Source organism: Paraburkholderia phenazinium (assembly GCF_900100735.1).
Taxonomy (GTDB): domain Bacteria; phylum Pseudomonadota; class Gammaproteobacteria; order Burkholderiales; family Burkholderiaceae; genus Paraburkholderia; species Paraburkholderia phenazinia.
In genome coordinates, this window is record NZ_FNCJ01000012.1 from 169,212 (window position 1) to 226,882 (window position 57,671).

Sequence of the window (57,671 nt, forward strand, 5' to 3'; positions counted from 1 at the left end):
GCCCAGCACCCCCGCGAAAGCGGCCAACTGGTTCACATCGGGCAGCGGCGCCTTGAGGGCGGCCACCATCAGCGACGCAAGCCGTGCGATCAGTTGCAGGTCGTTCATCGACTTGCCCTGCGAGAACTCCGTGATCAGGCTGTCGGTGTCCGTGCCGGCCAGCACGCCGGAGAGCGCGCCGATGGCAAAGTGCAGGCGCCAGCCGAGTTCGTCGCGCGGCAGATGCGGCAGCGCGCGCTGGAACGCCGCGAAGAAACGTTCCGCCACCGAGGCGTAGTGCCCGTTCAGAAAGTCGCGAATGAACGCCGACGGATCGGTGTAGGCACGCCCCAGCAGGCGCAGGAACGCTTTGCCGCCAACCTTCGGATCGCGCGACAGGCGTAACGCCGGAATGAACATCGCACCCAATACGTGTTCGCATGTCAGACGTGCGCCAAGCATGGTGTCGAAGCGCTCGAGCAGCTTGACCCGCTCCTGGTTGAGGTGGTCGAGGCGGCGCGCGAGCATCGCGTGAATCAAAGCTTCCTTGCTGCCGAAGTGATAGTTGACCGCTGCGAGATTGACCTCGGCGCGCGAGGTGATCTGACGCAGCGACATGGCCTCATAGCCGCATTCGATGAATAGCGTTTCTGCGGCGTCGAGGATACGGGACTTCGTGTCGCCGGTATGCCGGCCTGTCGTACGAACTGCCATGTTGCGTCTCCCAATGCCGGTCGCCCGGCCGCAAACAAGCGATTCAAATGCGCATTTGAAACGCGCGTTTTTTTCAGGATAAGAAGGATCTGGAGCTTCGGGCAAGGGCTGTGTGTGGACGGACTCCTCTAAAAAGGCACCGCTGCGGTGCGTCAATTGTTTCGGGCGCCGAATAAAAAAGGCCGTTCCGATCGAAATCGGAACGGCCTCGCGTTACTGCCTGGCGTGGCGGCCTGGGGCCGCCTATAAGTGTGTTGCGTGTGCTGCGTTCGTTTCAGTGCCGCTGCGGCTAAACCGCGGCGACCTCTTTGGCAGATTGTGTCATATCTATGCCGCGGCGTTCACGGCTAAACAAAATCAGTACCGCAATCACAACAGCCACCGTGCCTGCGACCACGGCCATCGCCAGCGCATAGTTGTTGCCGTTGGCGACGGCGAACGACGCCTGCATGGTCGCATTGACCGCCGCGAGCAGATTGCCGAGCTGATACACCAGACCCGGGAAGGTCGCACGAATTTCGTCCGGCGAGATTTCGTTCAGGTGGACCGGGATCACACCCCATGCGCCTTGTACCGAGATCTGCATCAGGAACGCGCCGAGCGCGAGCAAGACTGCGCTACTCGAGAACGCCCACAGCGGCAGCACCGGCAGCGCAATCAGCGCGGCGATGCAGATCGCACGCTTGCGGCCGATCTTCTCGGACATCGACCCGAAGAACAGACCACCGACAATCGCGCCGATGTTCAGCGTAATCGTGATCAGCGCGACGGTATGCGGGTCGAAGTGATGCTGCTCGCGCAGGAAGGTCGGATACAGATCCTGAGTGCCGTGCGAGAAGAAGTTGAACGCGGTCATCAGGACGATGGCGTAGATCGAGAGCGTCCAGTTCCGCTTGAGCGTGACCAGCAGTCCCGGCCGCACCTTTTTCTCCATCGCCTTCCATGCTGGGGATTCCGGCACGTTCGCACGCACATACAGCACGAGCAGGGCGGGAATCACGCCGATGAAGAACATGCCGCGCCAGCCGACGTACTGGTACAGCACGCCGAACACCACCGAGGCAAGCAGATAGCCGCTCGGATAGCCGGCTTGCAACAGCCCGGAGACGAAGCCGCGCGCGCGCGTGGGCACGGTTTCCATCGTCAGGGCGGAGCCGACGCCCCATTCGCCGCCCATCGCGATGCCGAACAGCGCGCGCAGCACGAGCAGGGTGGCGAGGTTGGGTGAGAAGCCGGACAGCAATTCAAGCAGCGAATAGCAGGCGATGTTGACCATCAGGGTCGGCCGACGGCCGAATTTATCGGCGAGCCGCCCAAAAATCAGCGCCCCGATGGGGCGCATGGCCAGCGTCAAGGTAATGCCGAATGCGACAGCAGGAATCTTTGTATTGAATTCGGCCGCGATATCTTTCAATACGAACACCATTAGAAAGAAATCGAATGCGTCGAGTGTCCACCCGAGATAGGCGGCGATGGTGACGTTTCTCTGTTCCCGAGTCCAGCTCATGTGTTTTTTCTCCAAGTCTCCGAACAACCCGTGCCTTACGGCGGGCCGGCTGACGACCCGCACGCCCCGTGGAGCGGGCTTGCGGCGAGTGTACGCCGTCCGTTAAGCGTCTGCATGCTTGAAATGCGCATCTTAGTACATGTCCCTAAGAGCTGGCGGTAATCGGGCACGACATCCGGATTAAATGTCGGCATTTTGTAATATTAGAGATGGATTGTTATTTTATTGTTTGCTTGATGTAATTTTTATGCCGGGACGGGAGACGGTTTTGGGGACGGTCTTTTACCGGCTGGTCAGGCCTTACGGTGTCAAGGCAACGCGATCTCGACACCCGAGCTTGCGAGGTTCGCAACGATGGACTTTACTTCGCTTCCAGAGCGATTCACACACACCACCTTGCCGATCCGCTCAGCATTGCTGGCGCTATTGCACAGATAGACCTGCTTGAAGTCGGGCAGGATCTCGAGGAACGTATAAGCGGCGTCCGCGGTGTCGGGTTTGCGGATGTACACATCAGGCATGCCGAAGTCGGTCTGCAGGTAGTGTTCCAGCAGGACCGGATAGTTCGGCTTGTTCCTGTTGTTCGCCACGAACAGGTTGTTGAGCCCCACCGTGTCGAAGAATTTCTGCCCTGAGTAGGCGGCCAGTTTGCCGGCCTCCGGCGAGGCGATGCTGATGCCCGGGATCGTGCCCAGTTGCCTGCCGATATCCGCGAAATCGTTGTGGTCCGCTCTTAGCATTTGCGCTTCCTTCTTGCCCGAAAACAGAAGCGCGGTGTTGCCCACCGCGAGCAGCAGACCGATGGAAAAAATCAGCACGCAGGCCCGTTTTCCGGAGACGCCGGATTTCACCATGAGCTCGAAGAAATGGACAAGCGAAAACGATAAGCCGATTAGCAAAGGCAACTGAAAGCGATAGGCCACATCCATGATGGGCAGTACGGAAAACAGATAGGCGAAATAGACGCCGCACGCACCATAAATCGGAATGTATTTCTTCGACTCTTTAAGATCGAGCGCGATCAAGGGAACCAGCGCGAGCAGGACCAATGGCAGCACGTAGCTCAGGAAGCTCAGTTGCGGACCGAGGATGTAGTTGTATTGCGATTTGGGCAAACGTCCCAGGACCAGATCGCTCAGCGCGAATTTAAGGCTCGCCGAAAGCGGAAGCGCGGTACCGGTGGCGAACTTGGCCAGCAACAACGAAACCAGAGCGCAGGCGAATGCCGCCAATAGCAGGGCAAGGCAATTCCTGATGCGCTGGACCGGGTTCCCGGCGTTGAGCGCGAGGCCGATCACGAATAGCGAAACGGGAAATAAAGGCAGGTCGGGCCTGATCAGAAGCGTGAATCCGGAAAATACCCCTAGCCAGAGCGCATCCTTAAAAGAATTCCTGCAAAAGCGCAGCAGATAGATGGAAAGCGCGACAAAAAACAGGGTAATGGAGGTTTCAAGTCCATTAGCCGAGCTGCGGGTAAAGAACGGGCTCGAAATGATCGGGATCAGCGCGCAGATTGCGACCCAGCGGTTCGGGTTGAAGTTGCGCAGCGTCGCCGCGTAGACCGCCAGCAAGGTCAGGATTGCAAAGATCAAACCCGCGTAAGAATTGACAGAAATGACGTTGAATTTCGTCAGACGAGCCAGCATCGTGACCAGCGTGACCCAGGCGATTCCGGTGGTGCCTTGCACAGGAGCGGAATGCGGGTTCCACTCGAACATAAAGCCGTCGACGCCGTTCTGGGCGTAGCGGTGCATGATGTAGCTGTCTTCGAAATCTGCCGGAAACGGCATGAATGAACAGGTCATCCAGAGATAGCTCATCAATGCCAGAAACAGTAAGGCATAGCTGTAATGTTTCGGTTTCATGTTGAATTTACGCTCTCTATTCCGACCTGCAGTGTGGTCTGCCGAATGGCGGCTGGCGAATGGTCGAATCGCCAGAGTCCGGAGCTGCGCCGTACCGATCGTGCGGGGACGCATGGGATACGAGGGAATCTAGCAGCACTGCACCGTCCACTATGTGCGTTGGGCAACGCCGTAAAAATGGGGCGGTGAGCCGCACCAGAATGTGGATATATGCAGAGACCGCATCAGTCGAGTAGAAAAATCAATTTGCCTCATGTTTATGTGCGCAATAGGATGGCGTGATCCCGCTATTGACGTCTCTACCTCGTTATTCATCATGCCGCTCAAGCCGTTCGCCAGACCCGCCTCGCAAGAGCCGGCCGTTCGCCCGGAACCGGCGCGCAGCCCGCTCGTCGTGTTCGTCGCCGTCACGCTTCTGACGGGTATCGGCGCGGGGCTCGGCGGCATGCTGCTAGCGTTGCTGCTTCACTGGATCCAGCACATTGCATTTGGCTATAGCGTCGACCATGTCATCAGCAGCGAGAGCTTTCTCGAAGGCGTGAGCGGTGCGGGAGCGCAGCGGCGCGTGCTGGTGCTGGTGATTTGTGGGCTGGTCGCCGGCCTCGGCTGGTGGGCGCTGTATCGCTATGGACGTCCGCTTGTCAGCATCAAGAAAGCAGTCAAGTCGGACGACCCGCGCATGCCGGTGCTCAGCACCGTCGTGCATGCGTTGCTGCAGATCGTGACCGTGGCGCTGGGTTCACCGCTCGGCCGCGAGGTGGCGCCGCGCGAGATCGGCTCGGTCTGGGCCGGCTGGCTCTCGCATCGCGCCGGGCTGACGCTCGCCGAGAGCAGGATCATGGTGGCATGCGGCGCCGGTGCGGGTCTCGCCGCGGTCTATAACGTGCCGCTTGGCGGCGCGGTGTTCGTGCTCGAAGTGCTGCTTGGAACCTTCGGCTGGGCAGCGCTGGTGCCGGCTGTCGCGACCTCTGCGATTGCCGCCGTGGTGGCGTGGATCGGTCTGGGCAACGAGCATCAGTACTCGGTTTCGCCACTGCTGTTGAGCACGCCGCTCGTCGTGTGGTCGGCGCTGTGCGGGCCGATTTTCGGGCTGGCGGCATGGGGCTTCACGCAGTTGACGACGCGCGCCCGCGCGCAGGCGCCGAAGGACTGGCGGCTGCCGGTTCTGGCGCTGCTGAACTTTGCCATCATCGGTGTGCTGGCGATCCAGTTTCCGCAGTTGCTCGGCAACGGCAAGGGGCCGGCAGGGCTCTCGTTCAATAGCGAGCTGACGATCGGACTGGCGGCGGTGCTGCTGGTGCTCAAGGTCGCGATTACGGCGGGTAGTTTGCGTGCGGGCGCCGAAGGCGGCCTGCTGACACCCGGGCTCGCGAACGGCGCGCTGCTGGCAATCGTGCTCGGCGGCATATGGAACATGATCTGGCCGGGCACGTCCTCGGGCGCGTTCGCGATTGTCGGCGCCGCGGCGTTTCTGGCCGCGTCGATGCAGATGCCGCTCACTGCCGTGGTGCTGATTCTCGAGTTCACGCGTGTGAGTCACGACTTTCTGATCCCCATCCTGCTGGCGGTGGCGGGCTCGGTGTCGACCTTCAAGCTGCTGGCGACCGTATGGGCGGCGCGGACGGTTCCGGCTGCGAGCGTGGGTGCGGCTAAGCCGGCGGCGGCAGCGATGGCGCGATCCGGCGCAGGGCAGTAGCGCCCGCGAAGCGGCCGGGGTGAGGGCGTATCCGGCGAAGACAATATCGAGGAATGCGAATTTGTTGGGAAAGCTCAGACCAAGTATTCGCCGACGCTACGATTTGAGGAGACAAAAACAAAAAACCCCGCAAACTCATCGTTTAACGGGGTGTTTCGTTTCACTTGAAGAGGGGTGGTGCCCAGGAGAGGACTCGAACCTCCACGATGTTGCCACCGCTAGGACCTGAACCTAGTGCGTCTACCAATTCCGCCACCTGGGCACGTCTTCAAGCTAGACCACTATTTTAACGGGAAGATTCAGCGTGTCAATGGGGACTTCAACATTCGCTTCATTCATCCGTTCGGATCTTCATGCATCGAATCGAGTTCGGTACTGACCACCCGTGCTGCCGGTACCCCAACATTCATTCGAAACAAGTTCAAACGAACAGCAGGGTCTCACACAAAAAGCAAAGCCGCTCGGAAGCGGCTTGCTTTTGAATCTGGTGCCCAAGAGAGGACTCGAACCTCCACAGTGTTGCCACCGCTAGGACCTGAACCTAGTGCGTCTACCAATTTCGCCACCTGGGCAGGTGTCTGTAGAACAGAGACCGCTATTATAGCGACAGATTCGGGCCTGTCAAGCATTTTGAGAAACCCGCCGGACGAGGGTGGATTGCGCCCCGCAGCGAGTATTGACGCGCCGCTTGGCGTCCAATACGGGTGTTAGAATGCCTCGCAGTAGTTCGTTGGCACGGTGCACAAGCCCGTCGGACTCAGCCTTGAACGAGCCAGACCCGAGCAGTCAATCGCAGGTGCAACAGAGCCGCGTCATAACCGCCGACCGACGTCCATGCAACGAGAAAAAATCATCGACAAGCCCTTGAGCAAATATCCGTACCCGATTCCGAGCCGTGAAGAAATCCTCGGCGTGCTCCGCACGAGTGAAGCACCGCTTGCTGCGAACGACATCGCCGAAGCACTGTCGATCAAGCGCCAGGAGCGCGAAGGTTTTTTCAAGCGTCTTGCGGCCATGGAGCGCGACGGCCAGATCCGGCTCGATCAGCGTAATCTGTACCAGCTCACGCATCCTTCCAATTTCGTCGGCGGCCGGGTTCAGGGCCATCGCGATGGCTACGGCTTTCTCGTGCGCGACGACGGCCAGGACGATCTGTTCCTGCCCACCGGCGAGATGCAGAAGGTCATGCACAACGACCGCGTGCTCGCGCGGATCGTCGGCTACGACCGGCGCGGCCGGCCGGAAGGGCATATCGTCGAAGTCACGGACCGCGCCAACAAGCGCGTGATCGGCCGCCTGCTCAACGAGAACGGCGCGCTGATCGTCGCCCCTGAAGACAAGCGCATCGGCCACGACATTCTGATTACCCAGAACACCAAGAAGGCCAAGGTCGGCCAGGTGGTGGTGGTCGAGCTGACCGATTTCCCGAGCCGTCATTCGCAGCCGCTTGGCCGCGTGGTGGAAGTGCTGGGCGATATCGACGACCCCGGCATGGAAATCGAAATCGCCGTGCGCAAGTACGGCGTGCCGCACGAGTTCAGCCAGGCCGCGCTCGACGACGCCGCCAAGCTGCCGGACGAAGTGCGTCCCACCGACATCCGCCATCGCGTCGATCTGCGCGACGTGCCGCTCGTCACCATCGACGGCGAAGATGCCCGCGACTTCGACGATGCCGTGTACTGCGAGCCGATCGCGGTCGGCAAGGGCGAGGGCTTCCGCCTGATCGTGGCGATCGCCGACGTCTCGCACTACGTGCATCCGAAGAGCGGCCTCGACGTGGATGCGATCGAACGCAGCACCTCGGTCTATTTCCCGCGCCGCGTGATTCCGATGCTGCCGGAGAAGCTCTCGAACGGTTTGTGCTCGCTGAATCCGCACGTCGACCGTTGCGTGCTGGTGTGCGACATGGTGATCACCGCACGCGGCGAGATCAAGGCGTATCAGTTCTATCCAGGGGTGATGCACTCGTCGGCGCGTCTGACCTATACCGAAGTCGCCGCGGTGCTGAAGAACACCAAGGGTCCGGAAGCGACCCGCCGCGCGTCCTTGCTGCCGCAACTGCAGAATCTGTATGGCGTCTACAAGTCCCTGTTCGCAGCTCGCCAAAAGCGTGGCGCGATCGACTTCGACACCACCGAGACCTATATCGTCTGCAATGCACAGGGCAAGATCGAGCAGATCATTCCGCGCACCCGCAACGACGCTCACAAGCTGATCGAAGAGTGCATGCTGGCGGCCAACGTCTGCGCGGCCGACTTCATGAAGCGCAACAAGCACCCGGGCCTGTACCGCGTGCATGCTGGGCCGACTGCCGAGAAGCTCGAAAACCTGCGCACCTTCCTGCGCGGCATGGGCCTCACGCTGGGCGGTGGCGACTCGCCGCACGCGAGCGACTACGCCGCCCTGATGGCGCACATTCGCGACCGGCCCGACGCGCAGATGCTGCAGACCATGTTGCTGCGCTCGATGCAACAGGCTGTCTATAGCCCGGACAACATCGGCCACTTCGGTCTTGCGTATGAGGCATACGCGCACTTTACGAGCCCGATTCGCCGCTATCCCGACCTGCTCACGCACCGCGCGATCTACGCGATCCTGCAGGGCCGCAAGTACACGCCGGAAGCGCCGCATGGCGTCGACCTCAACACGGCGTTGTCGCCGCGCGCCCGCGCCATGCAGCAGGCCGACGACGAAAAGCGCGGCCGCACGCGTTCGAACAACGTGGCGATCTGGGAAGAGCTCGGCCTGCATTGCTCGGCCAACGAGCGCCGTGCCGACGAAGCTTCGCGCGACGTCGAAGCCTGGCTCAAGTGCTACTTCATGCGCGACAAGCTCGGCGAAGAGTACGGCGGCATGGTGAGCGGCGTGACCTCGTTCGGTATCTTCGTGCAGCTCGATGCGCTCTTCATTGAAGGCCTCGTGCACGTCACCGAACTCGGCTCCGATTACTTCCAGTACGACGAGATCAAGAACGAACTGCGCGGCGAACGCACGGGCATTCGTTACCGTCTTTCGGACCGGGTGCGTGTGCAGGTGAGCCGCGTCGATCTGGACGCACGCAAGATCGACTTCCGTCTGGTGCGCGATACGCCGATCAAGTCGTCGGGCACGCGTTTGCCGCTCGCCGATAGGGCTGTTGCTGAGACGGGCGGTGCGCGGGTGCGCTCGCTGGCGCCGGCAGAAGGGGGCGCAGGGTCGCGTCGCAAGAAGGCGGCGCCTGCTCCGACGCTCGCCGTCAAGGAGGCGCGGGCGGCACGCGGCGCAGCCAAGAAGCACGGCGCCTCGGCCAAGTCGGCGTCTTCTTCGAAGCCACAGGCGCGCAAGAAGCGCTGAGCTCGCACGCCAGTCGTCTATAGCAGGCTCGCTGCAGCGGGTTCACCGCGCTCAACCGGTACAGGTTCATGTGCCGGTTGAGCGCGGTCTGCATTCTGGTTTGTCTTTATCCCAGTAGCGCATCCGGGTTGCGGAGCGCTCAATCAAAGGTTGTTCAGTCATGTCACGTCTCAAGGTTCTATACGGTTTCCACGCAGTGACCGCTCGTCTGCGTCACGATGCATCGACGGTCGAAGAGGTCTACTACGATGCGACGCGTAAAGATCGCCGCATGACGGAGTTCCTGCATGTGGCCAAGGAAGCGGGCGCGCGTCTGATCGCCGCGGACGAAACGCGTCTGTGGGGCCTCGCGCACACCGAGCGCCATCAGGGCGTGGTGGCGCGCGCAGCGGACCTGCCGCTCGCGCAGAATCTCGCGGAACTGCTGGACGGCATCAACGGCTCGCCGCTGATTCTGGTGCTCGACGGCGTGACCGATCCGCACAACCTCGGCGCGTGTCTGCGGGTCGCGGATGCAGCCGGCGCACATGCCGTGATTGCGCCGCGCGATCGCGCGGTCGGCCTGAACGCCACCGCCGCGAAAGTGGCGAGCGGCGCAGCCGACACGGTGCCGTACATCACGGTGACGAATCTGGCGCGTGCTTTGCGTGAGTTGAAGGATGCTGGCGTGTGGGTGGTCGGAACCGCTGACGAGGCCACCGCAAGCGTCTACGAAACGAAGCTCGAGGGTCCGGTCGCCATCGTGATGGGCGCGGAAGGCGAAGGCATGCGCCGTCTCACGCGCGACACCTGCGATATCGTGATGAAGATTCCGATGGCGGGCAGCGTCGAGAGTCTGAACGTGTCCGTGGCGAGCGGGGTTTGCCTCTACGAAGCGGTGCGCCAGCGTTCGGTGAAGGTCAAGGCCTGATTCTGCTGCGCGGCCCGGGGTTTCTCCGCCCGCTTGCCGGATAAATCCGGGCGGCGCAGGCTAGTCCGGTAAACTGGCGTTTTTTCCGCCTCTCCCTAGCAACTGCCATGACTCAAGACGAACTCAAGCAACTGGTCGGCCAGGCCGCCGCCGACTATGTGAACGCCAACGTGCCGCAAGGCGCTGTGATCGGCGTCGGCACCGGCTCGACCGCCAACTGCTTTATCGATGCGCTGGCCGCCACGAAGCACCGCTATCGCGGCGCCGTCTCCAGCTCGCTCGCCACCACTGCGCGCCTGCAATCGCATGGCTTCAAGGTGCTCGACCTGAACGAAATCGAGTCGCTGCCGGTGTATGTCGACGGCGCCGACGAAATCGACCACAGCGGCGCGATGATCAAGGGCGGCGGCGGTGCGCTGACGCGCGAGAAGATCGTGGCGTCGGTGTCGGATGTATTCGTCTGCATCGCCGATGCGACCAAGCGCGTCGACGTGCTCGGCCAGTTTCCGCTGCCGGTCGAAGTGGTGCCGATGGCGCGCACCGCGATCGGCCGCCGCGTGATCGCATTGGGTGGCGTGCCGGTCGTGCGTGTGACGAAGGACGGCGCGCCGTTCATCACCGACAACGGCAACGAGATCATCGACGTCAAAGGTCTGAAGATCGCCGACCCGTGCGCACTCGAAGCGCAGATCAATGCGTGGCCGGGTGTCGTGACCGTGGGTCTGTTCGCAGGACGCGGAGCGAATCTGTGCTTGCTCGGCACCGACACCGGCGTCGAGACGATTCAGTATCCGCGGGTCTAAACGCTGCAACGAACGGCATCGCGCGCCATGTGCCGCGCGCTGCTGTTTTATCGAAGCATGGACGGGGCATGCCGCCTCGTCGTCAATTCCTTCCCTCTGCATGCATGTCTGCGCTCCGGCGCAACGCATCGTCACGTTGTCTCTCAACGACTGATCTGAAGCACGCGTCGCACAGGTTCACGCCTCGACGATTGTCGAGCGTGGAGTGTGGTCGTGCGCACGCACACCGGAATTCGCTCCCCGTACACTGCTCTGCATGGCCGTGGGCCGTCATCTACAGGTGTCCAGATCATGAAAGTGGCGATCGTGCACGACTGGCTCGTCGCGCCAGGCGGCGCCGAGAAAGTGCTGGAGCAGATTATCCAGTGCTTTCCGGACGCTGACCTGTTCAGTCTCGTCGACTTTCTCGAAGATCGTGCACCCGTCTGCGGCAAGCCTGTGACGACCTCGTTCATCCAGCATCTACCGTTTGCGCGCCGCCGTTACCGCGCGTATTTGCCGCTCATGCCGCTCGCGATCGAGCAATTCGACCTCTCGAATTACGACCTCGTTATCACGAGTTCCTATGCGGTCGCCAAGGGCGTGCTGGTCGGTCCGGATCAGACGCACGTGAGCTACGTGCACTCGCCGATGCGTTACGCGTGGGATCTGCAGCACCAATACCTGCGTGAAGCGCGCCTCACACGCGGTCCGCGTTCGTGGGCCGCGCGTGCGCTGTTGCACTATCTGCGCGGCTGGGATTCGCGTTCTGCGAATGGTGTCGACCGGCTGATCGCCAACTCGCAATTCGTGGCTCGCCGCGTGATGAAGACCTATCGGCGCGACGCCGTAGTGATTCCGCCGCCTGTCGATGTGCACAAGTTCGATCTCTGTGCGCAGAAGGACGATTTCTATCTGACCGCCTCGCGGATGGTGCCGTATAAACGCGTCGACCTGATTGTCGAGGCGTTTACCGCCACGCCGCATCGCAAGCTCGTGGTGATCGGCGACGGTCCCGAGTTGGCGGCGATTCGCTGCATGGCAGGCCCCAATGTGACGATTTTGGGGTATCAAGCCTTCGCTGTACTAAAGGATCATATGCAGCGCGCCAAGGCGTTTGTCTTTGCGGCTGAAGAAGACTTCGGCATTGTCGCGATCGAAGCCCAGGCCTGCGGCACGCCGGTGATCGCCTTCGGCAAGGGTGGGGCGCTCGAGACAGTCGTGCCGCTCGGTGAAGTGCGTCCGACGGGTGTGTATTTCGCGCGCCAGACCGTCACGGCGATTCTCGACGCGATCGAAAATTTCGAGCGGCAGCGCTCGCTGATTACACCGGCGGCCTGCCGTGCAAATGCCGAGCGCTTCTCGGCGGCGACGTTCCGGCACTCGTTCATGATCGAGGTGACCCGGACTATCGCCGCGGCGGCGGGTCCGCGGCTGCGTGTCGAACGGGTACAGGCGGATCTCGCCTGGCCCGGTGACGCCGTACGGCGCTGAGGCCTCGTGGCAGGTGCGTAGCAGATTGCTGGTGTTGAGTTGCATCGTTGTACTGAGCGGGGGTGATGTGTGGCAACAGGCCGTGAATCGTCGAGACGGTTTGCCTCGGCGGCCTGTTGCGAGGGGTCCCCGCTTCGTCCTGTATGGCTCCCGTATGGCTGCACATTACTCAATAAGACTTTCGAACAGGGAAAATCGAAGCACATGAACGCTGATCGCCTTTCGGGGCAGTTCCCCGACATCATTGAAGCCTGGGCTGCGTTGCAGCACGTCGCGTTGATCAAGCCCATTCGCAACGAGAATGACTATCAGACGATGCTGCTGCTCTCGAAAGAGTTGAGCACGCATCTGAACGGCGAAGAGGATAGCCCGCTGACCGATTTGCTAGGCGTGATCGCTGCGCTGGTCGCATCGTGGGAAGCACGCAATGTGACGGTTCCTAAAGCGGAGCCGCGTGAGGTGCTGCGCCATTTGCTGGAGACCCACGGCCTCAAGCAAAAGGACCTGGCCGGCATTGCCTCGCCGACCGTCGTCAGCGATATTCTCGCTGGGCGGCGCGCCATCAGCAAAAACGTCGCCAAGGCGCTGGCTGCGCGCTTTCATGCCGACGTGAGCGTGTTTCTATGAAACGTTGAAGCGGGCGGCGGAAGTTGCCGCCGGATGTGCAGGATGCAAAAAACCGCGCTGTTGCCAGGCGCGGTTTTTTTGCATCGCGTTTTTGCCGCCCGTGCTCGTCCTGCTCAGATCGCGAACAGCATGCACAGGCCGCACAAACCGATTACGCCGACACTGACGCGGTCCTTGAAGGCGAACACGATCGGGTCGTCGTGCATCTTGCCGCGAAAGGCGAACATCCAGATCCGGCTGACCCAGTAGAGTGTCAGCGCAAAAACAGCCCATAGCGCCGGCGGATGGCGGTACAACTGCTTGAGTTCCGGCGAGTTCAAATAAAGCGCCAGCACCAGCACCGCGAGGTAGGCCGACGAGGTGCCGAACGAGCGCAGGATCGACAGGTCCTGCGTGATATACCCGCGGCCCGCTGCAGCCACCTTGCCGTCGCGCAGAATGGCGTCGAGCTCCACATAGCGCTTGACCATCGCGAGGCTCAGGAAGATCGGCACGCAGAACAGGATCAGCCAGTACGACAACGTGATGTCATTGGCGGCGCCGCCGGCGATCACGCGCACCGTGTACAGGCAGGCCAGCGCGAACACGTCGATCAGCGCCATGCGCTTGAGCGCGAAAGAGTAGGCGAGGGTGGCGACGAAGTAGGCCGCCAGCACCACGCCGAAGCGCCACGGCAGCAATACCGCGAGGGCCACCGAGGCGCCCAGCAGCAGGACCGTCAGCACCGCGCCGAACGAAAGCGGCAGTTTGCCGGATGCGAACGGCCGGTTGCGCTTGCGCTCGTGGCGGCGGTCGGCATCGAGATCGAGCATGTCGTTGAGCAGATATACCGACGACGCACACAGGCTGAACGACAGAAACGCGAGGCACGCAGCGCCGATCGCACTGAGGTCGGTGAAGCGATGCGCGGTCATGAGCGGCACGAGCACGAGCACGTTCTTGACCCATTGGTGTACGCGCATTTCCTTGAGCACCAGCGGCAACAGGCGGCGTTTCTGCTCGAAGAAAATAATCGCCGCATTGACTTTGCGGGCCGCTGCCTCGATGTGCTTGTCGCCCACCACGATCGCGCGGCGCGACTGGCGCCACACCGGCACGTCGGCCATCGCATCGCCGCAATAGTCGAAGCCGCCGTCGCCGAACTGGTCGACCAGGGCCTGCGCCTTGTTGCTGCCGAACAGGTTGTGCTCCTCGGTACTGGCGAGCACGCCGCTAAACAGGCCGAAATGCGCGGCGATCTGGGTGGCGAAGCGCTGATTGGTGGCGGTGCATAGATAGAGATCCCGCCCGCTCGAGTGTTCGCTGCGCAGATATGCGACCAGCTCGGCGTTATACGGCAGCATGCCGACGTCGATCGTCACGCGCCGGGCAATCTGTTCTTTCAGATAGGCGCGTCCATGCAGCAGCCAGCCGATGCAGAGAAAGATCGCAAAGGGGTTCTGCTTGAAGAGCACGAAGAAGGCTTCGAAAAGCAGATCGGTGCGCGTGAGCGTGCCGTCGAGATCGACGCATAACGGGACCGAATTGACTGCCGGGGTTGCCATAAGCACTCTCCGCGCCGAGGAACAGATCGCTTCGCGGGCCGCGTAGTTGCAGCCGCATCAGGGATTGGCCAGACTGGAAAAAACCTGATCCGAGCCTGCTTGCATGCTATCGACGGGGGTGGCCGAGGTCTGTGCGCCAGCGCACTTCACGGCTAGGCGAACACGAAACGCTTGTCGAGCTGATACTTGGTGACGTAGCCGATCATGAGGCCCAAGGCGCCACCGACAAGTCGTGCGTTCTCCGTATGAAACAGGGCGCTTGCAGCAAACTCCACGGCCCAGAACACGAAGGTGGTACCGAGTCCCATCAGGACATAGAGCGCGAACGTGCGGGCTCCGTGCGCGACGCTGCGATGCTCGTAGCGAAAGATCCATGCCTTGTCGAGCAGGTACTTGACGACGAGGCCGGCGGCGGTGCCCACGCACACCGAAAGCGGCACCGCGAACGTCGCCTGGTAGACGAGGTAGGCGAGTTTCTGGCCGCCCAGATTTGCGGCCATCGAGATTGCCGCGAATACCGCATACCAGAACACGAGCCGCGAGCGGCTGAAGGCGGCGGTGGCGGCTTGAGTCGAAGCCGGACTGTTCACAGGGAGATTCTCTTGAATACGAAACCCGGCACCGAGCGGATCACGAACATGATCTGCGCCCAGAACCATGGGGTGTAGAGCGAATCCTTGCCGCGTTCGATCGCACGCACGATGTCCGTGGCGACGCGCTCGGGGGTGGCGACGAGCGGCCCGGGCAACGGCAGGCCGGCTGTCATCGGCGTGCTCACAAAACCCGGTTTGATGGTGAGCACGTTCACGTTCGCCTTGAAGAGCCGCGCGCGCAAACCTTCGCAGAACGTCGTAACGGCGGCTTTGGCTGTCCCATAGACATAGTTGGACGGCCGGCCACGATCGCCCGCGACCGAAGAAATCACTGCAATCGAGCCGCTCTTTTGCGTTTCGAAGGTGCCCGCCAGCAGCGTGAGCAGCGCGATCGTCGACAAGGCATTGGTGGAGATTTCGCGCACCGTAGCTTCCGGATCGCGCTCGCAGGCAGACTGGTCCGACAGGGTGCCGTGAGCGAGCAGGACAATGTCGATGCGGCCCAGCTCGGCAAGACAGGCTTCGAGCATCGGGCGATGCTGGGGATAGTCGTTCACGTCGAGCACGTAGGTGCCGACGCTGCTTGCACCGCGTACTCGCAGATCCTGCGCGACCGCATCGAGGCGGGTTTCGTGGCGTCCGGCGAGAAACAGGCTCGCGCCGTCCTTGACCCACTCGCGTGCGCAGGCCACTGCGATGGCGGACGAGCCGCCGATGATCAGAATCTTTTTCATTGCTGTGTCGTCCGTTGCCAGAAGCGCGACATCAAGGCCGGGTCGCGCAGTTGTTCGAGGGCCCGCCATGCCGGATAAGCGGCACGAAAATCCTCACCGCTCATATGGGCGTCCTTGGCGGGATACAGACGCCCTCCGGCGTCGCGCACGATGGTGTCGAGCCGCGTGAATAGCGCCTGATTCTTCAGATCGTGCTGGGGGAAATCGAGTGCGAGAGAAATGCCCGGCATCGGGAAGGACAGCAAACCGGGCGACACCAGCGGGCCGCAACGCTTGAGCACCGCGAGGAACGAGCCGGAGCCGGTCGACGCGATTGCGCGTAAGAAATCCTGCAGCGCCTCGCGCGCCGCCGCTTCAGGCACGACGAACTGGTATTGCTGGAAGCCACGGCGTCCGTACATGCGGTTCCATTCCAGCAGGCTGTCGAGCGGATAGAAGTAGGCGGGGTAGTCGACCACCGCATGCCCGGCTTTGGCGACCTGACGGCGGTAGTAGAGCTCGTTGAACGCCTTGAGCGTCACGCGGTTGACCGGCGACCACGGCAGCGCGAACGGCACGCTTCGCACGCGGCGCTGCTGGCTTGCAAAGTGGCCATCGGTGGCGTGATCGGCCGACATGTAGACGCCGCGTCCGAGGGACCTGCCGCTGCTCAGGCAATCGATCCATGCCACGCCGTATTCGTGCTGTGGGTCGAGTTCGCGCGAGAGGGCGAGGAATTCGTCGAGGTTGCCGAACGGCAAGCTGTGCACCGATAGTCTGCTGGAGCTTACCGGCATAAGCTGGATTTCCACCCACTCGACGATGCCGGTGAGGCCGAGCCCGCCAATGCTGGCGCGAAACAGCGCTGCATGTTCATCGGGTGTGCATTCGATGGGCTCCGAATCGGAGCGCAGCAAGGAAAACCGTCGGACGTGGCGCCCGAAAGTCCCGCGTACGTGATGATTCTTGCCGTGGACGTCGTTGGCCAGCGCTCCGCCGAGGGTCACGAACTGGGTGCCGGGCGTGACCGCCAGCATCCAGCCGCGCGGAATCGACACCGCGAGCACTTCGCCGAGCGTGACGCCGGCTTCGGCGCGCAGCACGCCGGTGTGCCAGTCGGCGCTGAGAAAGCGGTCGAGACCGCGCAGATTGAGTACGTGATCCGTCGCGGCAAGGCAGCTATCGCCATAGCTGCGGCCGTTGCCGAACGGCAGTGTGGTGCCGAAGCGCGCGCCCATCTCCCGCAATGACGCCTCTGCACCCTGGCGCCACGACAGCGGATGGCTGGCTTGTGGCGCGTAAGGATAGTGACCCCAGGAGTAGAGTTTGGCGACGCTCATTGGGTTGCCCGGCGGACCCACGAAGTGGGCGATAGCGCATCATAGGCGTGACGAGGGGCGCAACACCGTTAGCTACTGCACACACTGACGGTTTGCCACCGTACCGGCGCTGCGGCAGAGCCGGGTCAATGCCCGGCATTCCCGGCGACAGTATCCGGATAGCTGAGTCGATAGATTTCCTGGCAACGCCCGGCGTGAATCGTGTAGCGAAAGCCGATCAACCACGGTTGCACCGGCGAGCAAAAGCGTGCCAGCAGCGTCATCTTGAGTGAGCGGTCGCCGAGAAAACCGAATCCCGCAGCAGCATCATCCGGTAACACCAGATACTCGACCTCCTTTTGCTCGACGTATTCCGGAACACGGCCGGAGATGAGATACGGAGTGTAGGAGGGGTCGACCAGCGCACCGAGGTCGATAATGCCGCGTTGCCATAGGTAGCTGACGCGCCCGATATCGAAGGCGGCGATCTTCGCATTCGGCGGGAGATGTTGAATCATCCACTCGCCGATTTGCGCATGCGTATCGTTGATGTGGCCGATACCGTCGATCGTCACCGTACGCCAGGTATTGAGCGATGCGGCGCCGCCAAGCAGCGCAAGAACGACCACGGCAAATCGCGGCCAACGCGCGCCGCTTGCCGCCACACGTTCGAATAACCATAGGAGGCCAAAGCACAGCAGCGGAAACAGCAGCAGCAGATTCAGCGGCTGATAGCGCCCGCCATGGCCGGCGGAGGGAAAGGTGGCCATGTAGGTGCAGAAATGCAGCAGGGCCCATAACAACAGGAAGTTGATCCGGGCGGGGCGTTGCCGGATGAGCGCGTAGGCGCCCAGCATGCCGAGCGCGGCAAGCAGCAGACCGAGCAGCGAAAATTCGCTGTCGAACTGTGTCACGGAGGTGAGCTGCGTGACGAAGCCGGTGCTGAACTGGCGGGGCAGACGCATGATCCACGAACCGGCGAAGCGCAGCAGCGAGTGCAGGGTGTGTGGACCGCCGCTGGTGTGGAAATAGAGCCACGAGCGCCCTTCCATGGTCGCTGGCATGAGCCCATGAGACGTATAAAGGTTGACGCCGAAAACGGCGACGACAAAGATTGACCAGATGCCGAGCAGCGCCGCAAAATCGGCGACGCCGCGCAGCCGCTTGGGTCTGGCAACGATCAGTAACGGCGCGAAGATCATCGCTTCCGGCCGTGTCACGGCGAGCAGGCCAGCGCACAGTCCGGCGAAGATGGCAGTGCGCCGGCGAGTCCGGCTTTCGTCGTCGTACCAGAAATAAATAGCCGCGAGCGTCAATGCGGTAAAGAGCAAATGCTCCATGCCGATCAGGCCCAGCCAGATGAAATTGCCGCACAGCGCAGGTGTGACTGCCAGAATCCAGCATGACAACGGGCGCAGTCCATCCCGGTGGGCGAGGCGATGCAGCAGACTGCCGATCAGTACCAGCAGGGCCCAACTCAGGCAAAGGTTATAGAGGACCGGATCGATGCCGCTCAGGAACGCGTAGTTGGCTGCCTGGATACAGGTCCACAGGATGCTGGTGGTGCCGGAGGACCGTTGACCAGGTTCAAACCCCGGAATGCCGTAAGTGGCGAGGTTGCGTGCGACGGTCTGATGAATGTAGGAGTCGTCGAGCGGGAAGCCGTATTGCACGCGCAACGCACTGGCGACGACGAGCAAGCTCAGCGTATAGACCAGGGTGATCAGCAGAAACTGCCACGGCAACCGCAGGCTGCCCTCGGATTGGACCGTATCAAGGTTATTCGACAACGTTGCCAAAGACTCACCTCGCAAGATGGGAGAGCGCGTGCGTCCCGGCAATGGCCGCCCGGGCTCGGACGACTCCGGTCATGCGTGCAAGGATACGATCAATCGGCAGGGCCTATCTGTGCCCGGCGCCACACAAGCAACCGGGTCGATACGCGTCATCGATACAGGGGCAGTCGTGCTTCCTTTGCCCGCTAGCAGGCGACGCGGATGATTGCATCGGTCATCCTGGCGACGTAGGCATCCAGCGAGAAATGTTGCTGGACATCGAGCAGCGCCTGATCAGCAAGGCGACGTGCGAGCTCTGGCGCGGCGCGCAAGGTTTCGATGGCGTCGGCGAGCGTGGCCGGGTTGCCCGGTGGTACCAGCCAGCCATTCTTGCGATGGCGCACGATTTCGACCACGCCGCCGGCGGCCGCGGCAATCACCGGACGGCCTGCCGCCATGCCTTCTATGATGACGCGGCCAAACGGCTCAGGCTCGGTCGACGTGTGCAGAATCACGTCGACCGCTTTCATCCACGCGGGCATATCGTCACGAAAGCCGGCGAAGTGCAGGCGTTGCTCGACGCCAAGGCGGGTGGCCTGCCGGCGCAACGACTCCACATAAGCCTGTTCGCCGAACAGGGCGGAGCCGACCAGCACCAGATGCATATCAGGCAGTAACGCGAGCGCTTCCAGCGCAATATGCTGCCCCTTCCACGGTGCGAGGCGGCCGAACAGACCGATCAGATGAACCTCGTCAGGCAGGCCGAGGAGTTGCCGGATGGTGCCTGCGTCTTCGCCATCGGTGCGACTGAATTCGTCGACATCGACGCCGTTATGCACAACGGGCACCGATTCTGGCGGGCATTTGATCAAATCGACCAGCGAGACGGCGGAGGCGCGCGAGTTCGCCACGATGTGGTCGACGGCGTAGCGGGTGATCCACTTGACGATCAGGCGCTGAAAGAAGCCGAAATGCTCGCGAGTCATGATGTCGTGCAGATGCCAGATGATCTTCTTGCGGTGCAGTGGCTTGCCCAGTGCGCCGAGCACGAGCGCCTTCTGCGTGTTGAGGAACAGGATGTCGAACTGTCGCGCGTGCCGGGCAATCGCACGAACCTGGCGCAGAATGCCCGGCAGTGCGAAGAACCAGTTCAGGTGCAGCGCCTCCTTGTTGATCTTCGAGACGCTTGCTTCGAGTGTGAGATGAACCTTCACCTGCATCGACTCGAGGCGCTGACGAAACGGGCCGTCGCTCAACAGCAGCACTTCTCGGTGCGCAGTCCAGCGCACGGCGAGGGGGAGCAACGAAAATTCGGCGCCGCCGAGTTGCCCGCTCTGATCGACAAAAAGAACACTGGGTACGGCGATGGGTTCCGCTTTCGATGCGGCCTCAGAGATGAAAGAGGGGGCCGCGAGGGCGGCTTCGTCAGTCGTTAGGGTGCGGTTCATCGCCGTTTTGCCCGAGGTGTTGTTGTTTGTGTCGTGATTATTCACGCAACAACTAGTCGGGAACGTACGCGTTCGAACTTACGGCGACTGACAGTGGGTTTACATTTTCCCGTCTGCCCAGCGCTAGTCCTGGCGCTTCGCGTGATGGATCACGCGGGTCATCTGCTCGAGATACCGTTCGAGAGAAAAGTCGGCTCGAACGTCGGCGCAACCTTGATCGGCAAGCCGTTGCGCGAGTTCAGGCATGACGCGCAAAGTCTCGATGGCCTCGACGAGGGCATCTGCGTCGCCGGGCTGCACGAGCCAGCCGTTCTGGCGATGCCGGACAATCTCCAGCATGCCGCCCGCTGCTGCGGCGACGACCGGCCGGGCGGCGGCCATCCCTTCGATAATCACGCGGCCAAACGGTTCGGGCTCGGTTGAGGTATGCAAGATCAGATTCATCGCTGTCATCCACGCCGGGATGTCGTCGCGAAGACCGGCGAAATGCACGCGCTCGCGCACTCCGAGTTGCTCGGCCTGACGCTCCAACGCATGCGCGTAGGCGTCCTCGCCGAACAGCGCCGCACCCACCAGCACCAGATGAACGTGAGGCAAGCGCGGCAGCGCCGCAATGGCGACATGCTGACCCTTCCATGGCGCGAGACGTCCGAACAGGCCGGCCAACCACGCAGTTTCCGGGAGTCCAAGACGCCGCCGCAGTGCGCGCAGATCGCCCGTGTCGACCGGGGTAAAAGCCGATGCGTCGACGCCGTTGTGAATCACGGTCACTGCATCCGCAGGAAGACCGGTGAGCGCGATCAGCGCGTTGGCAGTTGCGCTTGAATTGGCGACGAACTGGTCGATGGCGTGGCGCGCGAGCCACCGGACGATTTGCAGTTGCAGCGGGCCAAAATGATCGCGGGTCATGACGTCGTGCACGTGCCACACGACTGGCCGGCGATGCAAGGGCTTGCCGAGCGCACCGAGCACAAGCGCTTTCTGGGTGTTCAGGAAGAGCACGTCAAAGCGCCTGGCCCGCGCGGCAATCACGCGGATCTGGCCGATGATGCCAGGGATCGCCTTCAACCAGCCAAGGCGTAAGTTGTCTCTGCGAATCGCAACGACGCGGGCGTGGCTCGACACCTGAACGCGTACCCCGAGTGCTTCGAGACGCGCGCGAAATGGGCCGTCCGATAGCAGCAGCACTTCGCTGTGCGAGACGCAGCGCGCCGCAAGCGGAAGCAGACATAGCTCCGCGCCGCCAGGCTGGCCGCTCTGGTCGACAAACAGGACGCTCGGCGTGCTGGGGGTCTCGGCAGGACTGGCGTCGCTGGCAGCAATCGCCGCAGCTCTGGCGGACGCCGCATGGTCTGGGAGTTCGAATGCATTCATCGGCGGGGATCCAGGCGAACGGAGAGTGGGCCGGCAACGCGATGCACTGCCGGGAGCAAGGCGGCCGTCCGGGACGGCCACTGCCCGGCCTCAGCCCGTGCGTCTTGCTACTTCGTACCGCCGCCCGGCTGCTCACCTGCCGTGTAAGCATAGGCATAGGTGTAGTCTGAAGCGCCATAGCGGCCGCCATTCCTGAGCGGCACGGCATTGATCACACCGCCGATCAGGCGCGCGCGTGCACGGCGCAACTTTTTGAGCGATTCGGCAATGTCGCGTTCGGTATGCGCGCCCGAGCGCATCACCAATACCGTCGAACCGGCGATGTTCGCGATGATCGCGGCGTCCGCCGCCGCGAGCAGGGGCGGCGTATCGACGATCACCAGATCGAATTGCTGCTCGAAGCGTGCGAGGACTTCGGTAAAGCGGGTCGAGGTGAGAATTTCCGAGGGGTTGGGCGGATACGCCCCTGCGGCGATGAAGTGCAGTCCGTCGACACCTGTGGGCCGCGCCACGACCTCGAGGTCGATCTGCCCGGTCAACAGTTCAGTGAGGCCGCCATTCGGTGCGCGCCCGAGGTATTGCGCGAGCCGGCCGCGGCGCAAGTCTGCATCGATCAGCAGCACGCGCCTGCCCGTCTCGGCGAGCAGGGCGGCGAGGTTCGCACACAGGAAGCTCTTGCCGTCGGATGGGGCAGGGCTGGTAAATGCCACGACGCGGTTGGGGGCGTCGATCAGCCCAAACTGCAGCGTCGCACGCAGACCGCGCAGACCTTCTACGGCCGTGTCGAACGGATTCGTCTTGGCCAGCAATGGCCGCACCGGTTTGTGCATGACCGGCATGACGGTCTGCGTGCCGACCGTCGCCGTTGCCGCCGCAGCGGTCGCCGCCGCTGCTGTCGCGCTCACGCCGAAGCGGGCGGCGGTGCCCGGCAGTGCGGCGGGGGTGTGGTTCGCGGAGAGCCGGTCGTTGCGTGCCTGTTCGGCGCTATAGGAGATCGAGCCGAAGATGGGCATCTGAAAACGGCGCTCGATAAACTCCGGATCGGCCACGCCCGTGAAGAAGGTCCGGCGGCAGAAGGCGAACAGCACGCCCGCGATGATGCCGAGTGCCGTTCCCGCGGAAATGATCAAGGCGGATTTCGGACGCACCGGCGAAGAGGGCAGTAGCGCTTCGTCAATGATGTGCACGTTGCCGATCGTGCCGGCGCGGGTGATCGACAGTTCCTGAATCTTGTTGAGCAGTGCGACGTAGATGTCTTCGGCTACCTTGGCATCGCGCTGCAGTGACATCGCTTCGCGCTCGGAACGCGGCAGGGTCTTGAAGTGATCGTCAAAGCGATCCTTTTGCTGCTGCATCGAGGCCAGTTGCGAGTCGAGCGTCTGCACTTCGAGACTGTCGGGCGTAAAGCGTGTCAGCAGTTCGGCGCGCGTGACGCGCATCGCGGCAATGGCTTTCTCGTATTCGAGTCCACCCGAGAGGTAGACCGACGCCTCCACGGTTGGCTGGAACGAGCCGCTACGTGACTGATATTCCGAGAGTGCGGTTTCGGCGCGCTGTACTTCGGCACGCAGGCGCGGCATTTCACTGTTCAGGAAATTGAGCATCCGGCTCGCTTCTTCCTGAGCGCGCGCCTGGCGATGCCTCAGATACGATTGCGCGACGGCGTTCGTAATCGCCGTGATCGCATGCGGGTCCGGGCCCATGAACGACAGTTGCACGATGCCGGTGTCGTGTCCCTTTTCCATCACCTGCAAGCCACCCGCCAGTCCAGTGACCGCGTCGAGTTGAGGGAAGCGCATCACGTAGAATTCGGTGTCGGGGCGGGCAACGAGGGTCGTGACGTCGATCGATATGCCGCTGCCGGTGGCGCGCCGTCCCGCGACGCCCGTCAGGAGCAGCTTGCCGTACTGATCGAAGAGCTGATAGCGCCCGGCGCCGAGCGCGCGCAACGTGAGTGTGGCCCCCTCGAGCGGGGCCGGCACGGAGATGGAATCCACCGCAAATTCCTCGCCTCCCCATGCATAGGCGCCCATGCCGAACAGCGCGCCGAGCGGATGCCCATCACGGGCAAATAGCGAGGTAATCCGGCTGAGGTAGGGCATGGTCCGCGGCCACGCACCGAAGTTCAGCTTGAATTGCTCGACGACCGGTTCGACGACGGCGCGGCTTTTGATAATTTCAATTTCGGCATCGGTATGCACGCCGCCCGAGGGCATGAGCGAGGCCAGTGCGGGCGAACTCGAACCGACGTTGCCCGCGCCTGAATCGACCTGGATCAGCGCATCGGCAGAATAGATCGGCGTGGAGATTTTGGCGTAAACCGTCGCAGCCAGAATCACTGCAGCAGCGATGCCGATGACCCACCAGATCTGCTCGATGATCATCCGGCCCAGGTCCCGCATTACGGCATCCTCTTCGCCGCCGGGCGCCACCGTGGCTTCAATCGTGTCATAGGTACTCATGTGTCACTCCGTTGCGCGGCATCAGGGCGTCAGTTCAATTCTTTGTAGAAGAAAAGCGTATTCAGAGCCGGTGAAATGGTGTCTAGCAACCGGTTGAAGCGCGCCGAATTGGCGACCTGGACATAGACGACGTCCTTCGGCTGCAACTCGAACTTTGTCATCAGCAGCACGGCGTCCACCTGGGTCATGTCCAGCCGGAAAATCTCCGGATTGAGCGCTTTCTCCGCGGCTACCTTGTCCGTGCCTGTCGGAACCATGCCGCGTATCACATAGATGAGACGCGGATCGGCTGACTTCACTTCGAGGCTGCCCGCGCCGGTAATGGCGTCGGCGAGGGTCAGGCGGCCACGGTTCATGGGTAGGGAGGTAGGCTTGCCTACTTCGCCCAGCACGAACACGCGGCTATTGGAGCGGTCCGGCACGTCGATGATGTCGCCGTCCTCCAGCAGGACGTTTTGTTGCTTTTCGCCGGTTTCGAGCAGTGCGGCTACGTCGATGGTATGGCGCGTGCCGTCGCGCGTTACCCCGACGTTCTGCAGATCCGCGTCGACCAGCGCCCCGCCGGCCCGGTTAATCGCATCGAGGATGGTGAGCGGAAGGTCGGTAATCGATTCCGCTTCAGGCGTGCGGACGTTGCCCGTTACCTGCACCGATTGGCTGTTGAAACCCGACACGCGGACGTCGAGCTGCGGATTGCGGATCGTTTTAGAGAGTGCCTGTGTCAGCTGCTGCTGGACCTGCTCGGCTGTCTTGCCGAGAACCTTGATCCGGCCGACGCGTGGGAAAAAGATCGTGCCATCGTTTGCGACCCGCACCACCATGCCGCCTTCAACGCCACCGGATGCCGCCGCTGCGCCTGCGGAACCGCCTGCACCGATGGATCCGCCTCCCGCGCTGGTGCCGCCGGCGCCCTGCAGTTGCGGCAACGGTGGCGCTCCTCCCGCCAGGCCGGCGCCGCCAGTCAGCTCCGGATGGTCCCAGACGATGACGGTCAGTTGATCGTTAATGCCGATCCTGTAGGTGTAATTCGCGCGGCTCGTCTTGTCGAGACAAGTAAGCGGACAGGGCGGCACCACCTGGGCTGCCCGCACTTTTCTAAAGTAATCGATATCGATCGGCACGACCGGGTAGGTTGGCGCAGCCACTTCCGGCTGCGCAGTCTGGTCGAGACGCGCCGAGTCGAGATAGGGCCCCGGCGCCAGCGAACAGGCGCATAGCGATGCGGTCACCAGGCCGGCGAGCAGTGTTCTGGTCTTCATGATATTTATGGTCCTTGCGTTACAAGATGCGCCTGAGGTCTTCAGCGCATCGCCGCCCGCCATGCCCCGTGCATGGCACATAGGCCAACCCACCACTTGCGCAGCGCAAGCGCCAGACTTTCACCGTTGAACGCCAGCGTGATCGCGCGCACGAGCCCCGGGTCCGCGCGATTTCCGATCAACGTCGCATAGGTGACGAATGCCCACCGCCCCGATGTCGACAGGTGCTCGCACATGATGAGACGCAGATTGAACGACGCGTTGTAAAAGGCGGCAGCGTTGAAGACTTGCCGCTGGTCTTCGTCGCCGCGCGGCGCCGGATAATGCTCGACGAGCAGCGTCGGGTCATACACCAGCTTCCAGCCGCGGCGCCCCACGTCGAGACTGAAGGCCATTTCGCAATGCACCTGGGCGCCGCTGCCGCGCAGGCGCGGATCGAAACGCAGCGTGCCGATGGCTGCACGGCGAAACGCCATGTTGACGGCCTTCAGCACATCGACTTCGCGCGCCGCGCCATGGCCGATGTGATGGTTGCCGATCGCGCGTCCAAACCACTGCACGCGCCCGACCACCGCCTTTTCTCCTTGCAGGATGCGGCCGTGCTCATGCACCACGTCGCGCCCGCCGAGACCGCCGAGCGCGGGATCGCATTCGAAAGCACGCTCGATGCGCTCGATCCAGTCCGGATGGGGGGCGGCGTCATCGTCGGTGAAGCAGACGATTTCCCCCGTCGCGCTGTCGATGCCGCGGTTGTATGCCGCCACCACACCCGGCGTGCTCACCTGGGCGATCCGCAAGCGCGCGTCGGGATGCTGCGCCGAGCGGCTCGCGAGCCACTCATGTGTTGGCCGGTCGTCGTCGCGCACGATCACGACCACTTCGTCGGCGCGCCGCTGCTGAGCGTCGAGCGCTGCGAGGCAGCGGGCAAGATCGGCAGTACGGCGGTAGGTCGGCACGATCACCGAGACGTTCACAATCGCATCCCCGAAGAACTGAATCAATACGCATTGCGGCCGACGAAGCCTCTGAAGATCGTGATCATCACGATCCGCATGTCGAACCAGAACGACCAGTTGTGGATATAAAAGAGGTCGAACTTCACCCGCGTTTCCATCTTCTCGACCTTCGTCGTGGTTCCGCGGTATCCGTTCACTTGTGCCCAGCCCGTAATGCCCGGCTTGATGCGATAGCGATACATGTAGCCGTACACCTGATCCTTGTAGAGATCGTCATGTTCGATCGCATGCGGGCGCGGACCGACGACCGACATCTGTCCAAGCAACACGTTGAAGAACTGCGGCAGCTCGTCGAGACTCGTCCGGCGCATGAGTGCGCCCACTTTCGTCACGCGTGCGTCCACTCGGGCCGCCGGCGTGACGAGACCTGGCGTCTCGCGATGCACCGTCATCGAACGGAACTTGTAAATGCGAAAGGGATGCCCGTCGACCCCCTTGCGCTCCTGCGTGAAGAACACTGGTCCTGGCGAAGTCAACTTGATCGCGGCGGCGAGCAGGGCGAAAACAGGGGCAAGCGCAATTAGCGCGACGAGCGAAAAGAGCCGGTCGAAGATCAGCTTGGGCCACATCTGCACCGGCGAAATGGGCGTCGCGCTGAGGTTGATGGTCGCGATGCCGAACACCTCGCCCAGCGCGTGATTGAACAGCGACAGGCTGCGCACGTCGGGAATGAAACGCAGATTAACGAAGTCGTGCTGGAAGGCGCGCTTGAAGCGGTAAATCGTGTGTTCCTCGGAAAGCGGCAGCGCGAGCCACACTTCGCTGATGTGCTCGTTGCGTACTTTGGCGACGAACGTGTCGAGGTCGGTCAGGACCGGCAACTGGCCGACCTCGGCGCGTTCGTCGAAAATGCCGAGCGTTTGTGCGTTCGTATCGAACAGGCACGCGGGCTTGAAGCCGGCTTGCGGGGTGCGTTCGAGGTGTGCAATCAACATCCGCGAGAAGCCGGGCGCCCCGACAATGGCCACGGTGCGAGCATTCAGACCGCGGCGGCGCGCCATGCGCAGGCCCAGATGGGCCGCGAACTTGGTGGCGACGATCAGCGCCCCGGATATCAATGTCGAATAGCCGAACCAGAGACGCGACAGGGCGTCCATCCGGTGCAGGGTGAAAGCCAGCACGAGACTGGTCGCGGCAACCGCGAGCCAGGCCATGACGACGCGCCCGAGCATGGCGGGCAGTGGCTTGCCGCGCCATGTTTCGTAAAAGCCGAAGACCGGGAACAGCAACAGCACCAGCACGCAATTGAATGCGATCAGGAGCCGCTCGTTGTCCGCGAGCTGATATCCCGCCGGGAAGCGCATCGCATGGGCGATCAGCGCTCCCGCAATGACGTACAGTGCGTCGAGGCAGCGTGCCGTGTTCTTGAACATGGTCTCGCTCTAGCTGACCGCTTCTGCCTGGTGAAGGCGCGGCAGCAAGCGGTCGAATTCGCGCTTCACGAGTCCGTAGCATTCGCACGCCCGCGCTTCCAGACCTTTGCGGTCGAGCACGCGAATGTGGCCGCGGCTATGGTGAATCAGACCGTCGCTGTGCAACTTTCCCGCCGCTTCCGTGACGCCCTCGCGGCGCACGCCCAGCATGTCGGCGATCAACTGCTGGGTGACCGTCAGTTCATCCGAGGCGACGCGGTCCAGTTCGATCAGGAGCCAGCGGCACAACTGCCGGTTCAGCGAATGATGCCGGTTGCACGCAGCAGTCTGTGCGACCTGGGTGAGAAGCGCGTGCATGTAGAGCATCATCAGACGGCGGATGAAGTCGGAGCGCGCGAAATGTTGCTTGAGGGCTTGCGCTGTCATCCGGTATGCGAAGCCGGCGCTTTGCACCTGCACGCGGTTCGGCATGGTCTCACCGCCGGTCAGGACCGGCACGCCGGTCATGCCTTCGCGGCCGACTGCGGCAATCTCGACCGAGCCGCCGTCTTCCATGGTGTAGAGCATGGAGATGATGGCAGTCGTCGGAAAATAGACATGGTGAATGCGCTGTCCCGAATCGCACAACAGTTGTTCGGTACGCAGGTGAACCAGTTCGAGATGGGGGGCCAGCGCCTGCCACTCATGGGAAGGCAATGCACCGAGCAAATGATTGCCGTGCAGATCTGATTGAAGGGTCAACATGATCGGTCCTCGCGTGAAGCCGCTTGTGACGCGACTCCTTGTTTTTTGATCCGGTGCTGCATCCTTGCTATCTACCGCCTGGCGAGCGGTCAGGAGTGCGCAGTACCAGCCCCGTATGGCCTCGCGGGCTGCGCAGTGTTTTCTCTGTCTGCAGCACGCTGTTTGTTGCGCTCGTCATTTAGCGAGGAGCGTGCCAGTAGCAGTGGAAGTGAGCACTGGTGCGGCGCAACGAACACGGTCCTGTTGCCTGACGAGGCAAAACGTGCGTTTTTGTTTCAAATATGTACATGGGCAGCCGCCGGCCGGGCCTGCCGGCGAGTGCTTTTTGTTTGATCTAAGTATTTGATCCAATTGAGTTAACGTCTCTTTTGAGGGTGCCCGGATGGGGTCTTCTCAAGACTGAGACGCCCGCTGGCGCGTGATCGCACGGTGGCGACGCAAGTGAGGCAAAAATGATTCAGATGTGTTCCAGCTGCTTGGTGCGGCAACGCACCGAACGGCTTTCTGATAAGCGAACCGGTTCGCCGGTGCGGGCGGTGCAGGTAGCCGCAGACTGTGCGGAAAATGAATGGTGGCGGGCGTCTTGACATTTTGAGCCGCTCAATAGCGGGGCTCAGCGATAGAAGTGCGGCGCGCTTGCATTGATCGCACGCACCTCGCCCTCCGGTGCAGCGCTTGTATCGTTCTCGTTGAGTGGCACCAGACCGATGGTGATGGGCCGGTTGGGCGGCAGGTGGAACCAGTCGTCGCGGGCGCGGTAGTGCGCATCGGCAATGTGCACGAAGCGGGCGAAGCGGCGTGCTTCGATCACCAGTTCCCAGCCGTCAGAGGTGGCTTGCGGCGTAACGCTCAGCCCGAGATCATGCCGCTCGAGGGCCTGTCGCTCAGGCAGATGAAAGGCTTCCGAACGGATCTTCCCACTTGTTGGGTCGCGCAGCGTCGCGATGGTGACGTCGTGCGCACGCGGACCAAAGCGGTACGCACAGGTGAAGTCGAAGAACTGTCCGAGGCACTCGGCTGCCGCCACCCGCTGGGTGCTGTGCGGCGCCAGTTCGACCGCGCGGCGTGCCGACGCTGCGACGAGCGCGCCGTCACGCAAGCAGACAAGCTCGAGCTGCATGGGTAATGCGGCGGCTGTCTCATTGATGAGATGGAGGTCGAGGCCGTTCAGGCCTTCGTCGGTGATGACGACCTGGACGGGTTGCAACGTGCGCGCGAGCGCCTGCCAGGCGCTTTTGGGACGCCCCAGCGCATCGATAAGCCCCCAGCCGGCGCCTGCACGCAGGTCCTGAAACTGCCACACGAGGCCGCCGCCGCAGGGCGAGCCGTCGCGGCGCCATTCGGCGAAGACGTCGCTCATCAGTTCGGCGACCACCGCGCGCGACAGGTCGAGATAGCGCTGTGGATCTTCATAGCGCACGCGAGCGGGGTCGATGCCGTAGAGGGTGCGCAGGTAATGGTCGCGGACGTCGTCGAAGTCCCAGCCCGCGCCGGGGTCGCGCGGCACCGCGGCTTTCCAGCGCGGATCGTGGGTATGCATGGTGCCAAGGGCTTCGTGCAGCGTGGCGTCGTCGGGCACGTTGGCAAACGCAAGACACTCGGCTGCGAAGCGCACCTGCGAGCGGCGCACGTCGTCGAGCGGACGCTGATACGCGCCGACCCCGTAGTAGTGCGTGATGCCGGTGCGGGTCGAGAACGGCCAGACGCCACCGGACGGCGAATTGCTCACGTAAGGCACATCGGGCCGCTCGCGCTCGACGATCGCGGGCAACTGTTGCGTAAAGAGCGGCTGTTCCCGCAGCGACGGCGGCAGGCCGAACATGCCGGCCTGTTGATCGACTTCGCTGCCGCCACAGAGTACCGCGAGCGAGGCGAAGCGCCGCGTGCGGGCGAGGAACTGAGCCGCCTCGCGGGCGACAGACGCGCTGAAGCCCTCATCGCTCGGGTAGTCGAAGTTGGCGAAGGCGAAGTCTTGCCAGATCAGGATTCCGTATTTATCCGCCAGCCGGTAGAAGCCGTCGGACTCGTAGACCATGGTGCCGCCCACGCGCAGCATGTTCATGCCTGCGTCGCGTGCGAGTGAAAACGCTTGCGCCAGTTGTGCGGGCGTGCCGGTGAGCGTCGCCAGATCGGCGCTGGTCCAGCAGGCGCCCCGGCAAAAGACCGGCGTGCCGTTCACACGTAGCGCGAAACCTTCGCCGTCGGCGCCGCGCTCGACCTCGATGGTGCGAAAGCCCACGGGGCCAAGCTCGAATGTCTGGTCCGCCAGTTCGAGCCCGATTGCGTGCAGGTGTGGCTCGCCATGCGTGTGAGGCCACCAGCGCGCGACATTGGGCACCCGCAACATGCCGCTCAGTGTGTACGCATCGCTCCAGTGAAGAGACGTTTGAACCTCGGCGCATTTCAACAACCCGGGCGTGTCTGCAGGCTGGGGATGAATAAAGGTAAATGTTGCGCAGACGATACCGTCGTTACCGTCGATCTGCGTTTTCAGGTCGATGGTATCGAAGGCATTGGGGGCGTCGCCGAGCAGCTCCACAGGGCGCCACGGGCCGACGGCCTGCAGTGGAGGACACCAGCCCTGCATATGGCCGAGCAGGGTAGTACGCAGATTGCGAAGGGTCGGCGGCGTGACGAGGCGCGGCCGCCAGCGAGCCCGTGAGCGGCGGGCGGCGAGCGCCGGCGCGAGCGAACGGAAACATAGTGTAAGCGTGGCTGCGCCATGCAGTTCGAAGGCGACGTCGTGGGTGACGAACATCGAGTCCGAGGTGAGGATCTTGCGTTCGTCGATCCAGACCTCGGCAAGCGTCGCGAGACCATGCAGACGCAGCCGTTGCAGCCCGTCGCCAGCAAGCGTGCGACAGTACCAGTGATCGTCGAAGGCGAACGGCGGCGGCTGGTTGGCATCGAGCCTGCCAGCCGCGCGCCAGGCACTGGCAACGGTGCCCGGCACCTGCGCGGGCAGCCAGCCGAAGCCGGGCAAGCCGGCGGGCGACGCACAGGCGCCGGCTGCCGTCGTCACGCATTGCCAGCCGCTGTCGAGCGAACGCGGCCAGACGCTGAGTGAAGGTGTTGCTTCGCACACGGCGAACTCCGCCGCGTCGCGCGGCTCTCCTTCAGGCCCGTCATTCAGCAAGGCAAGCATGGCTTTTTTTCGTTGGTGCTACGTCAAAGCGGCTACGTCACAGCGCGATTGCGGCAAGCGGCGGCACGGTGTTCTCGTAAGCGGCTTCGAGAACGTCGAAGCAGTCGTCGCAGGTGTCACGCCGGCCGCGCGCTACGGCGCGCACGAGGCGGAACTGCATGACCATGGCTTCCGAGGCGATCTTGTGCGCCGCGACCGGAATCGCTTCAGGAATCTCGAACCCTTGCGCGCTCAACCAACGCAAATACTTCGACAGGAACTCGAAGTTTGCACCGAGTTGCCGCATCAGGTTGAACGAGTACGGATGAAAGAACGCCTCGCCGCGTTCGAGCAGGGTGTCGAGGTGGGCGGGAAATGCCGCGCGCCATTGCGAAATGGGATTGCGCAGCGGCCGGCGCTCGAGGTGCGCGCACAGCAGTTCTGCGGAGGCTTCCGCGAGGGCCGTTCCTTCCAGTGCCGGCCTGAGTTGTTTGGCGAATTCGGCGTACGGGAACAGCAGGTCGGGCCGGTTGGCGAATTGCGGCAGCTTGCGGAACACGCCGTCGTAGTCTTCGCCCTCCAGCGTGTGATAGCCCGTGTTGTGGAAATAGCCGAGGCGCTTGCCGGCAGGATCGACAAAGTCGATGCCGATACTCGTCTTCGGATGCTCGCGGTGGTAGGACGTTGCGCGCGTGTTCGGCAGATAGTAGCCGTCGACTTCGACGAGCACCGTATGACCGCGCTGCGTCTGTGCGAGAACCCGGTCTTCGAGCGAGTCGTAGATCGCCAGTTCCTGCACCTGCGTGCCGTACAGGCGTTCGAGGTCTTCGAGCGGAAACTTGAAGAAGGTGAACTGGTCGCCCTCGAAGTCCTGCGTCACCGTGAAGCCGAACGCCGCGCGCGGTTCGAGGCCGAAGCCGTGCAGCAGTTCGATCCACAGATCGATATAGCAGTTGGTCTCCTGCCACACGCGCTCGCCCTGATGCAGCGCATGCGACGCGTGAATCCGGGTGGGGTAGCCACAGCCCGCGCCGGGCGAGCCGGGGCAGCCAGCTGCAGGCGGCAGCGGCGTGGCGGCGGGCAGGGCAGAGGGCGTGGTCAGGCCATTCCAGACGGTCGTGAGCGGTGGGTTCATGCGCTCGCTCCGCCAAGACCCTGGGCGATGCGCGCTTTGGTATCGCCCCATAGCAAGGCGCGAACTTCGTCGGGCCACGCGTTCACATCGAAGCCGTGATGACGGAACAGCGCGAGCGTGATGCGTTCCATGCCGAAGCCGACGCAGCCGGTATGCGCGACCGAGCCGTCGTCGCACTCGATCTTCCAGATCGCCCCGAAATGATCCATGTGATAGTTGAACGACAGGCACGCGGTCTTGCTTGCCGCGTTCGCCACGGGAATCAGCAGTTCGAACTTCAGCGCCTGGGCACGCTGGCTGTCCGCGATGATCTTGCCGCCGCGGCCAAAGAAAGGATCGTTGGCGAGATCGACGTCGACCGGCAGAGCCAGCAACGTGACGAGCAGCGAGCCGCGCTCGATCCACATCTGGCGGAATGCCATGACCTGTTGGGCGTTGCCGAGGCGCACGTATTCGCGCTGCCGGAACATCTGCATGCGGGCCGGATCCAGTGACGGTTCATGCCGGAAACAATACGACAGCACGTCGATCGTGCGGCCTGTCGCGGGAAGCGGACCGCGCCGCGCCATGACGGGATAGATCGGATAGCAGGCGGCCGGCGTCAGCACCAGTCTGGTCGGCGCCTGCTGCGACATCCACGCGTCGTCGCGGTCGTCGTCGCGATCGGCCATCGCCTCGTCGAGGCAGCGCAACAGGCGCTGCTGGCCCGCATCGTTGCCGCAGAACGAGTGGATCGTACCGGCCAGATTCGGGAAGCTCTTCAGGTATTCGCTATCCTCGAAGTCGGTCCGGCGCATCGCGGGCGGGAAGCGCAGCACTTCGGGCTGCTGGTCCGCGCCAAGATGCGTGATCGCGACGTTCAGGCGTTCCACAATGTCTTCGAAGACCTGGCTGCGGCCGTACAGGCCGTTTTCGCCGGTGTCGATCAGAATGCCGTGCGCGAGCAGTTCGTCGCGAAAGGTCGGTTCGACGGGCGCGTCGTCAGGACGCGCTGCCGCTAGCGCCGCAGTGTCGGTCATCGTGTTCATCTCAGGCTCTCCCCGGTGCGGCCGGCCGCTGCGCCAGCAGCAGGCTTGCAGTGTTTTGGGCGATACGGTCGTTGTTGATCATCAACGGCGCCGAGTGCAGATCGCGCAGATGGCGTCCCACGCTATATTCCGTGCCGTTCTTGTAGCCGGCCATGCCGCAGATCATCAGCACTTCCTGGACCACCAGCAGCGCGGTCGACGAAATGCTGGTTTTCAGCGTGTTCATGTCCGAGGCGAAACCCAGCAGGGCCGACAACGGGGCATCCGCCTGACAGCCGCCGTGTTTGCTCAGATGCGCAACGCGCGCCGCATCGAGCGCGACGGACAGGCGTGCCTGCATCATCTGCAGCAAGCCCACGGCCTCGGCCAGACGCAAACCTGCGGGCGGCACTGAACCGGGTTTGGCGCGCGCCTGGGCCCGGAAGAAGGCCTTGGCGCGATTCACCGCATCGGTGGCGATGCCGGTCCACACCGAGGCCCACAGCGTGTGCGAGACCGGCAGCATGGTCTGGTCGGCGATCTCGGCGAAGGGTGTCGGCAGGATCTGTTCGGCGAGTCCCGTGGCGACGAGCCGGAAGCCCTCGCTGCAGGTGCCGCGCATGCCCATCGAATCCCAGCCGCCGCGCTTTTCCAGCAGCGTGTCCTCCCGCAGTGCGACGATCAGCACCTGATCGGCCGCGGCCGATTCCGCCGTGCGCCGCGCCGTGACCAGAATGCCGTCGGCGTGCGCGCCGTAGGAAATCGTCGGCGCCAGTTTTTCGATGCGGAAGCGCTCTGCGTCGAGTTCGACCGCGCACGCGCTGGTGCGCATGTTGCCGCCGATCGTTTCTTCGGAGGTTGCCGACGCCAGCAGCCATTGGTGCTCGACAAGCTGCCTGAGCAGGTTGCATTGCCACGGCGAGCCGCTGCCGTGCTCCTCGATGCAGGCCACCTGGATCTGGTGCATCGCATACACCATCGCGGTCGATGCGCACCCCTGGGCCAGGATTTCGCAGATCGCGGCGATATCCGCCAATGACAGGCCCGCGCCGCCGTAGCTCGCCGGCACCATGGCGGAGAGCAGACGCTCGCGCCGCAGCGCGTCGAATGCCTCAGTGGGAAAACGCGCGTCCCGGTCGACCGAATCGGCGTATTGCGCGGCGATCTGGGCCACGCTGCGAGCGGCCGCGCGCCAGCCGGAATCGAGTTCGACGGCGACCAGCGGGGCGCTGTCAAGGGCCTCGCCCGTCGCGCCGCCGGGCGCGACGGACTCTTGCAGCAGAGGGGCAATCATGCTGCCGCCTTCGCCTGCTGCAACTCGCTGACTGCGGCGGCGAGCGAGTCGATGCTGGAGAACAGCCGCCGGGTAAGCATCCGGTCCGGGATCTCGATGCCGAATTCGTCTTCGATCGCGAGCATCAGATGCACGGTCGCCAGCGACGACAGGCCCGCTGCGTAGAGATCGGCGTCGTCCGCCAAGGTGTCCGGCGGTACGTCAAGGCGTGCCGATTCGGAAAGAATGCGTCGCAGTGCTGTTTTCATGAAGAGGGGCTCCCTCGAGGAGAAGTCGCTAAGCAGCATTGAGTCAGTCCCGCCGCGTCGGTGCTGACGCGACCTTTGCGTTGCCGACGGCTTGGGCCGCTACCGGTTCGGACGCTTAGCGCCCGAGGGCCGGTTGTTCGTATTTAACGGATTGCTGCTCGGCATCGTCGGTGCGGTGCCGCACTGAAATGCCAGGGTCGGCGGCGTAACGTGTCCCCATCGCAACGGGTGCGCCCCGTCAAGAAAAAATTCCTGAAGGAAGACGTGATGAACTGGAAAACGCTTGAGTTCGAGCAGTTCACGGCGCGTGAGTTGTATCTGATCATGCGTGCACGCAGTGCGGTGTTCGTTGTCGAACAGGGTCATGTATGTCTCGATGCCGATGGGCATGACGAAAGTGCGTTGCATGTGTTTGCGGTGGAAGACATGTCGAAGCCCATGCCGGTGCTTGCCTACGCGCGTCTTCAGCCGGGGGATGCGGAAGACCCGGATGTGGTGATCGACAAGGTGTTGACGAGCCCCGCGCGGCGCGGCGACGGCACAGCTGAGATGCTGATCGAGCGGGCGCTGCGTGAGATTGCGCAGCATTGGCCCGGACGAGCGATGCGGGTCACGGCCCCCATCGGACTGAAGTGCTTTTACGAACAGTTCGGCTTTCGTAAAACGGAGGGACCGTTTCTCGAGCATGGCATGCCGTTCATTGGCCTCACGCGCCAGCAGCGCGGCGGCACGGAGATGTCCACCAGTCTGCGCCGCACGCGCGGCGGGCTGACCGTGGTGAATACATTCGAACTACTTTGACGGCGCGACAGGTCTGCGTGCGCAGCCCGTGAACCGCGCCGGCGAGGACCGAGGCCATCCAGCGCATGCTTACGTGCGGGCTGCGGCCGGTAGCGGCGCGCTGAAGTCACATTGCCGGGGGCAACTGTATGCTGATCACACCTTCGATGTCGGCGGCGCGTGCTCTGCGCGCGCGCGCCGACAACACGGCGGTGCCCGCCGAGGCGCCGCCGCAAGCGCGCGAGCCGGCGACGGGCCGGCCGAAGCTGCGGCTGGCCGCGGCTTCGCGGCCGGGCATGCACAAGCCGCTACGGCTGCCGCTGATGCTGTTCGGCACCACGCTGTTGCTGCTGATCGCCCATCAGGGACGGCTCGTCGAACTCTTCTTCCCCTTGGCCTCATTCCTCGTGGCGGCGTACTTCTATCGGTCCTCTCCGGCGCACTATCTGAGCTTTGTATTCTGGCTGTTCTTTCTTTCGCCGGAAGTGCGGCGGCTTGCCGATTTCGTGAACGGTTCATTCAATCCGAAAAGCCTGGTGATGATCGCGCCGATGCTCGCGGTGACGCTGTCCGGTGTTTCGCTCATCACGGAGTACCGCGCGTTCGGTCAACGCCGTACCGCCCCGCTGGTCCTCATCATGGTCGGGCTGTTTTATTCCTTCTTTGTCGGGATGGTGCAGGTCGGGCCGGCTGCTGCGGGGTTCACGCTGATCGGCTGGCTGTTCCCCGTGCTGGTGGCGTTCCGCATGGTCGTCACCTGGCGGGATTACCCGGTGTATCACCGGGTGCTGCTCAAGACGTTCGTGTTTGGCGGTCTTGTGATGGGAATATACGGCGTGATCCAGTACGTCTCGCCACCGCCTTGGGATGCCTTCTGGTTGATTGCTTCGGAAATGGCGTCGGAGGGGACTCCTGTGCCGTACGGAATGCGGGTTTGCAGCACGCTGAACTCCAGCGGACCGTTTTCCACGGTGATGATGGCGGTGTTGCTCATGTCAATGGCGGCGCGCGGCAGGACTCGTATTGCGACGGGCGTCGTCGGAATTCCAGCCTTGCTGTTCAGTTCGGTGCGTAGCGCGTGGGGCGGCTCGATCATCGGACTGTTGTATCCGCTTGCCATGCTAGATAGCAAAAACCGGGCTCGGCTGATTGGCGGCGTGCTGGGTTTCGCGTTGCTGGTGTCCCCGTTGACGATGATCGAGCAAGTCGCCGAGCCGCTGACGCACCGGTTCGATTCGATCATGAATGTGGGCAGCGATAACAGCTACCAGGTCAGAGCGGCCTTTTACCAGAACTTCATGGCTTCCGCCTTGACGGATATCGCCGGCCAAGGGCTTGGCGCGACGGGGGCAGGCACCAAACTGTCGACCGACGACACGCAGCAGCTCGGGGTGGTGTTCGACAGCGGCTTCATGGAGGTGCCGTATGTGCTGGGATGGCCCGGTACCTTCCTGTACACAACAGGCGTTTTGACACTCCTGTGGCGCGCTTTCGCGGCAAGCCGCCGGCGTCCTGCGGACAGCTTTGGCGTTGCCGGTGTCGGCGTAGCCTTCGCTTTGTTCGCGATGATGGTGTTCATCAACACGATCATCTCGTTGTCCGGAATGTTTTTCTTTGTCGGAGTGATGCTGCCGGTGATTGGCCTGCGCCATGCAAGGGAGTCCGGCAAGGAGGCCAAGGCGCCATCGACACGGCAGAGGGGAGAGGGGCGATGAGCGAAGACGGTATGCGCATTCTGATTGTGACGCACGTTGTCGCGCGAAACGACGGCCAGGGGCGCGTCAATTACGAAATTGCCCGTGCTGCGCTAGCGGCGGGGCACTGTGTGACCTTGCTGGCATCGCGCGTGGCGCCGGACTTGCTGGACGATCCGCGGGTGCGCTTCGTGCAGATTGCGGTCAGCCGGCTGCCGACGAGACTCCTGCAACATCAGATTTTCGCGTGGCGCAGCGGGCTGTGGATTCGCGCGAACCGGAACGAATTCGACGTCGTGCATGTGAACGGGTTCATCAGCTGGGCACGGGCGGACGTCAACGCGGTGCACTTCGTCCATGATGGCTGGTATCGCTGCGGCTTCTATCCGTTTGCGTTCTTCCGTAGCCTCTATGAAGCGTATCAGGTCGCGTATACACGGCTCAACGCTCACTGCGAGAAATGGGCGTTCCAGCACAGCGAGGTGATCGTGCCGGTGTCGGAAAAGGTAGCCGGCGAAGTGCGCTCGCTTGGCATTGACCGGGCCCGGTTGCAGGTCATCCACAATGGGGTCGACGTCGACGAATTTGCTCCGGGTGCTTCAGAGCGTGCGCGTTTCGGTTTGCCGGATGCGCCGTTTCTGTTGTTGTTCGCGGGCGATCTGCGGGTCTCGCGCAAGAACCTCGACACCGTGTTGCGTGCCCTTGCAATGACGCCTCGCCATGTTCATCTGGTGGTGGCCGGGATTTTGCGCAACAGTCCCTATCCGGCCACGGTAGCGGCGCTTGGCCTCGCCGATCGTGTGCATTTCACCGATCTGGTCAAAGACATGCCGGCGCTGATGCGCTCGGTCGATGCGTTCGTGTTCCCGTCCCGCTATGAAGCGATGAGCCTTGTGCTGCTCGAAGCACTGGCTGCCGCGTTGCCGGTTATCACTGCGAAAACTTCGGGTGGGGCCGAAGTGATCGGGTCCGATTGTGGCGTCGTACTCGACAATCCGGACGATGTACTCGGTCTTGCCGATGCGATCGAACGTGTCGCCGGCGATCGCGTTCAAGCCCGCAGGATGGGCAAAGCCGCACGTGCACTGGCCCGAACCCTGGGGTGGGACACGATGGCGCAGCGCTACCTGTCGCTGTACGAAGGGATCTGCATGCGCCGCGGGGTCCAGCGTGACGCCGTGGCGCAGGTGGAACTATCGGCCGAATCATGAGCGAACGGATCGATTCACTGCAGATCGGCATGCACTGGTTTGGCGAAAGACCGGGCGGCCTCGATCGAATGTTCATGGCACTCGTCCAGTCGCTGCCGGCGCAGGGCGTCAGCGTGCGCGGACTGGTGGCCGGCAGCCCGGACGTCGTCGCGGCTTCGGGCGGCTCGGTGCAGTCGTTTGCAACGACAGAGTCGCGTCTTGCCACCCGCCTGTGGGGTGCCCGCATGCGCTCGCGCAGCTTGGGCCGAATCCGCATGCCGGATGTGGTCGCGACACACTTCGCCCTTTACTCGGCGCCGACGGCGGGCGTCTTTCGCGGCGTGCCCAAGGTGGTGCATTTCCATGGGCCCTGGGCTCAGGAGTCAGGCTCCGAGGGCCGCGGCCGACTGTCGCGTGCGATACGTCATTCCCTCGAGCGGTTTGTCTATCGGGGCGGCACGCGGCACATCGTATTGTCGGAGGCATTCGGACAGATTCTTCAATCCGTGTATCGCGTCCCTGAGGAGCGGATTCGGGTCGTGCCGGGTTGTGTGGATGTGGACCGCTTCGACAGCGGAGTCACCCGGAGCGAGGCGCGCGAACGCCTGGGCCTGCCGCAGGATCGGCCGATGTTGTTTTGCGTGCGGCGCCTGGTGTCGCGGATGGGACTCGAGGATCTGATCGATGCGATGTTCGTCGTCAGGCAGTCTCTGCCGGACGTGCTGCTGACCATTGCCGGCAAGGGACCGCTGGCGCCTCAATTACAGGCGCGAATTCGTGCACGGGGACTGGAGCAGCATGTGCAGCTTGCTGGTTTTGTCGCGGACGAGGTTCTGCCGCTGTGGTTTCGTGCCGCCGACATCACGGTGGTGCCCACCATCGCGCTCGAGGGTTTCGGGCTGGCCACGATCGAATCGCTTGCCTCCGGCACGCCGGTGCTCGTGACCCCGGTGGGTGGCCTGCCGGAAGTGGTGGCATCGTTATCGAGCGATCTGATCCTGCCGTCGGGCGGCTTCCATGCCATCGGCAGCGGTATCGCCGAGGCGCTGCTGGGACATCGCAAGTTGCCTGATGAAGCAGCGTGCCGCGCCTATGCGCGCGCGCGCTTCGACAATCCTGTGGTGGCGGCACAGGTCGCACGGGTGTATCGAGAGGCGATGGACGCTTTCTGAAAACGGACCGGGAGGCATCTCCATGAAAATCCTTCATCTCGCCAATCACGCGCGCAACATCGGCAACGGCATCGTCAACGTGATGGTGGACCTTGCCTGCACGCAAGCCGCTGCCGGTCACGAAGTCATGGTGGCTTCGTCTGGAGGCGAATTCGAGGTATTGCTTGCCAGATACGGGGTCCGCCATGTCTTTCTGCCGCAGTCGCCGAGGCCCTCGCGCGTTCCGGCGATGTTGCTGGGTTTCAGGCGGCTCGTTGCACAAAGCGATCCCGACATCATCCACGCGCACATGATGACGGGCGCGCTCATTGCCCGCTGCGCCGTGCTCCAGCGGCGCTACAGGCTGGTGACGACGGTGCATAACGAGTTCCAGCGCAGCGCGTTGTTGATGGGCGTAGGCGACCGCGTCGTCGGGGTCACGCGTGCCGTGGCGGCCTCGATGGCACAGCGGGGCGTGCCGGCGCAGCGTCTGTCGGTGGTGCGCAACGGGACGATCGGCACGCCGCGTTTTGCTGACACACCGTTGCCGGCAGCGCCGGGGTTGCAGCGGCCCAGCATCGCGACGCTGGCGGGCATGTACCGCCGCAAGGGCATCCAGGATCTGCTGCACGCGTTTGCACACCTGCGCGGCGGCCGGCCCGGTGCGACGCTCTACCTGATCGGCGATGGTCCCGACCGGGCAGAGATGGAGTCGCTCGCAGGCGAATTGGGCATTGCGCAGCATGTGCATTTCACGGGCTTTATCGCAGACCCGCGCCCCTATCTCGCCGAGACCGACGTGTTTGTGCTCGCCTCGCATGCCGAACCGGCGGGACTCGTGTTGTGCGAAGCACGCGAGGCCGGGTGCGCGATTGTCGCGACGCGTGTCGGCGGCATTCCGGAAATGCTCGATGACGGCGAAGCGGGTCTGCTCGTGCCGCCCGCGAGTCCGCTGGCGCTGGCCGATGCAATCGATATGCTGCTGGCCGACGAAAGCGCCCGCGCTACCCTTACCGCACGTGCGCAGCGGCACCTCGATACCTTCAGCGTGCAACGCATCTGCGACGCCTATCTGTCGATCTACGAGCAGACGATCGAGGCAGTCCTGCCAGGCAGGCTCGCTCAGAAAGCCGTTCGTGGCATCCATAACACGACGACACCATGAACATTCTGCTCTCCATTCATCACACGCTCGACCTCAGCGCCGGTGCACCGGGCGTGACCGGCAAGCTCGCAAAGGCGCTGCAGGAACGCGGGCACAATGTGCGCATCCTGTCTTTTGATGACGCGCCGATTAGCGACAGCATGGCGCTCACCATCCTGTTTCCGCTGTTCGTTCTGTTTCACGTCATGGCACACCCTGAGTACGACGTACTCGATATGTCGTCGTGCGACGGATGGCTCGTCAATTTCCTGCGGCGTGCGTTTGGCTGGCGGCCACGTCAGCTGTCGGTGACCCGAAGCCACGGTATGGAGCCGTATGTGCACACGCTGTTGCTGCAGCAACATCGTGCGGGAAAGGTCCAGAAGTCGTGGAAGTACCGTTTGTATCGCGGTAGTCTGCGTCTTTGGGAAAGCGCGAAGTCGTTCGAATGGGCCGATGTCGCGATGATGCTCAACGACACGGAATATGAATTCGCGCTGTCGCAACTGCATATTCCTCAAGATCGTGTTGTCCAGATCGACAACGGTGTCGACGAGACCTTCACGTCGGTGGCGCGGGCGGCTTTGAGCTCCCCCGCCGAGGTCGAAGGAGCGCCATTGCATCTCGCCTTCATCGGACGAGCCAATCGCTGGAAAGGCGTCGATACGCTGGCGCGAGCGGCGGGTTCATTGTTCGGCGCCAACCCGGAGCTCAAGCTGACGCTCTTCGGTACCGGCGAGCCGTCGGAAACCACGCTCGGACGATTTCCGGAGCCGATTCGCGGCCGTATCGAGGTGGTGCCTTCATTTCGCAACGCAGACTTGCCGGCGATGTTGGCGCACTGCCAGATTCTGGTGTTTCCGTCTCTGTATGAGGGCTTTCCACTGTCGCCGCTCGAAGCGATGGCCTGCGGTCTGGTGCCCGTCGCGTCGAATATCGGTGGCGTGCGGGCGTTCCTGCGCGACGGCGAGAACGGCATCATGGTGCCGCCAGGCGACGCTGATGCGCTTGTCGCTGCGGTGCAGTCGCTGATCGACGATCCGGTGCGCTGGTCGTTTCTGCGCCGTAAGGCACAGGAAACCGCCCTTCAATATTCGTGGAGTGTAATGGCCGCGCGCTTTGAGAGGCTTTACGTGACGCACAGGGCCCGCACTCGCGGCGCGCCGCAGGGTGGCTTGACTCAAGACTGATTCAAGCCTGATTCAAGGCCTGGCTTATCGCGGCATCCAGGCCTGTTAGCCAGACCCAGCTTCAGACCGTCTTGAACAGGACGGTGCGCAGATCCTTGGCGACGGCCAGCAGCGGCGCTCTCACCGGGTTGAAGCGGTAGGACCACTTCAAGCACATCTTTGCCCACGCCCACATGCGCCCGGAAAACTCGCTGGTACCATACAGAACCGAGCGGGCCGCGAGGTAGTCGCGCGTGGCGCGATAGCGCTGCGCGCCGGCCTGCAGGCGAGCCTGCCACGGAGTCCCGGCCGCAGACGCTGCGAGCATCTCAAAGCAGTCACTGTAGTTCTGCGCGAGCATCGCGGCCTGCTGGTACGTCGACGACCCGGGCGCACCCGAACGGCCAATGGCCATGCCGAGTGAGCCAGTCGTCGCGCCACAGGCGTTCGCACCGTGCTGACGATAGAGCACCAGCGGCTTGTTGATGAAACATACCCGGCCAACCGTATCCGCGATCGTCGACACCCAGCGGTCGTGCGCAGCTTCGTAGGCGGGGTTGTTTGCATCGGGGAAGCGCGGGTGCTGCAACAGCAGCCCGAGCAACGCGGCATTGAAGGTGATGCAGAGGCCGGAAAAATAGCCCATCGGCGGCAGACGCTGCGGACCGGGCCCGCGGCGCACGTGGCAGGCGATCGCCGCTCCTGGAATCGGTTGGAGGTCCGCATCGACGATCTGCACGCGATGGACGATCATCGACACATCGCCGTGTGCCTCGCCGCTCACGTGTTCCAGCTTGTCCTTGAGCCATACATCGTCCTGGTCGCAGAAAGCAATCCAGTCGCCTTTGCACAGCGAAGCTGCATGCAGGAAGTTGTCTGCGAAATTCAGACGCCTGGTATTCCGATGTATGTGTACGGGGAAGGGCGCATGCACGGCGAAGGCTTCGACGATGGCGAGCGTCTCGTCGGTTGAACCGTCGTCGGTGACGACGAGTTCGTAGGGCAGCACGGTCTGAGCGGCGAGACTTTTGAGTTGCTGCTGAATGTACGGCGAACCGTTGTAGGTGGCCATTGCAATGGAAATTCGCATGACAGTCTATCCCGTGAAAAGAACGGTTCAGGCGCGGGCCGCGGCGCCTATGCGCGCCGCCACCGGTACTGAAGGATTGAGGAGAGTGCACGCTGGATGCGTGCCCGAGCCGCCGGTTCGGCCCGCATGGCCCATCCGAGCGCCGCGCCGCACAGCACGATCCAGGCAGCGATGCCCGCGAGCGACGGCCAGGGAAACAGCAGCGTCGCAGCAAAGGCCGCGCTCACCAGCAGCGCCGGTGCGAGCAGATTCTGCGTCAGTTGCGAACCGAAGCGCGCGGCCCAGAAGAGCAGAATCGCGTCGACGGCGCAGCGCGTGCTCCAGGCGAGTGCCGCGCCCAGCAGGCCGAAGCGATGCACGGTCCACCATAGCAAGGCAATGAACGGCAACAGTTCAAGCGCGTGAAAGCGCGCAACGATGTCGGGACGGCCGATCGCTTGCAGGTGGCTGTACGGAATCGATGCCAGCGAGTTGATCCAGACCCCCAGCAGGATCGCCTCGCCAACCGACATTGCCCGTACTGCGAAGGCGTGGCCCGTCCATAGTTCGAGGAAGGGTTGCATCAGGAAAATGCCGAACACGATCAGCGGCGTCATGACGGCGGCAAGACCGCGTACCGCCCGCGTAGAGAGCTCGGTTGCATCCTGGATCCCGAGCGCGGACAAGCGCGGGAACAGGGTGCGTGTCAGGACGCCGGGCAGAATGCGCACGCGTACCGCGAGATTGAATGGCACCTGATACCAGGCCACCGCCTGTGGCCCGAGCACGCTGCCAATCAAAAGCCGGTCTGCGGTTTCCAGCAGCGGACTGGCGAGATTCGTTACGGTGACCCAGGCGCCGTAGGAAAAGAGCGGTTTAACGAACGCGCGTCGCGGTCCGGCGGCGAAGCTTAGCGGAAACATCCGGCACACCACGACGGCCATCAGCAGCAAGGACGCTGCGCTGCCGAGAATGGCAGCCGAAATCACATACTGCAGGTCGGGTTTGAAGATGATCGCGCTCAGGAGCGGCACGATCTGAAAGATCAGCATGCCGGCGAACTGAACCGCATTGAGCGAGGCGAACTGCTCACGGCCGGTCAGCGCCCCGGCGAATACGCCGGAGATCGTCGCTAGCGGGACGGAACATGCGATCCACGGCAGGGCGGCGATAACTTCCTCGTGGATCCCGGGGGCGATATGAAACTGCTGGAACAGCAGGCGGCCGACGGCGAAGAGCAGGAGACCGCCGAGCACCCCGAATCCCGCGTTGAGCACGAGCGCGGTCCACAGGACCGATTCACGCTCGGCCGCGGAGCTTTTCGATAGCTGGGCGATCCGGTTCGAGGTTGCCGCGGACAGCCCGAGATCGAAATAGCCGAAGTAACCCTGCAGCATCCAGACGATCGCAAGCACGCCGTAGCGTGCGGCGCCGATGTGCGCGAGATAGAGCGGCACGGTGACCAGTGAGACGATCATTGGCAACGCACTTCCGAGGAAGTTGGCGATTGCATTTCGCTTCATGCTGGGCTTGGGGGTCATGGCGTGGCGCCTGGTCGCGATCCGGGGTGGCCGTCACAGCGGGGGGAGACAATGGTCGAAGCCTGATGGTGCGCGTGGGCGGCCCGCCAGGTCTGTGGCAAGCCGAACAAACCGGATGCAATGGCTGCGATCGCGGGCGGGCTGCGACGCTTCAAGTCTTCTGTACGCGCTGCAATGTGTTGCCGTGCGTACAGAAGCGCCGGGGCCGGTTTGGTTAAATCGCCACCATCATCTGCGGACCCTGGTGTGCGGCTCGCCGCTGCCGCATTGCCGCGGCGTTGCTGTACCGGCGCAGCAGACAGCTTCGGCCGTGTATCTCAATCGACTCTCGCCGCAGCATAAGGACTTCTCATGCGACCTGTGGTCTTCGACGACTGCTTTGGCTGGCTTCATCCGACGGGTGGGCATCAAGGCGTGGTCTTGTGCAATCCGTTTGGCTATGACGCGCTTTGCACCCATCGCGGCTGGCGCAGGCTGGCGGAGCGTATCGCCGCATCTGGAATGCCGGTGCTGCGATTCGATTATCCCGGCGCCGGAGATTCGTTGGGGAGTGAAGAAGAGCCGGACAGGGTGGAGGCATGCATCGAGAGCATCGTTGCGGCGGTACGTCATTTGCGGCAATCCACGGGCGTCACGCAGGTATCGCTTTGCGGCCTGCGTCTTGGCGCGACGCTCGCCGCGCTTGCGGCGCAACGCCTCGGCGATGTCGAAGGCCTGGTGCTGCTCTCACCAGCGGTGTCGGGGCGCAATTACGTACGTGAGTTGCGTGCCCATCGCCAGAGCTGGATGAGTACGCCCGCGGGCATGAGCGCCGAGCCGATTCCCGATTCGGCCGCCTACGTCGAAGCGTTTGGCTTCGGCCTGCACGGCGACGATATTGGGCGACTCGCCTCGATCGATCTGCTGGCCGACACGACTGCACCCGCACGACGTGTGCTGTTGCTCGACGCGAGTGACCGCAGCCGCGCTACCGCGCTCGTCGAGCACTATGGTTCCAACGGTGTGCCGGTGACGCGCCGCGCTTTCGACGAGGCGGACCGGTTCCTGATCGAGGCGCTTTATAGCGAAGAACCCATCGAGGCATTTTCCGCCGTTACGCAATGGCTCGGCGGGCAGCCGCCGCCCCGGGGGGCAGCGGAACCGATGACGCCGCCTCCTTGCGGCGCCGCGGCCTCGCTAGCGGAAGATGCACCGGCGTTGCGACTCGAGCAGCACGGCGCCGTCGAGCGGCCGGTCATTTTCGGCCCGTACTTCGGTATTTACTGCCAGCCCGACGTCCCGCGTGCTGGCGCTCCGGCGGTCTTGTTCTTCAACACCGGCGCCAGCCACCATATCGGCGACGGCCGTATCTTCGTTCTGTTCGCGCGGCAGCTAGCGGCACAGGGGATTGCTTCCCTGCGCATGGACCTCGGCGGCCTGGGCGACAGCACCCCGACCGCGCAGGCCGTCACGCTCGATACGATCTATTCGGAGCAGTCCTGCACCGATGCGATGGCAGGTGCGGACTGGCTGATATCCAATGGACACCCAGGCATCGTCACGTTCGGTGTGTGCGGCGGCGCGTTCGTCGGCTTGCACGCGTGCGCCGCCCATCCGCGTATCGTCGGCAGCTTTGGGGTGAACCTGCAGAAGTTCATCTGGGATGGCGAGGCGCGCACACCGGGGACCACCGGACTGGCTTCCACCCGGGTGTTGCGGCGTTCCGCTCTGAGTCTCGAGAAATGGAAGCGCGTGCTGCGGGGCGAATCGTCACTCACCCGTACCCTGCGAGGGCTCGCACAACGCGTGGGGCGCAGCATGCTTCTGCGCGTCGTCGAGCGGGTCGAAGGCGCGACGGGTCTGGTGCTGATGCCCAGCGAGGTGCAGCGGCTCCTGCAACGCGTGCATGCGAAAGGCGCAGAGGTACGCCTTGTCTACGGCGAGTACGACCTGGGTCTTGATGAACTCAAGATTCAGTTCGGTTCGACCTTGCGCGGTTTGCGCCGCTTTCCGCGCGTGCGCGCAGCGACCTTGCCGAAGCTCGACCATGCGCTCTTCACCGCCCAGTCGCGAGAGGCCGCGGTGGCCGATGCGCAGAACTGGCTCTTCGAACGCTTTGTCGCAACGCGGCCGCTAGCGTCGAGCAATGTGTGTCCACGAACAGATTCGAACGACGCTGTTCTGTTCCAATGATTCGCGGGTGGGTCGTCGCAGGCTCGATCGACGCCGGACCGGCTCCGGCCGCATCGTCTCAGGAGAGTCGTGAATGAACGATTTTGTCTTGCCCGCCGCGCAGTTCGCCCTCGGCGGTGAGGCGGCTGCCGGGTTGACGATTCAGCCCGTGATTCTCGCGGGCGGCTCGGGCACGCGGCTCTGGCCACTTTCGCGCGAGTGCTATCCGAAGCAGTTGATCGGGCTGATCGGCGAAGACTCGTTGCTCGAAGCCACCTTGAAACGGCTCGATGGCGTATTCAGCGCCACTGGCGAGGCGCTGGGTGTTCGCGACCTGACGCAGGCGGCGCCGCTCGTCGTCTGCGGCGAGGATTTGCGCCCGCAGACCGCCGAGCAGCTGTCGCGAAACGGCCGCACGGTGCGCATGCTGCTCGAGCCGGTCGCGCGCAATACCGCCCCGGCACTGACGGTGGCGGCGCTTGCCACGCGAGCCGCCGCTGCCGCGGGTGACGATCCCATCATCATCGCTTTGCCCGCCGATCATGTGATTGCCGATCAGCGGGCCTTTACCGCCGCATTGACGCGGGCCGCCGCCCATGCAGCGAATGGCGCAATCGTCACACTAGGCGTGCCGCCGCAGCATGCGGAAACCGGCTATGGCTACATCCGTACCGGCGCGCTGCTCGACCGGCACGGCGCGCGCTCAATTGAACGCTTTGTCGAAAAGCCCGATCAGGAACTGGCCGAATACTATGTTGCCTCGGGCGAGTACTGGTGGAATAGCGGCATGTTCGTCGTACGCGCGTCTGTGTGGCTCGCGGCTATTGCCCATTGCCGTCCCGCCGTCGCGGCAGCCTGCACGGACGCCGTGGAGCGCGCCTCGACCGAGCGCGACGGTACGCTCCACCTGGACCGCACCGCGTGGTCTGCGTGCCCCTCCGACTCGATCGACTATGCCGTGATGGAGCGCATCGGCACCGATGCCCGTCTGCCCGGCGTCGTCGTTCCGCTGGTTGCCGGCTGGTCCGACGTCGGCGCGTGGGATGCCGTCTGGCAAGCCTCGAACAAAGACCTCGACGGCAACGTCGCGCGCGGCCGGGTCATGTTCGAAAGCTCCACCGACAGCTTCGCGCATTCGGATGGCCGGCTGGTGGCCTGCGTCGGCGTAACGGGCGTGGTCGTGGTCGAAACGGCCGATGCGGTGCTGGTCGTCGCGAAGGATCGTGTGCAGGACGTCAGGGCCATTGTCAGTCGTCTGAAAGCAGAACACGGCCCGGAAGTCCACGAACACCGCAAGGTCCAACGGCCGTGGGGCTTTTACGATTCGATCGATCGCGGCGAACGCTTCCAGGTGAAGCGCATCGTGGTGCAACCCGGTGGCCGCCTGTCGCTGCAGATGCATCATCACCGCGCGGAGCACTGGGTGGTAGTGCGCGGCACGGCGCGCGTCACGCGCGGTGACGAGTGTTTCCTGCTGTCGGAGAATCAGTCGGCCTACATTCCGCTTGGCGTGACGCACCGGCTCGAGAACCCGGGCAAGACACCGCTCGAAATCATCGAGGTGCAGTCGGGCGGCTATCTCGGCGAGGACGACATCGTGCGCTTCGACGATCAATATGGCCGTGCCGAGGAGGGTGGCGATGAACGCGAGGGTGCTTCCGGTCAGTGAGCCGTCCGTCTCTGCAGACGTGCCACCTGAGGCGGGCGGCGGCTTTGACGAGCGCAGCTTCCGGCGCGCGCTCGGGCGCTTTGCGACTGGCGTGGTGGTGATCTCGACCGGCAGCGGCGAGCACATGCATGCGATGACGGCCAACGCCTTCATGTCCGGCTCGCTCAAGCCGCCGCTGATCGTGGTCTCGGTCGGGCATAGCGCCCGCATGCATCAACGTTTGATGGAGAGCAGCCTGTTCGGCGTGAGCGTGCTCTCCGACGAGCAGGAGTCACACAGCCGCCACTTTGCCGGCGACGCTCAGGCGGCGCTCGCGCCGCGCTTTGCCGCCGTCGACGGCCTGCCCGATGTGGTCCTGCTCGAACACGCGGTGGCCCGCTTTGCCGCGCGTCTCGTCGACCGTCATCCGTGCGGCGATCACACGTTGTTCATTGGCGAGGTGCTGGTGTTCTCGCTCGATGAACACGCCCCCCTTGTCTTTTTTGGCGGACGCTACGCGTCGGTTGCTATAGACCAGTGCGAGCGCTGCTGAGCGGTTGCAACCGCGTGCAAGGCAAGTCGCGCACCGTGCGGGGCACGGCGATAAGTGCGTTGCCCGACATAATTCGTTGCGGATACGCCAATCGTCGACGTTGCGTGCGTCGTCGCACGATGCAATCTACAGACCTCGCGCACGCTTAATACGCAAGCTTCTGGGCCTGCAGGGGCCGCGCGTTACATGAACGAAACAATTCTTCAGAGGGATAACCCTGTCAGGAAGTTTCCCAACTGGCGCATCTGTATTGAAGCAAGCAACGTATCGATTAATACAACAAAACAACTACACAAAACGACACACGAGGGCCGCTTGAAATTAACAGGCTACGCGGGGGGATCACCCGCTTCGGGGAGAGTGTCATGGAACAGGGAAACAAGGATCGTTCGTTGGTCAGCAAGGTGATGGACGGGCTCGTCACGGGCATCGTCGAAGAGAAGTATGGCGCCGTGCTGCCACCGCAGGATGTGTTGTCCAAAGAGTTCGACGTGAGTCGAACGGTAATGCGCGAAGCGCTGTCGATGCTGCTTGCGCGCGACATGCTCGATGTGCGGCCGAAGATCGGCACGCGTATCAGGCCGATGCGCGACTGGCGGATGATCGACGAGGATGTGGTGAGTTGGCGCTTTCGTGCGAAGCCCGATCCGCTGTTCCTGCGCGACGTGATCGAATTTCGCATCCTGATCGAACCGCGGGCGTGCGCCCAGGCGGCCGCGCGCGGCAGCGCGGCCGACGTTGCGGCGATTCGCGATGCGTTCGACGCGTTCCGCTCGATCAGGCCGGGCGAGCCCGGCTACCAGGCTGCCGACGAGCTGCTGCATACGCGGATCGTCGTGGCGAGCGGCAATCAGTTCTTCCAGCAGATGGCGGCGATCATTCGGGGCGCGCTGGCGGCCGTCAATCCGATCGTAATGACCAAGGCGGGCGCCTGGGAGGCCGTGGTGGCGAACCATGGGCGAGTGGTGGAGGCGATCGAGCGGCACGATCCGGCGGCCGCGGAAGCGGCTTCGCTTGCGCTGATCGATTACACCGCGGAAGAGATGGGCAACACGTTTGCGATCGAGCGGCCGGTGCATGGTTGAGCGTGCTTGCGTTCGAGACTGGCATCGCCATGGGCGGGCGCACGACGGTGTGCCGACCTGAGCGACAATGATGCTTCGTCTCAACCGCATCGGAAACCGAACGTTCAATGAACCATTCCCTGGAAGCCGCCCCTGCGGGGGGCGCGCTCGAACAAGCCGTCTCTTCTGACCTTACCGTAATTCGCTGGGGCATTGTCGGCACCGGCCGCATTGCGCGCCGGTTTGCGCAGGGTCTCGCGCACGTACCCGCCGCGCGCCTCACCGCCGTGTGGTCGCGCCGTGCCGAACCGGCCGCGGCCTTCGCGCAGGAATTCGGCGGCACGGTGTGCGAGAGCTTCGCGGCGCTGCTGGCGAGCGGCATCGACGCGCTCTACATCGCCACGCTGCAGGACAGCCACGTCGACTATGCGATCGCCGCGCTCGAAGCGGGCCTCCACGTGCTGTGCGAGAAGCCGGCTACCATCAACGCGGCCCAGCTCGAACGCGTGCTGGCGGTGGCCCGTCGCTCGCAACGGCTGTTCATGGAGGCAATGAAGCCGCCGTTCTATCCGCTTTATCGAGCGTTGCGTGCGCACCTCGATGCCGATCCGATCGGACCCATTGGGCTCGTGCGAGCCGGCTGTTCGGCGGCGAACGTGCCGCCGGATCACCCTTCGTTTTCCTTCGAACACGCTGGCGGCGCGCTGCTCGATATCGGCATCTACGAGATCTTTCTGGCCGTCGACTGGCTCGGTGCGCCGCTCGAGGTGCAGACCTTGGGGCGCCTCGGGCCGACCGGCGTCGATACCTTTGCGAGCCTCAATAGCCAGCATGAGCATGGCATCGCGCAACTGTTCTGCGGACTCGATCTGCACGGCAAAGGCGATGCGCTGCTGCTCGCGCCCGGTGGCCACGTGACGATCCATGAGAACTGGTGGAACCCGGCCCGCGCAACGGTCCGCTATGCCGATGGGCGCGCGGTCGAACTGGACGTGCCGTTCGAAGGCGGCGGCCTCAACTACGAGACCGCACACTTCTGCGACCTGATCCGTGCCGGGCAACTGGAGAGCCCGGTGATGCCGCATGCGAAATCCTTGCAGATGATCAGGATGAGCGATGCGGCGCGGGCGGCGCTGGGGCTTCGTTTCGCGGGGGAGTGAGGCGAAGGCAGGGCTGGCGGCATAAGCGGCAGAGAAGCGCTCGCGGGACGAGGCACGTAAGCGCCTGGAGGCGCGCACCGAGCCGCCGGGCCGCCCCCCTGCGTGCCGCAGTGGTACGATTTGCGCGGGCGCGCCGCAGTGGCGCCGCCAAAGCTTTCGATTACCTTCCGCCGGAGCCGTCTGCGATGCGCATGCTTGGAAAACTATGGCGCGACAACAAGAGTCTTGTCGCGTTTCTCGTGCTGATGGTGCTGTTCCGCAGCGCCATCGCCGACTGGAACGTCGTGCCGAGCGGCTCGATGCTGCCGACCATTCGCGAAGGCGACCGCATCCTCGTCGACAAGATGGCCTACGATCTGCGCGTGCCGCTCACCCACATCGCGATTGCGCATCTGCATGACCCGCAGCGTGGCGACATTGTCACGATCGATTCGTCGGCCGCCCATGAACTGATCGTCAAGCGGCTGATCGGCCTGCCTGGCGACCGCGTGGCGATGCGCGATAACGTGCTGTATGTGAACGGGGTGCGCGCTGACTATCAGCCGCTCAAATTCGGCCCGTTGCCGGGCGATGCAGCAACTCCAGGCGACTATCTGACCGAGCGTTTCGACGGTGTCGAGCATACGGTGCGGCTCTCGCCCGAGTCGCCGAGTCCGCGCAATTCGTTTGGGCCGGTGATCGTGCCGCCGGGCCAATACCTGATGCTCGGCGACAATCGCGACAACAGTGCGGACTCGCGCTACTTCGGCTTTTTCCCGCGTGGCGAGCTGATGGGGCGCACGCGCCGCGTCGCGTTCTCGCTGGACCCGGATCGCTACTACGAGCCGCGCTTTAGCCGCTTCGGCGCCCGGCTCGATGCGCCGCTGGCGGCGCGTTAAGCAGCGCTGCGCAAGGCGGCCATGCTTGAGCGTGAGTGCAAGCGCTCATGCTGGCCCGGCCACCGGATCGCCGGCCGCCGGATCGCCGGCCGCCGGATCATGGCCGGCCGTCACGCGGCTCAGTGCCGCGTGGGCAGCGCAAGACGCTGTTCGTACCAGTGCTGGATCCATTCGAGCACCTGGCACAGCACCCAGTAAATCGCCGCAGCTGTGAGGTACAGCGGCAGTGGCTGATAGGTCGAGGCAATCACTTCCTGCGCGCTTCTCAGCAACTCGGTCACCGTGATCACCGACACCAGTGAGGTGTCCTTGATGAGGCTGATCAGACTGTTCGAGAGGCTCGGCACGGCAATGCGCAACGCTTGCGGCGCGATCACAAAACGCAAGGTCTGGCGCCGCGACAGGCCAAGGCTATAGGCGGCCAGCCACTGGCCACTATGCACGCCGAGGATCGCGCCGCGCATGCTCTCCGACAGATAAGCCGCGACGTTCGCCGACAGCGCGATCACGCCGGCAGGCGTCGGATCGAGCGAGATGCCGAGACTCGGCAAGCCGTAATAGATCACGAAGATCTGCACCAGCAGCGGCGTGCCGCGCATGAGGCTCACATAGATGCGCGCGATCCAGTTCAACACGCGGTTGTGGCTGATCCCCATCACGGCGAGTACGCTGGCTGCCAGCAATCCGAAGATCATCGACAAGACCGCGAACTTGACCGTCAGGACAGCGCCCTGAGCGAGCACCGGAAGCGATTGGACGAGCAGGGAAGTGGTGGACATGGGCGGTGAGTGTTATGCGCAACAAAGCGCACATGATAAACGGGTCGTGGCGCGGGGAGGCAATTGCGCGCATGCGAGAGCAGCGCGGCCTGGCGCGTCTACAAAGAAAAAAGCGCCATCGCGAGGATGCCGCCCTGTGTCCCACGCCGGGTCTTTCAGCCGGCGCGATCAGTTCGCGATGGGCTTGGTCACGTCGATGCCGAACCACTTGTCGGAGATCTTCGCGAAGGTGCCGTCGGCTTCGAGCTGGGTCATCGCATCGTCGATCGCCTTGGCGAACTTCGGATTGCCCTTCTTGAACGGAATGCCCGACGGCGTGCCGGTGCCGACCATCGCGCCGGTGCGCAGCGGCAGCGGCGAGGTCTTCAGCAGATAGGCAAGCATCAGACGGTCGTTGAGCGCGGCGTCCAGACGCCCGGCGGCGAGATCCGCCAGGTACTCGGGCGCGCCCGGATACGTCTTGACGTCGATGCCCGGCACCGACTTAGCCATGTCCATATAGTTCGTTCCGAGACCCACGCCGAGTTTCTTGCCCTTCAGGTCTTCGAGCGACTTGAACTGGCGCGTGTCGTCCTTACGCTGGATCAGTTGCGCAGCGGAGAAGGTGTAGCCGGGCGAGAAATCGAGCACCTGCTTGCGGGCATCGGTGATACCGACCTGGTTGACGATCACGTCGAACTTGCCTGCCTGCAGACCCGCGATGATGCCGCTCCACTCGGTGGTCACGAACACCGGCTTCACGCCGAGCTTCGCCGCGACCGCCTTGGCGATATCCACGTCGAAGCCGACCAGCTCACCGGAGGGCGCCTTCGAGTTGAACGGCGGGAACGTGCCTTCGAGGCCGATGCGCAAGGTGCCGCTTTGCTTGACCTGATCGAGCAGGTCTTCCGCGTGGGCAGCCGTGGCCGTGAACGAGGCGCCAATCAGACCCGCCACCAGGATTTTTTTCAGCAAGCCAAATTTCATCGTGTTCCTTTATTCGTGCTTATTGCCCGGGGAGGGCAGTTTTAACAGCGGAAAGGATAACAAAACAGACTATCAGTACTTAAATACCGTTTGTTTATGCCTATATAACCTGGATTAGCCTTGGCCGGACAGGCATCCCCTCAGTTTACGCCAGCGCCTGAGCGCATTCGGCCACCAGCGCCGGGCCGCGATAGATGAAGCCGGTATAGAGCTGCACCAGAGCCGCACCGGCGGCGAGCTTGGCACGCGCGTCCTCGCCGGAGAAGATGCCGCCGACGCCGATGATCGGCACCGTATCGCCAACCTCGGCGCGCAGCTTGCGGATCACTTCATTGGACGCGTTGAACACCGGTTTGCCCGACAGGCCGCCGGTTTCCTCGGCGTGCGGCAGCCCCGTGACGGCGGCGCGCGAGAGCGTCGTATTGGTGGCGATGACGCCTTCGAAGCGATGGCGCAGCAGCGTATCGGCGATCGACTTGATCTGCTCGTCGTCGAGGTCCGGGGCGATCTTCAGCGCGAGCGGCACCAGCTTGCCGTGCAGGTCGGCGAGGCGCTGCTGCTTGTCCTTGAGCGCGGCGAGCAGGGCATCGAGTTCGCCGGCGCCCTGCAACTGGCGCAGGTTCTTGGTATTCGGCGACGAGATGTTGACCGTCACGTAGCTCGCGAACGGATAGACGCGCTCGAGACAGTACAGATAGTCTTCGGCGGCGCGCTCGATCGGCGTGTCGGCGTTCTTGCCGATATTCAGGCCGAGCGTGCCGCGATAGCGCGCGGCCTGCACGTTCTTGACGAACTGGTCGACCCCGGCGTTGTTGAAGCCCATGCGGTTGATCACGCCACCGGCCTCGGGCAGGCGGAACATGCGTGGCCGCGGATTGCCCGGCTGGGCGCGCGGCGTCACCGTGCCCACCTCGATGAAGCCGAAGCCGAGCGCGGCCAGCCCGTCGATGCACGCGCCGTCCTTGTCCAGCCCCGCGGCGAGCCCCACCGGGTTGCGGAAGGTCAGCCCCATCACGGTGCGCGGCGCGTCGGGCACACGCGGCGCAAGCGCGCCCGCGATGCCGGTGCGGCCGGCCGCGCCGAGCAGGCGCAACGTCAGGTGGTGAGCGTCTTCCGCGTCCATGCGAAAGAGTTGGGCGCGTACGAGCGGGTAGAGGGAACTGAACACGGGACGAAAGCCGTCGGCTTAAAAATGGTAACCCGCCATTTTACCGGCTTTAACGAGACGGCAGGGAGCGCGGCAGGCCTGGGGGTCGTGACGTGTGCGGCGCTGGGCGTTTTTCTCGCCGTGTGCGCTCAGCGTTGCAGCCGGACCGGGCCGCGCCGGCCCTGGATGGCTGCGTCGACCGGCGGCAGCTCGGGGTTATGCGGATCGAGCGTTTGCCACGTGCCTTCGATCAGGCCTTCCAGCGGGCGGAAATTGGCCTTGTAGGCCATTTTCTGGCTCTCGCGGATCCAGTAGCCGAGGTAGACGTAGGGCAGCCGCAGGCTGCGCGCCTGTTCGATCTGCCAGTAGATGTTGTAGGTGCCGAAGCTGCTGTGCGCCAGATCCGGCTCGAAGAAGGTGTAGACCGACGAGAGCCCGTCGCCGAGGATGTCGATCATGCTGATCATGCGCAGCAGGCCGGGAGCGTCCGGGTGTTCGGCGAGCGGCTCGCGGAATTCGACGAGGCGCGAGTTGATCCGGCTTTGCAGCAGAAACTGTTCGTACTGGTCGCGGCTGTCGCGATCCATGCCGCCGCCGGCGTGGCGCGCCGACTGGTAGCGCATATAGAGCGCGTAGTGTTCTTCGTCGTAGTGCAGCGGGGCGACCGTGGCGACGAGGCCGCCATGCTTTTTCCATACCTTGCGTTGCGTGCGGTTGGGCTGAAACAGGTCGACCGGCACGCGCACCGGAACGCAGGCCCGGCAGCCGTCGCAATACGGGCGGTAGGTGAACACACCCGAGCGCCGGAAGCCGGCCTTGACGAGGTCGGTGTAGACGTCGGAGTTGATCAGATGGCTTGGCGTGGCGACTTGCGAGCGTGCCACGCGCCCCTCCAGATAGCTGCAGGGGTACGGCGCCGTTGCATAGAATTGCAGCGCGGAAAGAGGTGAAAGCGGCAGCTCGTTGGGGTGCGTCACGTTGGCAGCTCTCGAAGCGTCTTTGGGTCTTTCAAACCGGTTTCAATGGCAGCGCGCCCCGGTGTGGCCGTTTCATCGTCCGTGCCGGACCGGGCATTAGTGACAAGTATATTGCGGAGCGTGCCGGTTTGTTTCCTCGGGTGAGACCTGATGGCATAAAAAGCTTGGGCTTTCGTGACGCGGTGACGACAAAGGGCATATTGAGAACGTGCGCTATGGGCGGGAATTGGCCGATTGGCTATCTTCTCGACGGGGTGAAACAGGGTCAGTATCATCATGAGCGCATCTTCGGTGAGCGCTGGGTTTGGGGCGGGAGGGGCGCCGGGCCCTGGATTTCGTACAAGTTCCAAGAGAGGCAATGTGATCGTGGCAGCTATAACGGCAGGTGCTGCGTCGGTGGTAGAGGCAGCGGGCTGTGCTAGCGAAGCCGCGACGACGACGGCGATTTTCGGCGACTGGTTCGGCTGGGTCGGCTCAAACGTGCTCGTTGGGGCGCTGGCGCCGCTGCTGGTCATCACCGTGATTCACTGGGCGAGGAAGGCGGGGCGGACGAACGCCAACGTCGAGTACTTCGATGCTTACCGAGGCGGGGCGCTCGGCTTTATCGCGCTCGGCTGGATCGCTGGAGCCGTGGCCGAAGTAGTCAAGGCGGTGACGAGTGGGCAGCCAAGACTGTGGCACGTCTGGATGTTGATGTTATTGGGTGTAGTCGCCATAGTCGCGGCACTTGCCGCAGGGGTTGGCACGATTCCTTTGGTGACGACTACCGCGCAGCAGCAGCCGAATCCGCAAGCCGTTGCGCAGCAGACGTCACTTATCCCCACGAGGCATGCGCCGACCCCGGAGGATGTCTTCGTGTGCAAGTGTTCGGCCGCGGTTTGTGTGATAGCATTTTTGACGGCTGCAGGTGTGCATTACGCCACCAGTTGACGGAGAGAATATGGATTTTCTACCCACTGAAACCCGCAGGACCATTAGCCTGGTCGAAGCGCAAGCTAATCAGCGCATGCTCGTGACGAGCGCAAAGGTGTCTGTGATCGGCTCATTGCTCGCTGCGATCGCGATGGCAGTGTTGATTTTGCACGTCAAGTGACCGCGATTTCACCCCTCTAAAAACCCGCGCGTGCGGGTTTTTTTGCGCCTCGGGTTTCAACGCCGACCCGTGCTCGCCTCGAGACCTGTCATGTCATGAACCCGCCGCGGCGGATTTCGACAGGACCTCCTCCAGCACCGTCTTGTCGAAGCGCCAGGGGATCGGCTCCGCATCGACAGTCG

At 63.3% G+C, this 57,671-nt stretch carries 47 protein-coding genes and 2 tRNA genes (2 of these 49 cut by a window edge); 20 read left to right on the forward strand and 29 right to left on the reverse strand.

Annotation, left to right across the window (positions count from 1 at the left end; all coding sequences use genetic code 11):
- The 3 genes from BLQ92_RS24795 to BLQ92_RS24805 form a co-directional block, all read right to left on the reverse strand.
- Positions 1 to 693, reverse strand: partial view of a TetR/AcrR family transcriptional regulator gene (locus tag BLQ92_RS24795; protein ID WP_244896671.1) — the 5' portion only. It extends 255 nt beyond the left edge of the window; the window shows 693 of its 948 coding nt (coding positions 1-693); it begins with the start codon at positions 691 to 693; its stop codon lies beyond the left edge, outside the window.
- A gap of 289 nt (positions 694 to 982) precedes the next feature.
- Positions 983 to 2,200, reverse strand: a complete 1,218-nt coding sequence (locus BLQ92_RS24800; RefSeq protein WP_090687584.1) for an MFS transporter — start codon at positions 2,198 to 2,200, stop codon at positions 983 to 985.
- A 308-nt stretch (positions 2,201 to 2,508) separates the two neighbouring features.
- Positions 2,509 to 4,065, reverse strand: a complete 1,557-nt coding sequence (locus tag BLQ92_RS24805; protein WP_090687587.1) for a hypothetical protein — start codon at positions 4,063 to 4,065, stop codon at positions 2,509 to 2,511.
- A 316-nt stretch (positions 4,066 to 4,381) separates the two neighbouring features.
- Between BLQ92_RS24805 and BLQ92_RS24810 the strand changes: the two genes are divergently transcribed.
- Positions 4,382 to 5,761 (forward strand): chloride channel protein, encoded by a 1,380-nt coding sequence (locus BLQ92_RS24810; protein ID WP_090687590.1) that lies wholly within the window; start codon positions 4,382 to 4,384, stop codon positions 5,759 to 5,761.
- A 175-nt stretch (positions 5,762 to 5,936) separates the two neighbouring features.
- Here BLQ92_RS24810 and BLQ92_RS24815 read toward each other — a convergent pair.
- Together BLQ92_RS24815 and BLQ92_RS24820 are read right to left on the reverse strand one after the other, a co-directional pair.
- Positions 5,937 to 6,023: transfer RNA gene (locus tag BLQ92_RS24815), tRNA-Leu, on the reverse strand.
- A gap of 223 nt (positions 6,024 to 6,246) precedes the next feature.
- Positions 6,247 to 6,333 (reverse strand) — tRNA-Leu (locus tag BLQ92_RS24820).
- Between the two features lie 262 nt (positions 6,334 to 6,595).
- Between BLQ92_RS24820 and rnr the strand changes: the two genes are divergently transcribed.
- From rnr to BLQ92_RS24845, 5 genes are all read left to right on the forward strand, one after another.
- The gene (gene rnr / locus BLQ92_RS24825; protein ID WP_090687593.1) at positions 6,596 to 9,094 is read left to right on the forward strand and encodes a ribonuclease R; all 2,499 of its coding nucleotides are present in this window, start codon (positions 6,596 to 6,598) and stop codon (positions 9,092 to 9,094) included.
- 160 nt (positions 9,095 to 9,254) lie between these two features.
- Positions 9,255 to 10,004: a 23S rRNA (guanosine(2251)-2'-O)-methyltransferase RlmB gene (gene rlmB, locus BLQ92_RS24830; protein ID WP_090687597.1), complete on the forward strand. Its 750-nt coding sequence runs from the start codon at positions 9,255 to 9,257 to the stop codon at positions 10,002 to 10,004.
- Between the two features lie 107 nt (positions 10,005 to 10,111).
- Positions 10,112 to 10,807 carry a ribose-5-phosphate isomerase RpiA gene (rpiA, locus tag BLQ92_RS24835; protein ID WP_090687602.1) on the forward strand — a complete coding sequence of 232 codons (696 nt, stop codon included), beginning with the start codon at positions 10,112 to 10,114 and terminating at the stop codon, positions 10,805 to 10,807.
- A gap of 291 nt (positions 10,808 to 11,098) precedes the next feature.
- Positions 11,099 to 12,280, forward strand: a complete 1,182-nt coding sequence (locus tag BLQ92_RS24840; protein WP_090687606.1) for a glycosyltransferase family 4 protein — start codon at positions 11,099 to 11,101, stop codon at positions 12,278 to 12,280.
- 204 nt (positions 12,281 to 12,484) lie between these two features.
- A complete protein-coding gene (locus tag BLQ92_RS24845; protein ID WP_090687610.1) occupies positions 12,485 to 12,907 on the forward strand; it encodes a helix-turn-helix domain-containing protein in 423 nt (140 codons plus the stop codon).
- A 113-nt stretch (positions 12,908 to 13,020) separates the two neighbouring features.
- Here the strand turns inward: BLQ92_RS24845 and BLQ92_RS24850 are convergent, their stop codons facing one another.
- The 17 genes from BLQ92_RS24850 to BLQ92_RS24930 form a co-directional block, all read right to left on the reverse strand.
- On the reverse strand, positions 13,021 to 14,451 hold the full coding sequence (locus tag BLQ92_RS24850; RefSeq protein WP_090687614.1) for a UbiA family prenyltransferase: 1,431 nt from the start codon (positions 14,449 to 14,451) through the stop codon (positions 13,021 to 13,023).
- A gap of 152 nt (positions 14,452 to 14,603) precedes the next feature.
- Positions 14,604 to 15,041, reverse strand: a complete 438-nt coding sequence (locus BLQ92_RS24855) for a GtrA family protein (RefSeq protein ID WP_279607919.1) — start codon at positions 15,039 to 15,041, stop codon at positions 14,604 to 14,606.
- The gene (locus tag BLQ92_RS24860; RefSeq protein WP_090687620.1) at positions 15,038 to 15,778 is read right to left on the reverse strand and encodes an SDR family oxidoreductase; all 741 of its coding nucleotides are present in this window, start codon (positions 15,776 to 15,778) and stop codon (positions 15,038 to 15,040) included. The genes BLQ92_RS24855 and BLQ92_RS24860 overlap by 4 nt, the downstream gene beginning before the upstream one ends.
- Entirely contained in the window at positions 15,775 to 17,097 is a 1,323-nt protein-coding gene (locus BLQ92_RS24865; protein ID WP_090687624.1) for an FAD-binding oxidoreductase, read from the reverse strand. Before BLQ92_RS24865 ends, BLQ92_RS24860 begins: the two co-directional genes overlap by 4 nt.
- Before the next feature lie 125 nt (positions 17,098 to 17,222).
- Complete coding sequence (locus tag BLQ92_RS24870) at positions 17,223 to 18,866, reverse strand: glycosyltransferase family protein (protein ID WP_090687848.1); 1,644 nt, start codon at positions 18,864 to 18,866, stop codon at positions 17,223 to 17,225.
- A 191-nt stretch (positions 18,867 to 19,057) separates the two neighbouring features.
- The gene (locus BLQ92_RS24875) at positions 19,058 to 20,299 is read right to left on the reverse strand and encodes a glycosyltransferase family 4 protein (RefSeq protein ID WP_090687853.1); all 1,242 of its coding nucleotides are present in this window, start codon (positions 20,297 to 20,299) and stop codon (positions 19,058 to 19,060) included.
- A gap of 123 nt (positions 20,300 to 20,422) precedes the next feature.
- Positions 20,423 to 21,673, reverse strand: a complete 1,251-nt coding sequence (locus BLQ92_RS24880) for a glycosyltransferase family 4 protein (protein WP_090687627.1) — start codon at positions 21,671 to 21,673, stop codon at positions 20,423 to 20,425.
- Between the two features lie 107 nt (positions 21,674 to 21,780).
- Positions 21,781 to 24,135, reverse strand: a complete 2,355-nt coding sequence (locus tag BLQ92_RS24885; RefSeq protein ID WP_090687630.1) for a polysaccharide biosynthesis tyrosine autokinase — start codon at positions 24,133 to 24,135, stop codon at positions 21,781 to 21,783.
- A gap of 29 nt (positions 24,136 to 24,164) precedes the next feature.
- Positions 24,165 to 25,394: a polysaccharide biosynthesis/export family protein gene (locus BLQ92_RS24890; protein ID WP_090687634.1), complete on the reverse strand. Its 1,230-nt coding sequence runs from the start codon at positions 25,392 to 25,394 to the stop codon at positions 24,165 to 24,167.
- A 41-nt stretch (positions 25,395 to 25,435) separates the two neighbouring features.
- Complete coding sequence (locus tag BLQ92_RS24895) at positions 25,436 to 26,368, reverse strand: glycosyltransferase family 2 protein (protein WP_090687857.1); 933 nt, start codon at positions 26,366 to 26,368, stop codon at positions 25,436 to 25,438.
- Between the two features lie 23 nt (positions 26,369 to 26,391).
- A complete protein-coding gene (locus tag BLQ92_RS24900) occupies positions 26,392 to 27,783 on the reverse strand; it encodes an undecaprenyl-phosphate glucose phosphotransferase (RefSeq protein WP_090687639.1) in 1,392 nt (463 codons plus the stop codon).
- 9 nt (positions 27,784 to 27,792) lie between these two features.
- Positions 27,793 to 28,527: a Crp/Fnr family transcriptional regulator gene (locus BLQ92_RS24905; protein ID WP_090687642.1), complete on the reverse strand. Its 735-nt coding sequence runs from the start codon at positions 28,525 to 28,527 to the stop codon at positions 27,793 to 27,795.
- A gap of 613 nt (positions 28,528 to 29,140) precedes the next feature.
- On the reverse strand, positions 29,141 to 31,672 hold the full coding sequence (locus BLQ92_RS24910; RefSeq protein ID WP_175772297.1) for a glycosyl hydrolase 2 galactose-binding domain-containing protein: 2,532 nt from the start codon (positions 31,670 to 31,672) through the stop codon (positions 29,141 to 29,143).
- 37 nt (positions 31,673 to 31,709) lie between these two features.
- Complete coding sequence (locus tag BLQ92_RS24915; RefSeq protein ID WP_090687645.1) at positions 31,710 to 32,786, reverse strand: DUF1839 family protein; 1,077 nt, start codon at positions 32,784 to 32,786, stop codon at positions 31,710 to 31,712.
- Positions 32,783 to 33,814 carry an amino acid--[acyl-carrier-protein] ligase gene (locus BLQ92_RS24920; protein WP_090687648.1) on the reverse strand — a complete coding sequence of 344 codons (1,032 nt, stop codon included), beginning with the start codon at positions 33,812 to 33,814 and terminating at the stop codon, positions 32,783 to 32,785. Before BLQ92_RS24920 ends, BLQ92_RS24915 begins: the two co-directional genes overlap by 4 nt.
- A 1-nt stretch (position 33,815) precedes the next feature.
- Positions 33,816 to 35,087 carry an acyl-CoA dehydrogenase family protein gene (locus tag BLQ92_RS24925; protein WP_090687651.1) on the reverse strand — a complete coding sequence of 424 codons (1,272 nt, stop codon included), beginning with the start codon at positions 35,085 to 35,087 and terminating at the stop codon, positions 33,816 to 33,818.
- Positions 35,084 to 35,335, reverse strand: coding sequence for an acyl carrier protein (locus tag BLQ92_RS24930; RefSeq protein ID WP_090687655.1), 252 nt, complete (start codon positions 35,333 to 35,335; stop codon positions 35,084 to 35,086). Before BLQ92_RS24930 ends, BLQ92_RS24925 begins: the two co-directional genes overlap by 4 nt.
- A gap of 267 nt (positions 35,336 to 35,602) precedes the next feature.
- Here BLQ92_RS24930 and BLQ92_RS24935 point away from each other — a divergent pair, with 267 nt between their 5' ends.
- From BLQ92_RS24935 to BLQ92_RS24960, 6 genes are all read left to right on the forward strand, one after another.
- Positions 35,603 to 36,136, forward strand: a complete 534-nt coding sequence (locus tag BLQ92_RS24935; protein WP_090687659.1) for a GNAT family N-acetyltransferase — start codon at positions 35,603 to 35,605, stop codon at positions 36,134 to 36,136.
- Between the two features lie 128 nt (positions 36,137 to 36,264).
- Entirely contained in the window at positions 36,265 to 37,830 is a 1,566-nt protein-coding gene (locus BLQ92_RS24940) for an O-antigen ligase family protein (RefSeq protein WP_090687662.1), read from the forward strand.
- 11 nt (positions 37,831 to 37,841) lie between these two features.
- Entirely contained in the window at positions 37,842 to 39,020 is a 1,179-nt protein-coding gene (locus BLQ92_RS24945; protein WP_090687864.1) for a glycosyltransferase family 4 protein, read from the forward strand.
- Positions 39,017 to 40,171, forward strand: a complete 1,155-nt coding sequence (locus BLQ92_RS24950; protein ID WP_090687666.1) for a glycosyltransferase family 4 protein — start codon at positions 39,017 to 39,019, stop codon at positions 40,169 to 40,171. Before BLQ92_RS24945 ends, BLQ92_RS24950 begins: the two co-directional genes overlap by 4 nt.
- 22 nt (positions 40,172 to 40,193) lie before the next feature.
- Positions 40,194 to 41,315 (forward strand): glycosyltransferase family 4 protein, encoded by a 1,122-nt coding sequence (locus BLQ92_RS24955; RefSeq protein WP_090687668.1) that lies wholly within the window; start codon positions 40,194 to 40,196, stop codon positions 41,313 to 41,315.
- Positions 41,312 to 42,484, forward strand: coding sequence for a glycosyltransferase family 4 protein (locus BLQ92_RS24960; protein ID WP_090687672.1), 1,173 nt, complete (start codon positions 41,312 to 41,314; stop codon positions 42,482 to 42,484). Before BLQ92_RS24955 ends, BLQ92_RS24960 begins: the two co-directional genes overlap by 4 nt.
- Positions 42,485 to 42,545: 61 nt before the next feature.
- Here the strand turns inward: BLQ92_RS24960 and BLQ92_RS24965 are convergent, their stop codons facing one another.
- Both BLQ92_RS24965 and BLQ92_RS24970 read right to left on the reverse strand, forming a co-directional pair.
- A complete protein-coding gene (locus BLQ92_RS24965; protein WP_090687676.1) occupies positions 42,546 to 43,553 on the reverse strand; it encodes a glycosyltransferase family 2 protein in 1,008 nt (335 codons plus the stop codon).
- A 47-nt stretch (positions 43,554 to 43,600) separates the two neighbouring features.
- On the reverse strand, positions 43,601 to 45,073 hold the full coding sequence (locus BLQ92_RS24970; RefSeq protein ID WP_090687680.1) for a flippase: 1,473 nt from the start codon (positions 45,071 to 45,073) through the stop codon (positions 43,601 to 43,603).
- Between the two features lie 351 nt (positions 45,074 to 45,424).
- Between BLQ92_RS24970 and BLQ92_RS24975 the strand changes: the two genes are divergently transcribed.
- From BLQ92_RS24975 to lepB, 6 genes are all read left to right on the forward strand, one after another.
- Positions 45,425 to 47,245 carry a serine aminopeptidase domain-containing protein gene (locus tag BLQ92_RS24975; protein WP_090687684.1) on the forward strand — a complete coding sequence of 607 codons (1,821 nt, stop codon included), beginning with the start codon at positions 45,425 to 45,427 and terminating at the stop codon, positions 47,243 to 47,245.
- A 73-nt stretch (positions 47,246 to 47,318) separates the two neighbouring features.
- Positions 47,319 to 48,893, forward strand: a complete 1,575-nt coding sequence (locus tag BLQ92_RS24980) for a mannose-1-phosphate guanylyltransferase/mannose-6-phosphate isomerase (protein ID WP_090687689.1) — start codon at positions 47,319 to 47,321, stop codon at positions 48,891 to 48,893.
- Positions 48,865 to 49,425, forward strand: a complete 561-nt coding sequence (locus BLQ92_RS24985) for a flavin reductase family protein (protein WP_090687692.1) — start codon at positions 48,865 to 48,867, stop codon at positions 49,423 to 49,425. The genes BLQ92_RS24980 and BLQ92_RS24985 overlap by 29 nt, the downstream gene beginning before the upstream one ends.
- Positions 49,426 to 49,790: 365 nt before the next feature.
- A complete protein-coding gene (locus BLQ92_RS24990) occupies positions 49,791 to 50,510 on the forward strand; it encodes a FadR/GntR family transcriptional regulator (RefSeq protein ID WP_090687696.1) in 720 nt (239 codons plus the stop codon).
- A gap of 107 nt (positions 50,511 to 50,617) precedes the next feature.
- On the forward strand, positions 50,618 to 51,649 hold the full coding sequence (locus tag BLQ92_RS24995; RefSeq protein WP_090687701.1) for a Gfo/Idh/MocA family protein: 1,032 nt from the start codon (positions 50,618 to 50,620) through the stop codon (positions 51,647 to 51,649).
- 185 nt (positions 51,650 to 51,834) lie between these two features.
- Positions 51,835 to 52,527 carry a signal peptidase I gene (gene lepB, locus BLQ92_RS25000; protein ID WP_090687705.1) on the forward strand — a complete coding sequence of 231 codons (693 nt, stop codon included), beginning with the start codon at positions 51,835 to 51,837 and terminating at the stop codon, positions 52,525 to 52,527.
- A 119-nt stretch (positions 52,528 to 52,646) separates the two neighbouring features.
- Here the strand turns inward: lepB and BLQ92_RS25005 are convergent, their stop codons facing one another.
- The 4 genes from BLQ92_RS25005 to BLQ92_RS25020 all read right to left on the reverse strand — a co-directional run bounded on the left by BLQ92_RS25005 (position 52,647) and on the right by BLQ92_RS25020 (position 56,396).
- Positions 52,647 to 53,306 (reverse strand): amino acid ABC transporter permease, encoded by a 660-nt coding sequence (locus BLQ92_RS25005; protein ID WP_090687708.1) that lies wholly within the window; start codon positions 53,304 to 53,306, stop codon positions 52,647 to 52,649.
- Positions 53,307 to 53,474: 168 nt separating this feature from the next.
- Positions 53,475 to 54,272: a cystine ABC transporter substrate-binding protein gene (locus tag BLQ92_RS25010; RefSeq protein ID WP_090687711.1), complete on the reverse strand. Its 798-nt coding sequence runs from the start codon at positions 54,270 to 54,272 to the stop codon at positions 53,475 to 53,477.
- Positions 54,273 to 54,417: 145 nt separating this feature from the next.
- Complete coding sequence (locus tag BLQ92_RS25015; RefSeq protein WP_090687714.1) at positions 54,418 to 55,440, reverse strand: quinone-dependent dihydroorotate dehydrogenase; 1,023 nt, start codon at positions 55,438 to 55,440, stop codon at positions 54,418 to 54,420.
- 128 nt (positions 55,441 to 55,568) lie between these two features.
- On the reverse strand, positions 55,569 to 56,396 hold the full coding sequence (locus tag BLQ92_RS25020; protein WP_090687719.1) for an arginyltransferase: 828 nt from the start codon (positions 56,394 to 56,396) through the stop codon (positions 55,569 to 55,571).
- Positions 56,397 to 56,762: 366 nt separating this feature from the next.
- Here BLQ92_RS25020 and BLQ92_RS25025 point away from each other — a divergent pair, with 366 nt between their 5' ends.
- Both BLQ92_RS25025 and BLQ92_RS40150 read left to right on the forward strand, forming a co-directional pair.
- Complete coding sequence (locus tag BLQ92_RS25025; RefSeq protein WP_143016662.1) at positions 56,763 to 57,326, forward strand: hypothetical protein; 564 nt, start codon at positions 56,763 to 56,765, stop codon at positions 57,324 to 57,326.
- A 10-nt stretch (positions 57,327 to 57,336) separates the two neighbouring features.
- Positions 57,337 to 57,489, forward strand: a complete 153-nt coding sequence (locus BLQ92_RS40150; protein ID WP_175772295.1) for a hypothetical protein — start codon at positions 57,337 to 57,339, stop codon at positions 57,487 to 57,489.
- A 93-nt stretch (positions 57,490 to 57,582) separates the two neighbouring features.
- Here BLQ92_RS40150 and aat read toward each other — a convergent pair whose 3' ends face one another.
- Positions 57,583 to 57,671, reverse strand: partial view of a leucyl/phenylalanyl-tRNA--protein transferase gene (aat, locus tag BLQ92_RS25030; protein ID WP_090687728.1) — the 3' end only. It continues 661 nt past the right edge of the window; only the last 89 of its 750 coding nucleotides appear in the window; its start codon lies beyond the right edge, outside the window; it ends in the stop codon at positions 57,583 to 57,585.

Excerpts from the sequence above, each read along its gene's own strand:
- BLQ92_RS24800 (WP_090687584.1), bottom strand. The coding sequence starts at position 2,200 with ATGAGCTGGACTCGGGAACAGAGAAACGTCACCATCGCCGCCTATCTC.
- BLQ92_RS24985 (WP_090687692.1), top strand. The coding sequence starts at position 48,865 with ATGAACGCGAGGGTGCTTCCGGTCAGTGAGCCGTCCGTCTCTGCAGAC.
- BLQ92_RS24910 (WP_175772297.1), bottom strand. The coding sequence starts at position 31,672 with ATGCTTGCCTTGCTGAATGACGGGCCTGAAGGAGAGCCGCGCGACGCG.
- BLQ92_RS24845 (WP_090687610.1), top strand. The coding sequence starts at position 12,485 with ATGAACGCTGATCGCCTTTCGGGGCAGTTCCCCGACATCATTGAAGCC.
- BLQ92_RS25010 (WP_090687711.1), bottom strand. The coding sequence starts at position 54,272 with ATGAAATTTGGCTTGCTGAAAAAAATCCTGGTGGCGGGTCTGATTGGC.
- BLQ92_RS24865 (WP_090687624.1), bottom strand. The coding sequence starts at position 17,097 with ATGAGCGTCGCCAAACTCTACTCCTGGGGTCACTATCCTTACGCGCCA.
- BLQ92_RS24805 (WP_090687587.1), bottom strand. The coding sequence starts at position 4,065 with ATGAAACCGAAACATTACAGCTATGCCTTACTGTTTCTGGCATTGATG.
- BLQ92_RS24860 (WP_090687620.1), bottom strand. The coding sequence starts at position 15,778 with ATGAAAAAGATTCTGATCATCGGCGGCTCGTCCGCCATCGCAGTGGCC.
- BLQ92_RS24810 (WP_090687590.1), top strand. The coding sequence starts at position 4,382 with ATGCCGCTCAAGCCGTTCGCCAGACCCGCCTCGCAAGAGCCGGCCGTT.
- BLQ92_RS24930 (WP_090687655.1), bottom strand. The coding sequence starts at position 35,335 with ATGAAAACAGCACTGCGACGCATTCTTTCCGAATCGGCACGCCTTGAC.
- BLQ92_RS24885 (WP_090687630.1), bottom strand. The coding sequence starts at position 24,135 with ATGAGTACCTATGACACGATTGAAGCCACGGTGGCGCCCGGCGGCGAA.
- lepB (WP_090687705.1), top strand. The coding sequence starts at position 51,835 with ATGCGCATGCTTGGAAAACTATGGCGCGACAACAAGAGTCTTGTCGCG.
- BLQ92_RS24915 (WP_090687645.1), bottom strand. The coding sequence starts at position 32,786 with ATGAACCCACCGCTCACGACCGTCTGGAATGGCCTGACCACGCCCTCT.
- BLQ92_RS40150 (WP_175772295.1), top strand. The coding sequence starts at position 57,337 with ATGGATTTTCTACCCACTGAAACCCGCAGGACCATTAGCCTGGTCGAA.
- BLQ92_RS24880 (WP_090687627.1), bottom strand. The coding sequence starts at position 21,673 with ATGAATGCATTCGAACTCCCAGACCATGCGGCGTCCGCCAGAGCTGCG.
- BLQ92_RS24840 (WP_090687606.1), top strand. The coding sequence starts at position 11,099 with ATGAAAGTGGCGATCGTGCACGACTGGCTCGTCGCGCCAGGCGGCGCC.
- rnr (WP_090687593.1), top strand. The coding sequence starts at position 6,596 with ATGCAACGAGAAAAAATCATCGACAAGCCCTTGAGCAAATATCCGTAC.
- BLQ92_RS24925 (WP_090687651.1), bottom strand. The coding sequence starts at position 35,087 with ATGATTGCCCCTCTGCTGCAAGAGTCCGTCGCGCCCGGCGGCGCGACG.
- BLQ92_RS24950 (WP_090687666.1), top strand. The coding sequence starts at position 39,017 with ATGAGCGAACGGATCGATTCACTGCAGATCGGCATGCACTGGTTTGGC.
- BLQ92_RS24990 (WP_090687696.1), top strand. The coding sequence starts at position 49,791 with ATGGAACAGGGAAACAAGGATCGTTCGTTGGTCAGCAAGGTGATGGAC.
- BLQ92_RS24975 (WP_090687684.1), top strand. The coding sequence starts at position 45,425 with ATGCGACCTGTGGTCTTCGACGACTGCTTTGGCTGGCTTCATCCGACG.
- BLQ92_RS24905 (WP_090687642.1), bottom strand. The coding sequence starts at position 28,527 with ATGTTGACCCTTCAATCAGATCTGCACGGCAATCATTTGCTCGGTGCA.
- rlmB (WP_090687597.1), top strand. The coding sequence starts at position 9,255 with ATGTCACGTCTCAAGGTTCTATACGGTTTCCACGCAGTGACCGCTCGT.
- BLQ92_RS25005 (WP_090687708.1), bottom strand. The coding sequence starts at position 53,306 with ATGTCCACCACTTCCCTGCTCGTCCAATCGCTTCCGGTGCTCGCTCAG.
- BLQ92_RS24970 (WP_090687680.1), bottom strand. The coding sequence starts at position 45,073 with ATGACCCCCAAGCCCAGCATGAAGCGAAATGCAATCGCCAACTTCCTC.
- BLQ92_RS24920 (WP_090687648.1), bottom strand. The coding sequence starts at position 33,814 with ATGAACACGATGACCGACACTGCGGCGCTAGCGGCAGCGCGTCCTGAC.
- BLQ92_RS24890 (WP_090687634.1), bottom strand. The coding sequence starts at position 25,394 with ATGAAGACCAGAACACTGCTCGCCGGCCTGGTGACCGCATCGCTATGC.
- BLQ92_RS24935 (WP_090687659.1), top strand. The coding sequence starts at position 35,603 with ATGAACTGGAAAACGCTTGAGTTCGAGCAGTTCACGGCGCGTGAGTTG.
- BLQ92_RS24875 (WP_090687853.1), bottom strand. The coding sequence starts at position 20,299 with ATGAACCGCACCCTAACGACTGACGAAGCCGCCCTCGCGGCCCCCTCT.
- rpiA (WP_090687602.1), top strand. The coding sequence starts at position 10,112 with ATGACTCAAGACGAACTCAAGCAACTGGTCGGCCAGGCCGCCGCCGAC.
- BLQ92_RS24900 (WP_090687639.1), bottom strand. The coding sequence starts at position 27,783 with ATGTTCAAGAACACGGCACGCTGCCTCGACGCACTGTACGTCATTGCG.
- BLQ92_RS24955 (WP_090687668.1), top strand. The coding sequence starts at position 40,194 with ATGAAAATCCTTCATCTCGCCAATCACGCGCGCAACATCGGCAACGGC.
- BLQ92_RS24850 (WP_090687614.1), bottom strand. The coding sequence starts at position 14,451 with ATGGCAACCCCGGCAGTCAATTCGGTCCCGTTATGCGTCGATCTCGAC.
- BLQ92_RS24960 (WP_090687672.1), top strand. The coding sequence starts at position 41,312 with ATGAACATTCTGCTCTCCATTCATCACACGCTCGACCTCAGCGCCGGT.
- BLQ92_RS24995 (WP_090687701.1), top strand. The coding sequence starts at position 50,618 with ATGAACCATTCCCTGGAAGCCGCCCCTGCGGGGGGCGCGCTCGAACAA.
- BLQ92_RS24980 (WP_090687689.1), top strand. The coding sequence starts at position 47,319 with ATGAACGATTTTGTCTTGCCCGCCGCGCAGTTCGCCCTCGGCGGTGAG.
- BLQ92_RS24965 (WP_090687676.1), bottom strand. The coding sequence starts at position 43,553 with ATGCGAATTTCCATTGCAATGGCCACCTACAACGGTTCGCCGTACATT.
- BLQ92_RS24945 (WP_090687864.1), top strand. The coding sequence starts at position 37,842 with ATGCGCATTCTGATTGTGACGCACGTTGTCGCGCGAAACGACGGCCAG.
- BLQ92_RS24940 (WP_090687662.1), top strand. The coding sequence starts at position 36,265 with ATGCTGATCACACCTTCGATGTCGGCGGCGCGTGCTCTGCGCGCGCGC.